Source organism: Acinetobacter sp. YH12120 (assembly GCF_013418795.1).
Taxonomy (GTDB): Bacteria; Pseudomonadota; Gammaproteobacteria; order Pseudomonadales; family Moraxellaceae; genus Acinetobacter; species Acinetobacter towneri.
This window is the reverse complement of sequence record NZ_VPBI01000002.1, coordinates 57,672-115,342: the sequence shown is the minus strand read 5'-3', so window position 1 is coordinate 115,342 and position 57,671 is coordinate 57,672. Positions and strand designations below refer to the sequence as shown.

Below are 57,671 nucleotides of genomic sequence, written 5' to 3'. Positions count from 1 at the left end.
TTTGGATGCCTTTAACCGTACCATCGGCATGGTAAAGAATTTCAGATGCCGCAAAGCCAGGGAAAATAGAAACTTCTAATTCTTCGGCTTTTTGACCTAACCAACGCACCACGTTGCCTAACGAGATCACGTAGTTACCATCGTTATGCATGGTTTTAGGCACCATCCAATGCGGTGCTTGCTGAGCTTTTTCAGGTGACATCAAGAAGAAAGTTTTATCTTCAGTCACAGGCACATTTAAAGGCGCACCTTCTTCTTTCCAGTTAGGAAATAACTCGTTGATGGCGCGAGGCTCAAGAATTGCACCCGAAAGGATATGCGCACCAACTTCAGAGCCTTTTTCGACCACACAAACGGACAGATCATTTAAATTGTTTTCAATTGCAAGTTGACGAATTTTGATCGCAGCAGAAAGACCCGCAGGGCCTGCGCCTACGATGACTACGTCAAACTCCATCGATTCACGTTCGATGTGTTCCATGTAGGACTCCTCATATAATTGAAGGTGGCAACCGCATCAAGCAACGGTGCTGCCATGAGTATTTTTAGTTGCCAGACACAAATTTAATCGTGTCTTTTACAGTATGGGTAAGTATTGTGAGCTAGTATAGTTTTAAACCGAGTCTTAGCCAATTGGCTGAATCGTATTATTTTTCCGTCAGTAAGGTACTGCAGCATGAAGCATGACGATAATTCAATCAAACCGACAGAAAATGTAGCTACGGCTGATAATAAAAATTTAATGCACATTGCACAATATATAAAAACTGGACAGTCAGGTCACAAAAGATCAATCCCTCCTTTGGAGCAATGGCATCCAAAGCATTGTGGAGCAATGGATTTGCTGGTCAAAGCCAATGGAGAATGGTGGCACGAAGGTCAATTGATCAAACGTCAGGCATTGGTTGATCTGTTTTCTAGTGTGTTATGGAAAGAGCAGGGCAAGTTTTATTTAAAAACCCCAGTGGAACAAATTGAAATCCAGGTAGAAGATGAGCCTTTGTTCATCAATCAGGTTGATGTGGTCGAAATCGGACAGCAAAATTATATTCAACTTATCACTACACATCAGGATATTGTGATTGTTGATGCCGAGCATCCTATTTTTATGCGTGAATATGCAGGTGAGCTGCGTCCTTATGTGCATGTGCGTTTTGGTATTAATGCCCTGATTCAGCGTGCGGCTTTTTTACATTTGGTGGAATTGGGCGAGCTGAGTGAAAATGCGCAGGGCGAAACGATTTTATCGTTGAAAAGTGGTGATTTGCACTTGCATTTAAGCAGCTGAGGTTTAAGCTTTATTCATCCCATTTTGTATTGCTGAATCTCTTGCTATGACAGCCATTCATCCTGTTTCTCCCTTAAATCAAGCCATGCCAAAAGCACAAGCCAGTGCGCCAATTGGTATTTTTGATTCGGGCATAGGAGGCTTGTCAGTTGCCATTGAAATTGCAGAATATTTGCCCAATGAGCGCATCCTTTATTATGCCGATACTGCACATGTGCCGTATGGCCCACGTGATGATCAAAATATTCGAGAACTCACTGCAGCTGCAATCGAATGGTTATATCGACAAGGTTGTAAAGTTGCGGTCGTGGCGTGTAATACTGCTTCTGCTTTTAGTCTAGATTATCTGCGCGATCATTACGGCGAAGATTTTCCCATTATTGGTTTAGTGCCTGCTTTAAAGCCTGCCGTATTAAATAGCCAAAGCAAAACTGTGGCTGTACTTGCGACGCCTGCGACTTTTCGCGGACAACTTATTAAAGATGTGATGCAGCGTTTTGCGATTCCTGCTCAAGTGCAAGTCTTGAATGTCACCAATCTAGATTTAGTGCCTTTTGTTGAGCAAGGGGCGCAAATGAGTGAGGCATGTTTAAGTTCCTTACAGCAGAGTTTGCAACCTGTGGTCGATCAGGGCGCGGACTATTTGGTGCTCGGTTGTACCCATTATCCTTTCCTAAAACCTGCGATTGAGTCCATTTTTGGTCAGAAACTGACATTAATTGACTCAGGAATTGCCGTTGCGCGTCAAACTTCCCGCATTTTAATTAAAAATGAGTTATTATTTGAACAAAGTTTGGCAGATACTTTACAAATTGCGTGTTATGTCAGCGGGAACAATGCAGAACAATTAAAGCCCGTGTTGCAGCATCTTATTCCAGGCAATATTTCTTGGAGTATCGCAAATGTGAGTACTGTGGACTGACTTTAAGATAATTTTTTTATGATTGGGGAAAGGCATTACAAGTAGACGGTGACCGACTTGTAATGGCAATAGGAGAGGGGAAACCAATGCTCGATAAGCGCTATCAGGTCTTTATCTCGACGTCTGGGGCAGATATGCAGCCAGAACGAGTGATCTTGGCACAAACATTGGTGGGAATGGGTTTTTTTTCGTGGGGTTTAGAACAACGTACCCCACTCAGCACTGCATTTGCACGCCGTCAAATTGATGATTGTGATTATGTGGTGATTCTATTGGGCAGCCAGTACGGTGAGCAATCGGTGTCGGGCGTGGGGTATATGCATTTAGAGTATATTTATGCAGTCACCAAGCAAAAGCCGATCATTGTATTTATGCACGAAGACCCAGATTCACGTGATTCATCTTTACATGATGAAAAACCTGAATTGCGTGAAAAATTCAAAGAGTTCCGTAAATTATTACAACAAGAAGTCGATCAGGTGTTTAGCTACCGCACTCTGCGTGATTTAGAGCTTGCTGTCCGCTTTAATATGTCGCAAATGCTAGAACGTTATCCGACTTCTGGTTGGGTGCGCCCGCAAAATACACAAGCTTTGCATGATGAAATTGAACGTTTAAAAAGTAAGTTACGTCAGCTGGAAACCGATGTGGGACAGCGCGAAGCAGACCCGTTTCTAAGCGTATCTAAAGTGTCGATGAATGAATCATATCGTTTTGAATATCGCATGCATGCCTATCAGGATGGTAACTTTAGAGAGCTGAAAGTTGAGCGAAGTTTAAGTTGGGCGCAGTTGTTGGCAATTTTAGGCAATACTTTTATTCATCCAACCCCTGAAGAATATTTTTCGAAACGCATGAATGAATATTTGAATGAAACTGGTTTGGAGGATGCACGTCGGATCATGCCACGTGCGCATGCAGTTGCACGTGCCCAAATCAATATTCGGGCCTTGCATCAGATTAAAATGCAAATGCGTCAAAATGACTGGATTGTGCAGGCGGGGCGTGATGATCGTCAGCGGATGTTGTGGCAAACCACGGCAAAAGCGCAAAAACTTTTAGAGAGCAATTTGCTAGATACCGATCGGGTTTATTCATTTAAAACACCGTATTAATCTCTCAATACAGAGTGAAAAAACTGTTAAAGTAGTCGGGCTCAATCATCAGACACGAGGGCTGGATGTTGTCTACAGCAAAACCCAAAGTAACCGTTCTTTTAGCCAATTTAGGTACGCCTGATGAACCGACTGCAGCAGCGGTTCGCCGTTTTTTAAAGCAGTTTTTGTCTGATCAACGGGTGATTGAAATTCCAAAACCGATTTGGCAAATCATTTTGAACTTATTCATTTTGCCATTTCGTCCTAAGCGTGTTGCACATGCTTATGCCATGGTCTGGCAGCAAGATTCACCGATGCGGGAAATTTTGTTGCAACAGGTTGATGCTTTAAAACAGCAGTTATTGCCGCTATATCCTGAGTTTGAATTGAATATTCTACCGGTAATGACCTATGGCAATCCGGGTATTCAACAGGCTTTGGCAGCTTTGAGTCAAAATCCTCAAGATCACGTGATTTTGTTCCCTTTATTTCCACAATATTCGGCAACTTCGACTGCACCTTTATATGATGCCGTTGCCAAATGGGTGCCACAGCAGCGTAATTTGCCGGGCTTATCCATCATTCGTGATTATTATCAGCATCCTTTATACATTCAGGCGTTGGCGCAAAGTGTGCGTGAATTTCAAGCCGAGCATGGTGTGGCAGAAAAATTATTGATGTCGTTTCATGGCATTCCACAGCCGTATGCCGATAAGGGTGATCCGTATGCAGAGCGTTGTCGGATCACGGCCAAATTGCTTGCCGATGCTTTAAATTTAAATGATGATCAGTGGGCAATTAGCTTCCAGTCACGTTTTGGCAAACAAGAATGGGTCAAACCCTATACCGATGTCTTACTTGAAGAATGGGGACAGCAGGGCGTGAAGTCGGTGCAAATTATGAGTCCTGCTTTTTCTGCAGATTGTTTGGAAACGCTAGAAGAATTGGCAATTCAAAACGCAGAATTGTTTTTACAAGCAGGTGGCAAAGAATATGCCTATATTCCTGCACTGAATACCCGTGCCGATCATTTGGATTTGCTCAAACATTTACTTCAAGCTAATCTTGATGCTGTAAAGCTTAACCTAAGCCATTAATTTTTGAGGTTCGCCACCATGTTGCAAGTCAAAATTGTTCCCGTCACCGCTTTTCAGCAAAACTGCTCGATTGTGTGGGATGCAGAAAGCAAAGAAGCAATTTTGATTGATGCAGGCGGTGAGCCTGAAAAGCTGAAAGCCGAAGTTGAAGCGTTGGGTTTAACGGTGAAAGCTTTGTGGCTCACTCATGGACATTTAGACCATGCGGGGGCTGTTGGTGCGTTGCAACATTACTGGAATGTTCCTGTGATTGGTCCACAGAAAGAAGATGCTTTTTGGTTAGATCAACTGCAAGAAGTGTCTGCACGTTATGGTTTTCCTATCCCTGAACAAGTCACGGTTACACAGTGGTTAGAGGGTGGTGAAGTGCTGCAATTGGGTCAAGAAAGCTTTGAAGTGCGTTATGCACCAGGGCATACCCCAGGCCATGTGATGTTTTATAATGCAAAATATGGCGTCTTGTGGACAGGCGATGTGCTATTTAAAGGCTCGATTGGACGCACCGATTTTCCACGTGGGAATCATCAACAATTATTAGATTCAATTCAGCGCGAGTGTTTTAGTTTGCCCGATGACACTCAGTTTATTTCGGGGCATGGTCCCATCAGTACCATTGGATTTGAAAAACAGAACACCCCTTTTGTGGCGGGGCAAGCAGGTTAAAAGCAGTGTGTATTTATGCTTTAAGAAAAAGTCAGCAGTCGCTGACTTTTTTATTTGCGAAAGGGATTATTCAGCATTTGTTTGCTTTCAATTGCAAACAGCATTGTGAAAATTGTCAGTAAGATGCCTATGCACAGCATGAGTAAATCATGCGCGTACAGTCCAAAGCCTAAACTGCTGGTAGAGAGTAAAATACACAGCATTACAATTCCTTTTAACATGATTTCCATGGTGAAATGTTCCTAGGTTATTTTTTGCTTTCTTTATTGTTATGTGCAGTGACGGAGTCACGAATAGTGCAAAGTATAACCTGTGCTAACTCTGCTGAAAGCAATTATAGAACAACTAAATTTTGAATAATTTTTCTAAAAATGTGAAAAATTCCATGAAACTGTGTGTAGTTTTAGGCAATATTTGGCGTGGAAATTTATTGCTTATTCCTCAGAGTTTTCTGCTTGCGGAGCATCTTGGGTGGGTAAGCGATACTCGTCATTTGCCCATGCGCCTAAATCAATGAGCTTGCAACGCTCAGAACAAAAAGGACGAAGTGGATTGTTTTCCCATTGCGAAGGTTCACCACAACGAGGGCAAGGAAAAGTGCGTGGCATGATCAACTCCAAATGAAAAATGCAGGATTGGATTAGGCAAATAGCACCTGACTTGATAGACTTGTGCCGAATTTTGTAAGTTTGATCTGATTATGCCAATTCGTCAATTTCAAGCACAGCGTATGCATGCCCCTCGTGATTTTCAAGCCATTGCCAATGAATCGGTTTGTGTGGAAATTGGGGCCGGAAAAGGTAAACACGCCCTATTGTTTAGCGGGCAGCATCCTGAGCACAAGTTGATTGCAATTGAGCGCACCCGTGAAAAATTTTTGGCGATGCAAAAACAGCATCAGCTTGAAGGTCAGCAGAACTTACAGATTGTGCATGCCGATGCCATTCCATGGATTGTGCATGCTTTATTTCCTGCTCAAGTTGAGCAATTCTTTATTTTATATCCGAATCCAGAACCACATAATGCCACCCAGCGTTGGTTGAATATGCCGTTTTTTGAGTTTCTATTGTCGCGTTTAAAAGCAGGCGGCAGTATTACTTTAGTAAGTAATATTCCTGAATATATTGCAGAAGCACAGCAACAGCTGATTGAAGTGTGGAAATTGCCATTTATTCAGCAGGATGTTCCAGTAGATTCAGCACGCACTCACTTTGAAATCAAATATTTAGCACGTGGTGAGCGTTGTCAGGAACTGCTGATCACCAAACCTGCGGCTTATACAACCCGTTTTGATGATTTTCAGCCTTTGCAAGGACAGCAGCCAACTTTAACACCTGCTGCAGTTGAGGCGAAAGTTTCTGCAGACTCAAGTGCAACAACTGAGTAAACAGGCATGAAACAGCGCATTGCAATTATAGGAGCAGGACCAGCAGGGCTAATGGCTGCCGAAGTGCTGAGTCAGTATGCCTATGATGTGCATGTCTATGAGCAAAAACCTTCCGCGGCACGTAAGTTTTTGATGGCGGGTAAAACAGGTCTGAATATTTCACATGCCGAACCGATTGCACAATTTGTTCAGCGTTATGATCAGACGGAATGGTTGGCGCCGTGGATTCAACAATGGGATGCGGCTTGGATTCAAAACTGGATGCAGAGTTTAGGGATTCAGTCTTATGTAGGTTCATCGGGGCGGATTTTCCCACAAGAAATGAAAGCCGCACCTTTGCTGCGCGCATGGTTAAAACGCTTGGTTGATGCAGGCGTGCAGTTTCATTATCGGCATCAGGTATGTGATTTAAATAATAATCAACTCAGTATTCAAAATCTAAGTACAGGTCACATTGAACAACAGCAATTTGCCGCCATTGTGATGGCATGTGGGGCAGTGTCGTGGTCGAAATTGGGTAGTGATGGTGCATGGCAGCGTTGGTTATCTGCCAATGAAATTCAGCCTTTCCAAGCCAGCAATGCAGGGGTGGAATGTCACTGGTCTAACTATATGCAGCCAGTTTTTGGACAACCTTTAAAACGTGTGCAAGCATGGGTGAAAGGCGCTGAAGCGAGCATGGGCGATATTGTGATTAGCCATTATGGTTTGGAAAGTGGCTTAATTTATAAGCAAGGGCGAGCATTGCGACAGTTGCAGCACGCTCAACAACCGCTGCAGTTACAACTCGATTTGCTACCCGATTTAACCGTTGAGCAACTCTACCAAAAGTTGCAACCTTCCAAAAAACAGTCTGTAAGCAATATTTGGCGTAAGGCAGGTTTGGATGCCGTGAAGTCTGCAGTCGTGCGTGAGTTGGTGGATAAAGCCCTTTGGCAGCAACCTATGCAATTGGCGCAGCAGATTAAAAATTTAACGGTGCCTTTAAAGGGTTTTCGTCCTATTGAAGAAGCAATTAGCTGTGCGGGCGGAGTCAAACGTGAGGTTTTATCTGCACAATTGCAGTTAAATTCCAATCCACACGTTTTTCTCTGTGGTGAAATGCTGGATTGGGATGCGCCAACGGGCGGCTATTTGCTGACAGCCTGTTTTGCTACAGGACGCGCTGCCGCTGAAGGAGTGCATCAGTATTTACAGCAGCGTCCGTAAAACACGTTATTCATCAAGTTGTGGATATTGCCCACGCCAATGTTCTAGTTGTTGCTGCGCCTGTAGCAAGTCTGCTAAGCCTTGCTGACGTTGTTCTTTACTGACAGGATAAGGTGCAGAAGTTGTATTTTGAGTTGCTAGATATTGCGCTTGCTGTTCCCAATAATGACTCATTAGGCCTTGAATATAACGCCCTTGCGGTGTCTTTAAATCCAGTTCTTTGAGCATACTCAAGGCAGATTGAATGTTGTCCTGCAGGCGATTTTGTGCAAATGCAGCATCGAGTTGTTGGCTTTCATGCAAGCGTTCTAACTCATCTTCCAAATCATTGCTCATTTGGTCATGGCGTTGTTCATAATCCATCAGCAATTGAATATCATGCGGGTCATCCGCAGTCATTTCAAAGGGCTGAATCGCGGCTTGCTCGACCTGAGTTTGCATGATTTGATCTTCAGGGCTGAGTTTGTCTGCATGTTCTACTTTGCTGCGCTCGCAAGCGCTGAGGGAGAACGCCAAAAAAATTGTTAAGGGAGCAATCGCGTGTTTAAAGGTTATTTGCATTTATTTGCTCCCTCTCATTCAACTTTTTGATAGACATACAAATGTGTGCAATAGGGAAATTCAATTTCATCTTGCACATGCTTATTCGTATATTCTAATACTAATTGTTCAAATTGTGTTTTGAGTTGTTGTTGCTGTTCAGTTGGCATTGCAGCAATGAAACTGGTCGAAAGCAAACGCTTAGACACGACTTGTTCAACTGTACCAACATGCGTGTGATGAAATTTCTGCTCGTGAGTAAGTTGGAATAAATCTGTATCGGCAAATACCTGACGCCAGTCCTGATTGTGAAAACGCGGTGTATCGCCCTCAAAAGGCAAAATCATCTTTGCCAGTGCATTGACCCAATTGACTGAAATATCACGTTGATTCCAAATTAACAGCAAATGACCTTGCGGTTTTAAGATTCGGTGAATTTCCTTTAAACTTTGCAGATTGGCAAACCAATGAAAAGATTGCGCACAGCTCACCAAATCTGCACATTGATCGTGCAGTGGTAATTGCTCACTTCGTGCTTGAATTGTCTTAACTTGTGGGTAAAGTTGTTCTAATTCGGCTAACATGCTGGCAATCGGATCTACCGCTATAAGCTGAGTTGTCAGTTTGAGCAAATGTGGCAGGAACTTTCCTGTGCCAGAACCCAAGTCTACAATATTGCTATTAAGTGGAACTTGGAGCTGATCTTGCAGGAAAACATCGACTTCTTGCGGGTAACTGGGACGAACTTGTTGATATAGGTTTGCCCCTAAAGCAAAACCTTGTTGTGCGGCAGGATGTAGAGATTGTGTCATATTTTGCGATTTTTAATCTGCTGTGCATCTATAAAATAACATATTCACTTTTGGACTTGCGTACAGGGTATTCAAGTTTAAAGTAACGGTTTAATTCAGCGCCTTGGCGCCGGTGTGGGAATGGACAAACACATAATTTTTGAAGACGGACATATCCGCGCTATTTTCATGAAAGGCTCATCTCAGGAGCTGATTTTTTCTTTTGGCGATTTAATTACACGGGCCAAAGGAACGTCTATTAATGCCGAAAAATCACTGGAAAAGTTTCATTTTAATGTGATTGGGGTCATGCCTAAGGAAAAATCATGGTTTCCTGAAGCTTCTATGCGTGCCATGTTGGCAGCCATTCAAGACCTGATTGCTCCGTTTAAAATTCGCGTGGGCTATGGCGGCTCAATGGGTGGCTATGCGGCAATTAAATATTCCAATTTGCTGGATTTAAACCGCATTGTGGCTTTGGTGCCGCAATATTCAATTGACCCTGAAGATATTCATGACCCACGCTATAACATGTTTTATCATGCAGACTTAAATGCCAATATGCGCATTCAAGCGCAAGATGTATCGGCACAGCGTGAATATATTGTGGTCTATGACCAATATTATGCTGAAGATCGTGGGCATTATTTAAAAATTCAGCCTTTAATTCCGCATTTACATACCTTACATTTGCCATTTACAGGGCATGATGCAATTGCGATTTTAGCCAACTCTGAATTACTGAATGACTTTTTAACCCATCCTTTTGATGCGCCGTTCTTTTACCAAAAAATTCGCAAGGTGAAAAAGAACAGCAAGTTTTACTATCGTAAAGTGATTGAAAATGTCTTGCCGAACCATCGCTGGTCTTTAGGTCGTATTTTAAAATACAATAACTTACAGCTAGACAGTAACTTTTTTGATGCCAAGTTGAAACAAAACCTGATTCGCTCCTTGCTTAGCAATAAACAGGTCGATCAGCACGATTTAAACAAACTTGGCTTACAAATTCAGTTACCGTATGAAAATCGTAATGTCTTGCTCGACCATTTTGGTCATGGTTTGGTGTTTAACATCATCAGCCAAAAAATTGAGAGCTATGCCGCACATGCGATTGCTTTGAACCATAAATTCCTGATTCCGATTTATGCAAAGGGCAGTGGTTTGGTGCAAATTTATCTGAATGATGAACGCTATTTAATTAGTATGAATGATCGTCATGTCATGAAACTATGCAAGGAACAAGATGCGCTTGCTGCAGGCATGCACCCATTAATATTGAAAAAATATAGCGACTATTTTGTGTTGAGCTATAAAGATTTGAACCTGAGCAGTGATGAGTTTGGCGGCAATGACTTTGTGGAAGATTTGCCAGATACTGCCAAATTTACCCTAGAACTGGAACAGTAAGCTGCAAAGTTTGATCCATTATTTAGATGGTTTAAACTTTAGACACTTGTATTGTTTTGCCATTGGGCTAAGATGATCTTAAAACATGGTTTTGTTGATCATTCCAAGGGTAGTATGTATGACCAAGTTGTTGATGCCTGCTGTGCTTGTTTTGCTGTCCAGTTTCATTTTATCTGCGACTTTGTTTGCAGATGCGCCTGAGCCGAAGGCTTATCTATTTTTTGCTTTAGGTTTGTTGGTATTGTTGGTATTGTTGGGATTAGGCGCTTATGTATTCCGACAAATTCAAAAATCGATACGCTATCACATGAATAAGCCTGCAGATTAAATGCAGGCTTATTTATTTGCGCTGAGTTATTTTTGTGCTTTTCAAGCAACCAATAAATCAAAAAAATTATAGTTTAATCACTTTAATTTCTTCTTCAGCCTCTGCACTTGGTGCAGCCTGAGTTTGTGCTTCCTGATTAGGTGCGGTAGTGGTGGCTGCAGGGGCGATATTCTGCGAAGGCGCGCTTAATGGTGCTTGATAGATAGGTACGGCATGATCACTTTGTCCCGTAATCACTTCTTTGGTTTCCTGAATTTTAGTATTTACATTGTTGGCCAGTTGCTGCCCGGTATGTTTGGCTTGAGCCGCACCCTGACTGCCTAATTGCTTGGCGTTGTCTAAAGCTTGATGTGCGGATGGGCGAATTTTTTCAATACCTTTTTCGGTTACTTCACCAACTTTTTGTGCAGCCTGAATCACACCTTCCTGAGTTTTATATGCCCAAACATGCAAGAGGTTTGGATTGTCTGCATAAGGCTGAATTGGTTTGTTGCTTTGAGGTTGCGTATCACTACTTTGTGCCCACACTGAAGCACTACTGAGCAATAGTCCAATACAAATGCTGATATTGATCTTTTTCATTGTGCTGTGCCTCTTAGGATGCTGAATACTGGTCGTTGAAAGGTTTTGAATAGAATGTACTGCATTGTATAAAGCCTAGATGATCTGCAGTGTTTATTTTTCGCAAGTATGATGTATTTTTAGGTGAAATTTACAGTGTTTGAAACTTTAAAATATTTGAAATTATGGCAGCATTTCAGGCTTAAAGAAGAAGACCCACATAAAATTGTGGGTCTTGTTACTCTGGAGAGTTTTTAAAGCAGGGCAGCAATGGCTACACTGCTTTTATCATCTTAGTTTGAAATATCAAGTGATGCTGCATTTATATTGAAAGTCCAACAATCTTGCTACATCAAGATACATTCAAAGCTGTTTTTAGCTTAGTTGCATTGTGCAAGCGCATCTTTATGAAAATGGTTGCGTAGGGTAATAAAGTTTTTTTGCACGGTTGCATCATGTAAGTCAAAGTTAGTTGCTGTGCTGGTTCCATCTTGTGCAAATGTTGCAGAACCAGCTGAAATTAATGCATTGCCTTTAAATGCCCATTGTTCAATAGAACGACCTGCTTGCAGTGTGCCTGTAAATTCGATCACGCATTTATCAATAAATTTTGTGAGTTTGGCGCTGTTATTGACAGTGTCTGGGTAAACTTCAATATTTTTCACTTCTTGTAAAACACCTGCTGTGAGCTGTGGAATGACAGGTGCAGAAGTACACGCACTAAGAGAAAGGCAAGTTAAACCCGATAAAATGAGTGTTTTAAGTTTCATAAGCTTGTTTTCTTGTTGAGTGTTGTTAGGTTGAGTATAGGGAATCTGAAGTGAAATGCCTACAGATTAATGATTCCAATCTTGTGAACGAATACGTCCAGTTTGATAGTAGATAGAAACCAACTCTATAAAGTTTTTAAAATCCAAGTTTTCAGTCAAAATTCGATTTATTGATTGCCAATCCACCTCTGAACGTCGTCGAGCTGGCAAAAGGATTTCACTTTCTGTTGGATTTTCTGGGTTGAGTAAAATTACACCTATACCATGTAAAGCTGAAAGCATACGCAGTTCTTCTTCAACTTCATTTGTTGAAATAGAGGTTGCTACTAGGTAGCCCTCATTTGCCCAACTGGAATTACTGACTGCTTGGAAAAAGCTACTTCGGATATTTGAGCCTGTTAATTCTTTTTTTACTTCAAATGACCATAAACGCACATTTTGTCCAGAACCATGTTTAACACAAGTTCTTATTAATTCATGCCATTTTTTATCAATGGGTTGCATCGCAACAATATCGGGGTGTAACCATTGATTGCCGTTTTGACCACGATTATTGGATGATTTCTTTTCGTCGATTCTCAAGCTGAAAAGTTGTAGTTCTTTTGATAAATATTCAATTAGTACAGGATATAAATCATATTCTGAAAGGATTTTAGTGGTGAGTGTTGAAATAACTTCTTGTTGGTCATCGAAATCAGCAGGCTCATTTTGAGTATCTATTTTTAAACTGTTCGATATGATATTAGGATCATACCAATATAAGCGTGGTCGCGGTTTGTCTTGTAATTGTATGAGGGGTTCAGCTTTTAAAATAGCATTTTTATGAGCGCCAATTTCAGCGACAATTTGATTAATCAATTCAGCATCCGTACTAAAACGAGGGTTATTGCGTTTTTCTAAGTAATCTTGAGGGTATAAGTTTAGGATTGCTTCTGCAATTTTACGTGCTGTAAACTTTTGATTAGGATTTGATTTTAAAAATGCTACGATTTTTTGTAGTTGTGATAATTTCATTTTCATCAATATGTAAAAACCCCACTATCAAAATAGCGGGGTTTCTTTTAATTTACAAGTAATTAAGATTTTAGTGCTGCAATACACTTACATCCGCAACACGTGTAAACAAATCACGTAACTGCGCAAGTAAACGTAAGCGGTTGGCTTTCAACTCTGCATCATCTGCCATCACCATGACACTGTCAAAGAAAGCATCAATAGGCGCACGCAATGCAGCCAATTGAGAGAGTGCGGTGGTGTAGTCTTTTGCTGCCAATAATGGCTCCACCACAGGTGTGATTTTCGCAAGTTCCGCGAATAATGCTTTTTCTGCATCTTCCACCAAGTTAGCTTCAATGACGCTTCCTTCAGGTGCGGTTTCTTTGGCTAAAATGTTGGCAACACGCTTGTTTGCAGCAGCCAATGCAGCCGCTTCAGGCAAGGCACGGAAGTGATTTACCGCATTCACACGTTTATCAAAATCTAGTGGAGATTTTGGTGATAAAGCTTGAACGGCTTGAATCACATCTACTGCAACGCCTTGGTCTTCGTATTTCGCACGGTAACGACCTTCAAGGAATGCAACAGCATCTGCCAAAGTCTTGTCGTGATCTTTTAATACATCGCCATAAGCAGCCAATGCCAGCTTGATCAGGTCTTCGATAGATACATCAAGTTCATTTTCAGTCACTAGACGCAGGATACCAATGGCAGAACGACGTAGCGCAAATGGGTCTTTAGAACCTGTAGGTGCCTGACCAATACCGAAAATACCAGTTAAAGTATCTAGACGATCCGCAAGGGCAATCGTTGTACCCGTTTTGGTTTTAGGCAGAACGTCACCCGCGAATTTAGGTAAATATTGCTCACCTAAAGATTCAGCCACTTCATCATTTTCACCTTCAAGACGTGCGTAGTAAGTACCCGCGATGCCTTGAAGTTCTGGGAATTCACCTACTAACTCAGAAGTTAAGTCGCATTTTGCAAGCAGGGCAGCTTTTTCAGCATCTTCAGCTTTTGCACCCGTAATCGGAGCAAGTGCGACAGCCAGTTTAGCAATACGTTCAGACTTGTTCCACAAAGTACCCAGTTGTGCCTGGAATACCATGTTGGCCAGTTTCTCTTTACGAGAAGCTAATGGCTGTTTCTGGTCTTGCAGGAAGAAGAACTCAGCATCTGACAGACGTGGACGAACCACTTTCTCATTACCTTCAATAATTTGAGTCGGATCTTTAGACTCAATGTTTGAAACGGTAATGAAGTAAGGCTGTAATTTGTTTTCAGCATTCACCAGACAGAAATACTTCTGGTTATCCTGCATGGTAGTGATCAGGGCTTCTTGAGGAACGGCAAGGAAGCGTTCTTCAAAGCTGGCACGTAGTGCAACAGGCCATTCAACCAATGCAGTTACTTCATCACGTAGGTCGCTTGGTACAATCGCAATCGCATTAACTTCATCTGCCAACGCTTTTACTTGCTGATCAATGATCGCTTGACGCTCTTCAAAAGAAGCGACAACGTGCGCTGCTTTTAACTTCTCAAGGTATTCATCTGCATGTGCAAGGGTGATTGCTTCAGGTGCATGGAAACGATGTCCATAAGTGACATTAGCTGCCTGATGGTCTTGAATCGTTGCTTCAATTACTTGATGATCTTTAAGTAAAACGACCCATTTTACTGGGCGCACAAATTCAGTACGGCTTGCAGCAGAACGCATACGTTTTGCAATTGGCAGGTTGTCCAATGCTGTTTGTAAAATGTGTGGCAATAACGCATCAAGGCTTTGACCTTTCACGTCTTTTAAGTAGCACACTTTTTCAACTTTACCTGCTTGGAATGTAGATACTTGATCTACAGTAATGCCTTGACCGCGCATAAAGCCTTCAAGGGCTTTGGTTGGTTTGCCTTCGGCATCGTAAGCAGCTTGAACAGCAGGGCCGTCAAAGCGTTTTTGTGTGTCTGCTTGTGCGGCATCAACATTAGCAATTTTAAGTGCCAAGCGACGTGGTGCTGCATAGGCTTCAATTGCATCAAAAGCCAAGCCTGCATCTTTTAAACCTTTTTCAGTTTCTGCAAGTAGTGCATCACGTAAGGTTTTTAAGCTTTTCGGTGGGAGTTCTTCGCAACCGAGTTCAAATAAAACTGTATGTTTAGACATTATTTGCTTTCCTCAGTATTTTGCGCTTTGGCTTCCGCTTCAACCTGTGCTTTTAATTGTGCCAAGACTTCATCACGTAAATGTGGTTCAGCCATTGGGAAGCCTAATTTTGCACGTGCAGCCACATAACTTTGTGCAATAGAACGTGCCAAAGTACGGACACGTAAAATATAACGCTGACGCTCAGTCACAGAAATTGCACCGCGCGCATCCAAGAGGTTAAAGCAGTGAGATGCTTTAATCACTTGCTCATAAGCAGGTAGCGGTAATTCTGCTGCAATTAAACGGCTCGCTTCTACTTCATAGAAGTCAAACAGTTCAAACATTTTTTCTACAGGTGCGTATTCAAAGTTATAGGTCGATTGTTCAACTTCGTTTTGATGGAACACATCGCCATACGTTACAGTACCAAACTGTCCTTTAGTCCAAACCAAGTCGTAAACTGAGTCTACACCTTGCAAGTACATTGCCAGACGTTCAAGACCGTAGGTGATTTCGCCTGTTACAGGGTAGCACTCAACACCACCGACTTGCTGGAAGTAAGTAAACTGAGTCACTTCCATGCCGTTTAGCCATACTTCCCAACCCAAGCCCCAAGCGCCAAGAGTTGGAGATTCCCAGTTATCTTCTACAAAGCGAATGTCATGCACCAATGGGTCAATTCCAATTGCTTTTAAAGAATCTAAATACAACTGTTGAATGTTGTCTGGGTTTGGTTTCAGCACCACCTGAAATTGATAGTAGTGTTGTAAGCGGTTCGGGTTTTCGCCATAACGACCATCTTTAGGACGACGAGATGGTTGTACATACGCCGCGTTCCATGTTTCTGGACCTAAAGCACGTAGGAAAGTGGCAGTGTGGAATGTCCCTGCACCCATTTCCATATCGTAAGGTTGTAAAACGACGCAGCCCTGCTCCGCCCAGTAGTTTTGTAAGGCAAGAATTAAGCCTTGAAAGGTATCAATATGCGATATGGCGCGACTCATGGTCATCCACTTAAAATTAGAGAAAAATTGTGCTCAATTATAAGGATTTTGCGGGGTGCTGGCAAAGGTTAAAGCACAACTAGCGGTTGGTTGTTTGGGGTTTTACAAATTCACTGATAAATTAAAGATATAAAACAAATACATCTTACTGAATGATTGCCTTATAATCTTGTCCAATTGTCACCACTGGATTGCCTGCCCGTGTTTCATTCACAACTTGATTGGCTGAATACGCTGAAACCCAATTTTAAAGTATTGCCGTTAAAAGAACGCCTACTTTGTGGTTTGGGCGCATTATTGGGTTTGGCATTATCTTCCCTGATCAGTTGGTGGGTGTTGGGCGATATTAACGCATGGTATATCGCGCCAATGGGTGCATCTTCGGTATTGTTGTTTGCTGTGCCTGCCAGTCCTTTGGCGCAGCCGTGGAATATTGTAGTTGGGAACAGTATTGCAGCAATTATGGGCGTGAGCTGTGCTTTATATATTCCAAATTTAACCGAAGCCTTTAGTGTGGCTGTGGCTTTATCTATTTTCTTGATGATGACCACCGATTCGCTGCATCCACCGAGTGGAGCAGTGGCCATTACCGCAGTGCTTGGCGGAGATGCCGTGCGTGAGCTGGGTTATCACTTCATCTTTTATCCTGTGCTGCTTAATTCAGTTTTGCTGATGGTGATTGCAATTGTATTTAACCGCATGATTGGCAAGCCTTATCCTCAAACGCCACAGTTGAATCAACGTACCCAAGACCCAACGCCTACTCAAAAAGCCACTATTCAGCCGCAAGATATTCAAGATGTTTTAGATGCACAAACCCAGTTGCTAGATATTAGTGAATACGACTTACAAAAAATCATTTTAGAAGCGCAACACAAAGCCAGTGAACGACAAACTCAAGCACTGACTTGTGCCGATATTATGAGTAAAGATGTGGTCAGTTTGCAGCAAGATGAGGATATTCACAGTGCTTTAGAAAAATTCAAACACATGAATTTAATGAGTTTACCTGTCATTGATACAGAGCAACATTTGGTTGGAACTTTGGCGCTGTATGAAGTAGTGGAATGGTTTAAACACGCAACAGATTTGCCGTATAGCTGGAAACATCAAGTGAAACATATCATGTTACGCCAAGTGGTCACGGTGCAACCGCAACAGAGTATTCAAGACCTTGTGCCGTACTTTGTCGAGCGCTCTTTTAACTACATTCCTGTGGTAGAGCAGCAGCGTTTGGTGGGGATCATTAGCCGTGCCGATATGATTGCCGTCTTGAATCAACAGCTTGCTGTAAAGACCAATTAATAGACTCGCATTGTCGATGTGTATTCAACACGACTCAATCCTGAAATGCTGTGACTTTTAAAATATATTGCAGGTTGAAAGGCAAAAAAAAGCTACGATGCTTGGGGGAGCAATCGTAGCGAAAAAGAAAAAAACTGTGTAAATAAGGGATATCTAAGAGTGAATCAGCGAACGATTAAAACCTATAAATCTTACATGTGGTCAGTCTTTAAAATTTCAATACCATTTATCGGTCTTGATCAGAATTGACCGTGCGTACAGGTCTTGTGTAGCCCTGAGTATAGTTTGCTGTATTCGACTGGTTTTGTTTAGGAATCACCAACCACAACACCAAATACACCAAAATGCCAGGAAAGGCAGCGCTCATCACGGAAACAATCACAAAAATTAAGCGCAGTAAATTTGCGTTCCAACCAAAACGTTCAGCAATACCACCCATAACCCCAGCAATCATATTTGAGCGGTTTGAACGATATAAACCAACATTGGCCATCTAATTCTCCTTAAGAGATCTAAAATTCAAAATAAATACAGGCTGATGTTTAGCTTCACAGCACATCATCTATATATAAAATAAAAATGGTGATGCACTTGGGTTTTTAAAGGGCGGTAAGCAAGGCAATTAGTAAAGTTATGTAACATTTGGTGTTGCTTAAACCAGCATCCACCTAAAATATCCTAAAGAAGCGATGGGCAGAGTAAGCGCTTGACCACAAAGGATTGAGGAAAAGCATGGCTTACATCGAGCTGCCTATTCAGTGGTTTGAATAGGACTGAGTATTCAGTCTGGTCACTCTATATGAGGGATAGTGTGTCAGCTAAATCAAATATTTGCGCAGTTTCAATATGGAGTGCAGTGGCATTGCTTGGATGCGATGATTCACAACTTGAGCAAGCTGCCGTGCAAAAATATACAGAACAGGCAGAAACCAAAAGACTGACTGAGGTGGCAGGGCAGGCAATCGCACCCATACAAACGGCTGCAACGGAACATCATATTCCCGAGAATCATCTGACTTATGTGGGACGCTATACCATTCAGATTAGCTGTGAAGATAAGTTTGTTATGTGCGAAAGCGGAAAAGTCGATTATATTCTGACCTTATTGCCTGATGGGACAGCGCATCGTATTTTTGTCAATGCGGGGCAAATCAGTTACGACAATAAAAAAAAATACCGCAAAGATTTATGGTTCTATGATGAAGACGCGCATCAAATTGTGGTGGCACGCGCCTCTGGGGTGAACTTTTACTATAATGTTGATCAAGACCATAATTTAATTATGGATAAAAACAAAATTGCGATTGCAACAGAAAATAATCGTGAATACTTTAAAAGCAATCCCTTACCTTCGCAAAACTATCATTTAATCAGAGCAAGTTAATTATTCGCTCATTCAATTCTTAGCCCATTCGTGAAAAACTTTTGGGCTTTTGTTTTTTTACATCAAGTTTTTATTTGGGATGTGTAAAGTATGATTTATCAATGATGGCACATCGTCTACAACTGAATTGAGCAAGGTGTAGTGGATAAAAGTGTTAGTCAAACAGGGCAGAATACGGGAATTCTATAGTAAATTACGAAACTGCACGATCCACAGAATAGTGCTGTGATGACTGGTAATTTAAAGATTTTTTAGAAGGAATGGTGGGTCGTCCGCGATTCGAACGCGGGACCAACGGATTAAAAGTCCGCTGCTCTACCGACTGAGCTAACGACCCAGAGGAGTAAAAATGACGATGATCATTTTTAAAGTATCAACCTTGAAGAAGATGGTGGGTCGTCCGCGATTCGAACGCGGGACCAACGGATTAAAAGTCCGCTGCTCTACCGACTGAGCTAACGACCCATCTAAGGTTGATCAAGGAAATGGTGGGTCGTCCGCGATTCGAACGCGGGACCAACGGATTAAAAGTCCGCTGCTCTACCGACTGAGCTAACGACCCTGAACCAGCAATCAAGCAGGCTTGATTGTGAAGTGCAAGAAAAACCAGAGGGTTTTAAGCACCACTTCGTTTGATGGAGCGTATTGTAGCAAGATATGAAGCGAGCGCAAGTAAAAAATAAAAAAGTTGCCTATGTTTGATTATAAATGCAACAAATTTGTCGTATCTAATCAAAAAATAGGCAACATAGTGGCTTAGAAGCGATATTGATACTGTTGAATATTGTCGTAAATTTCTTGGGTCAGCTCGCAATAAGCAGATTGGTTTGGCAATAACACCAGAATTTTTTCATCACACTGTTTTAAATCAAAACCTTGAGTTTTCAGGGTGTTCTTCTGATATTTAAATGTACCTGTGGTTTGCATTTGCTTTTGAATGCGTAAAAAAACGGGTACTGCATAAGCGGGCATTGCTTTTTTAAACTCCACCAGCATTTGACGCAAGTCTTGTTCATCTAACTGGCAGCCTTCGTTTAAGGTAATCGCAGCCATACCTGCACGACCATTGGTATGTGGGATTTCAACGCCATACACGACAGCTTCAGCAATTTTTTCATAGTCACTGACAATGTTTTCTACTTCTGTGGTGGATACGTTCTCACCTTTCCAGCGGAAGGTATCACCTAAACGATCAACAAACTGGGCGTGACGGAAGCCAATGTCGCGGACTAAATCGCCCGTGTTAAAATAGGCATCGCCTTGTTTAAACACGTTTTGCATCATCACCGCCTTGTTTTTTTCAGGGTCGGTGTAGCCATCAAACGGTGAGCGACGGGTGATTTTTCCAATCAATAAGCCGACTTCGCCTTTTTTGACTTTCATGCATTTGCCTTTGGCATCGCGTACGGGTTCATTTTTTTCTTTATCAAACTGAATGACCGCATAAGGTGTCGGTGAAAAACCAACCGTGTTGTCAAAGTTAAACACATTGCTAAAGCCGACGTTGCCTTCGCTAGACGCATACAGTTCCAGAATTTCCTGAACACCAAAGCGTGTTTTGAATTTGCTCCAAATATTAGGACGCATGCCATTGCCAATCATTTTGGTCACACGATGCCCACGCTCTAAATCAGAAGCAGGCGCATCCATTAAATAACGGCACAATTCGCCCACATAGCCAATCGCAGAGGCATTGAATTTGTGTACATCTTGCCAGAAGCATGAAGTGGAGTATTTTCTACGGATGGCAAAGGTGGCACTGCCTGCAATTACGCCACACCAGCACACCACAATGCCTGTGGCGTGGTACAGCGGCAGAGTGCAGTACATCACATCATCCTGATTTAAACCCAAGACATGACCATAGGTACCATAAGCCAACGTCCAACGGCTATTGGTGAAAATCACCGCTTTAGGTAAGCCTGTTGTACCTGAGGTATAGATATAAAACAGCCCATCTTTGCCCTGTACTGACTGTGTGGTGGCAGGGTTAAAGCTTGGGAATGATGCAATGCATTGCGCTAAATTTTGAAAACCTTCAGGGGCAGTGCCAGCATCGGTACGGGTATTTTGATCTGCAAACCAATACAGTCGATTTTCTGTAAGCTCAAGTTCTTGGCGAATATCGGCAACGGCTTGACGACATTCTTCCCCCACAATCACGGCAATTGGTTTGACTAAATTGATGCTGTGCGCCAAAACTTTGGCAACTTGTGCGGTATTGACCAAAGCCACGGTAACGCCAATTTTTGCTAAGCCAATGACACTGGCAATTAATTCAGGGCGATTTTCCAACATCACCGCAATGACATCACCTTTGCGTGCGCCAATGCTTAAATAGTAATGTGCAATTTGGTTAGCCCATGCGTTGAGCTGCAAATAGCTGTACTGCTGATCTTCAAACACTAGTGCACAGCCATGCGGGTTACGATGCACGGCTTTTTCAAATGCTAGACCTAAGCCTGCAGGCGTGTTGGGTGTGCGTAAATAGGCTTGCTTTAACCCTGTGATCAGGTGAGGCACTTTAGTCATAAACTGCGGAATTTTTGCCGCAACATCCGTTAAGCCAATTAAATCGCTTTTTGTCATCTGGTTCATAAGAATCCTGTTTTTGTCATCATCCGTTGCATCTGCAAAGCATCGCGTCTTATTGTTTTGTAATCCCTTAGTCCTAGTGCAATCAACCTAATTTTTAGCTTTGACTGATGTTTTTATAAAAGCTGTTAAAAATCAAAAACACCTAAGTTCAAATTAGCTCGCTTAAATTTAAGTCAGCACCGCGTTGGCTCTAAAGTAGCAAAAAAAATCCAGCCATTAAAATGACTGGATTTTTTTATTCCGCTGCAAAAGTGCGAATTACGACTCAGTTGGCGGAGTTACTTTTTTAGGTGGACGACCACGTGGGCGACGCGGACGTGCAGTTTTCTCTTTTTCTGCTTTGTCCTGTTCAGATTCAGCAGTTTCGACTGGGTCATCTACTGCTAATTCCACTTGTACAGGTGCGACCACTTCAACGGCAGTTTCTTCTTGCGCTGCTGCAGTTTCAGTGACAGTTTGTGCAAGGTCGTCTTGCGCGTTCAACTCTGGCTGAGTAGCTTCAGTTGTAGCCTCTACTTCAGGGTTTACTTCTGTAGTTGCTTCGACTTCTGTGCTTAGCGCTACAGACGTTTCTGCAGTAGAGTTTGCTTCTACAGATCCTTCTGTAGCTGCCACAACTTCAGTCGTTGGCTCTGCTGCAGGTGTGCTTTCTGCTTCAGCTTTTTCTACTGCCTGTGCTTGCTTGGCTTGTTCCAAGGCTTGCTCAGCAGCTTGTTTGGCTAAACGACGACGCTCACGCGGATCGTTGGCAACACGCTTATCTGACACAGGTTTTGGTGGTGTTAGGTCTAACACAGGTGCAGGCTCAGCTTCAGGAGCAGCTTTGGCAACTTCCACATCACGAGTGACAGGTTTTTTCTCTGCCACAGGCGCAGTGCTAACAAGGCTTGCAGCATACTCGTCAGTGAACTTCTGCAAAGCACGATTGAACGTTGGAATTAAACCAAACTGTTCAATCAGAACTGAACAATCTTCGCCATAGACGTGGCGAATCAGGCTACCAATGCTGTATTGCGCTAAAGTTGGCACCTGTGAAGGTGTTAACTTTGGTGCAGTTACTTGCTGCGCTTGACCTTCACGTTGCTGACGACGACGCTGACGCGGGTCATTGCTGGCACGTTTTGCAGGCGCAGTCGGTTGTGCTTGAGCTTCCGCAGGTGCAGCTGTTTCTTCTGCAACAACGGCTGCAGCTTCTACCACTGCAACAGCTTGAGTTGGTTCAGTAACCGTTTCAAGCACAGTTGCTTCTACTGCTGTCACTGGTTCAGCCGCTACTGGCGCAGCATTCAATGCCACAATTTCAGTTTGAGCTTGATCGACATTCACTACCAAAGCCGTCGTGTTGAACTCTTGACGCGGTGCATCAATTAAGTCCACTTTTGGCTGATTAGAAGCCACTGCGGTAGGTGCTTGCTCATTCAATACGCTTGGGTCGCGGTGACGATTTGGGCGTTCTGGACGAGGCTGGTTACGACGGTCACGACGTGGCACGGCATTTTGCTGCTCATTGTTATTTTGAGCTTCTTGCTGCTGCGGTGCTTGGTCATTGTTGTGCTGACGACGAGAGTTGCGTTTGTTTTCACGCGCTTCTTGACGTTGCTCCTGACGCGACATTTGAACCACTTCTTCATGCACTTGATGTTGTTGATTATCGTGCTGAGTTTGCGGCTCACGTTGCTCTTTGTGCTTGTTATTGTTGTTGCTGTGACGCGGCTTTTTGTTGTTGTGACGCGGAGCAGGTTTGTCTTCACGTTCAGCAGATTTATCTGCAGAGTCACGTTCAGTTTTTTGTGCCACTGTTGATGGTGCAAGGTACACATTTTGACTGCTTGCAGCAGGGGCAGTAGACGCAGTTGCAATTTGACCAAACTGACCACGGCTCACAGCACCGCTATTTACCATTTGCTCAATGGCTGCTGCAGCATTGTTGGCACTACGTGCTTGATCAATAGTGCTGGCTTGCTTTTGAACAAACAGGTTTTCTAACCATGCACATGGGCTTGCAGCTGTTGTAGCTGCCGCAGGTGCAAGCTGCTGTTGTGCAGATGCTTTATTTTGCTGTGCTGCTTGTGGTTTTCTTGCAGAGGTTTTTTCTGCCGCAGGTGCAGCAGCGTGGCTGTGCGCTTGATCGGCTTCTTCTAAATGCCATTCAGAAGATTCATAACCCAACTCTTTTTCGCTTGAACGAGTTGCTTCAGTACGTTCATAGCTGGTTGGTGCAAAGCCTTCAGGATTATACGAAATTTCGTAATGCGGGGTTTCTAAGTGTGGGTGAGGTAATACAGTCACACGCACATTTGAGGTTTGCTCAAGGTAAACCAGACTGTGACGTTTTTCATTCAGTAAGAATGCTGCAATTTCAACAGGTACTTCGACTTGAACTTCACCATGACGTTCACGCAGGGCAATTTCTTCCACTTTACGCATAATTGAAAGTGAAAGAGAGCGTAGGTCACGTACCATGCCTGTACCGTGACAGCGTGGGCAAACGTAACCAGTCGCTTCTTCAAGTGATGGACGTAAGCGCTGACGGCTCATTTCCATTAAACCAAAACGTGATAATTGACCAAATTGAATACGTGCGCGGTCACTTTGTGTTGCTTCACGAAGTTTGGCTTCAACCATACGTTGGTTGCGGTCTTTGGTCATGTCGATAAAGTCGATGACCACCAAACCACCGATGTCGCGTAAACGCAATTGACGCGCAATTTCTTCGGCAGCTTCAAGGTTGGTATTAAGCGCAGTATCTTCAACATCTTGACCACGGGTAGACTTAGCCGAGTTGATGTCAATTGAAACTAATGCTTCAGTTTGGTCAATGACAATTGAGCCGCCTGAAGGCAATTTCACTTCACGCTCATAAGCTGTTTGAATTTGGCTTTCGATGCCAAAATGCGCGAATAGCGGCTCATTTAAAGTATAGGTTTTTAGCTTGTCTAATTGACGTGGCATCACGGCTTTTACGAAGTTATAGGCTTCGTTATAAGCTTGTTCTGAGTCAATTAAAATTTCGGCAACATCATCACGTAAGTAGTCACGAATCGCACGTGTCACCACACCTGCTTCTTGGTGTACCAACATTGGCGATGGGCCAGAGCTTGCGGTGTTTTGAATTTGCGCCCAAAGGTCAAGCAAGTGTTGTAAATCAAGCTGTAATTCTTCTTGTGAACGACCAATGCCCGCAGTACGTACAATCACGCTCATGCCGCGTGGCACGTTTAAAGATGCCAACATTTCTTTGAGTTCTTCACGCACAGAACCTGAAATTTGACGACTGATACCGCCACCTTTCGGGTTATTTGGCATAAGCACTAAATAACGACCAGCCAAAGAAATGAAGGTAGAGAGCGCAGCACCTTTGTTGCCACGTTCTTCTTTTTCTACCTGTACCAAAAGCTCAGTGCCTTCAGTGATCAGTTCACGAATATTAGAAGTTTGGCGAGGGTCGGCTTTGTAATAAGAGTTTGCGATTTCACGCATCGACAGGAAGCCTTGGCGACCTGCACCGTATTCAACAAATACGGCTTCTAAAGAAGGTTCTACACGGGTCACATGACCTTTGTAGATATTCGATTTTTTTTGTTCACGGGTACGATTTTCTAAATCGAAATCGTAAAGACGCTGACCAGTGACAAGTGCAACGCGAATTTCTTCGGCATGTGTTGCATTAATCAACATACGTTTCATGGGTGTAACACCTAATAGTGATACACAGCAAAAAATCGCTAGACACGTAGCGAACATCAAGCATCACGGATCAACTGCTCAGATCTCAAAAAAACCAATTGTGGTCTGAGTTTTTTTTACCGGCCTTTTTGTGTGGGGCTGCGGTGTATGATTCACGTATTGATGATGGCAATACGGCTTTAACCTTTAAACGGATAAAGTCACCTGATCGCTTCACTGGCGGACGAGCGGTGTATTGGATGTGTGTAACTTTCACTGTCACATTGCTCGAAGATCATCTCTTCTTTCATAGATAGAGTGTCTTGATACGGAATTATCGTCGTATCTTTACAAATTGTGCAGATCCAATACATCAAACGCTTTAGCCTGAAGTGGTTTTCAGGGTGCGACTAATCTGATGTGTATCAGTTTACGTTTAAAAACCAACTAGAGTTGGCGACATATTTTTTCAGGCAAACTGATTTATGTACCTGAGGTACAATTAAACGCAACAGTTTGCTTTTTTGCCGATATAATAAGCCTTCGGCGTCGGCATAATTCTTTTGGGACCTGCTCGTATGTAGTGGGATGTTGGTTGATTGCTCTATTTCAGAAAAACCTGAAAAGATTCAACGTGAACCCACTGACGATGGTTTCCGTGCGCTGACTATATCAAACCTTGCATCATCTGCCTATGGGCTAAGCTTATGTTTCTTGTGTAAAGCATAGCCTAAATGATCAGTTTTTAATCAATTTTAGTATTTTATTAGGTCTCTTAACTGTATGAATTCTACCCAACAATGGCAAAGTGTCACTTGGTTTGAAGTGGATGAGCATCAAGCGGGTCAACGCATCGATAATTTTTTGTTTAGTCGTTTAAAAGGGGTGCCTAAAAGTCGCATCTATCGTTTGATTCGTGAAGGGCAGGTGCGGGTCAATAAAAAGCGCATTAAAGCAGAAACCAAACTGAATATTGGCGATCAAATTCGTGTGGCGCCGATTCGCTATGAACAAAAAGACGACAGTGCTGCTCCAATTTCAGACAAGGTGGCACAGGGTTTATTGAGCCGTGTGGTTTATGAAGATGAAGGCTTGATGGTGGTGAATAAACCTTCGGGCATTGCAGTCCATGGCGGCAGTGGCGTTGCCTACGGGTTGATTGAAGGCTTACGTGCTGCGACAGGTAAAAAATATTTGGAATTGATTCACCGTATTGACCGTGATACTTCAGGCTTGGTGATGATTTCCAAAAAACGCAGTACCTTAAAAACCCTGCAAGATTTATTGCGCGAACATAAAATCCAAAAAACTTATGCTGCGATTGTCAAAGGGCAGGTGAGTTTGGATCAACAATTGATTGATGCGCCGTTGCATCGTTATGAATTGGCGAATGGCGAACGTCGTGTACGTGTATCTAAAGAAGGTAAAGAGTCTAAAACCCAGTGGAATGTGGCTGAGCGTTTTATGCATGCAAGCTTGGTATATGCTTCGCCGTTGTCAGGACGTACCCATCAAATTCGTGTGCATGGTTTAAGCATTGGGCATCCGTTGGTGGGTGATGATAAATATGGTCATCAAACTGAATATCGGGGTCCTGCGCCACGTCGTTTGTGCTTACATGCCATGCGTTTGGAAATTCCAGGCTATCCTGTGATTGAAGCGCCTTTACCTGAAGATATGCAGAGTTTGGTGGCGCAGTTGAGAGCGCAAAAGGCGGATAAGCCGACGGCGCCACCTGAGTTTTAATTTTTGTAACTCTCTGTTGTGCGATAGCAGCTTGCTTCTTTTTAAAGATGAGGAACATTGTTTCGCAAAAAGGAGATGAGGTTTTCAGGGGTAATTCACTGCCACATTTTAAAGTTTTTAATTTAAATTTTTGGTGTATAGGCTATGCCTTACTTTTCAAAGATGAAAAGTAACAAAAAACTTTTGTTTCGCTGATGGAACATCTCTGTGCCACAGCGAAACGGCGACATCCATGTCGCCCTTCGCGTATCGAATATTTGTTGTGATATATGTGCTGATTCTTGGTCGTTTATCCTTTTGAGTTAAGGTAAAGCGAGGGAATTTAAAAGCCGAATCAAATCTAGGAATCTAATATGAACAAACCTGTAGAACTCATCATTTTTGATTGGGATGGCACCTTATTTAATTCCGTCGGTCAAATTGTGGCGAGTTTGCAGTTCGCAGCACAACAATTTCAGCAACCCCTGACCGATGCTGCGGCTAAAAGTATTATTGGTTTGGGTTTGCCTGAAGTGGCACAGCGTTTATTTCCTGAAGTGCCAGAGCTGCATCAAGCGATTTTGCAGTGCTATTCAGAACACTATGTCGAACACTCAAAAACCGATGCTTGGTTTGAGGGTGTGGCAGATATGCTCGATGAGTTGTCAGGTTTGGGACTGAAATTGGCAGTGGCAACAGGCAAAAGCCGTAAAGGTTTAGACCGAGTGTTGGCGCAAACCCAAAGTCAGGATTTGTTTGTGGCGACACGTGCTGCAAGTGAAACCAAATCTAAACCTGATCCTTTAATGCTGCAGGAAATTTTGAGCAGTACCGATGTGCAGGTCGGGCAAGCGATTATGGTGGGTGACACTTCTTACGATTTAGAAATGGCACAAAATATTGCTATGCCGCGTGTAGGCGTGAGTTATGGCGTGCATAGTGTAGAGGTGTTGCAGCGTTATCAGCCTTTAACCATTGCAGATGATGTGCCGAGTTTGCATGATTTTTTAGTGCAGCAATATCGTTTACGTCAGGCGAGTTAAACCCAGTAAAACAATTTAGATGAATTTGAAATTAGAGTAACTTGAAAAATTTCAGGTTGCTCTTTTTTTATGTACTTTTGGGAGCGTCATAAAAAGGCTTAGCTTTTAGTCTAAAGTTAGGATTAAGACATTTTAAGATTGCTGCGAATTGCCGAGTCAATGACTCGGAAAATAATGTCATAGCCTACAGACAACTGTTTTGCTTGCTTTTTATAAAAATAGATTAATAGCTAATAGCTATTGAAAAAAAGAAAATAAGTATTGGCATAAACCCGCCATTTTTCCGATTCTTAATCAGTTTACATACCTCTGAGCTGGATAGCTTGTCCTGAGAATGGACAAGATCGGGGTCATCATCCCTATTTTCTATTATTACCTTTCCAACATCTCGGGGTATATGCCCAATTTTTGCAGTTTAAGGAAACATTGATGTCGAATTCTGCTGTTGTTGAATCAGTTGCGCAAGCATTACGTACTGCCGAACTCTCTCAAACTGCGATTGCGCCAATCCGCCCAGAACTTGGTGGTGAAAGTGCTGACGTAGATATTGCCTATGCCGTTCAAGAAGTGAATACCGAACGTGCCTTAAAAGAAGGTCGTCGTTTGGTGGGGCGTAAAATTGGTTTGACCTCTAAAGTGGTTCAAGCACAACTGGGTGTAGATCAGCCTGACTTTGGCATGTTGTTTGCCGATATGGCTTATGGTGATGGTGAAGCGATTCCTGCAGGTTTGCTGATTCAGCCAAAAGTAGAAGCAGAAATTGCATTGGTGATTAACCAAGATCTAACCAAAGAAAAACACACGTATGCGGATATTATCAGCGCGACTGAATATGCCTTGCCTGCCATTGAAGTGGTCGATAGCCGTATTGAAAACTGGAAAATTAGTTTGATTGATACCGTGGCCGATAACGCATCTTCTGCTGCATTCGTTCTAGGTTCAAAACCAGTCAAGCTAGAAAATCTGGATTTGGTGAACTGCAAAATGGTGATGACCCGTGGTGAAGAAGTAGTTTCTCAAGGCGTGGGTAAAGCTTGTTTAGCAAATCCATTAAACGCTGCCGTGTGGTTAGCCGATGAAATGGTGCGCCGTGGTCGTCCATTGTTAAAAGGCGACATCATCTTAACTGGTGCTTTAGGTCCTATGGTTGTTGCACAGCCAGGTGAAGAATTTAAAGTCGAAATTGAAGGCTTTGGTTCAGTGACAGCTGCGTTTGCTGCGGAATAAATCGAGATTCTAAGAGAGTACATGCATGAAAAAGATTAAATGTGCAATGATTGGTCCAGGTAATATTGGTACAGATTTGCTTTATAAATTACAACGCAGTGAATGGTTAGAGCCTGTGTGGATGGTGGGAATTGACCCAACATCTGAAGGTCTAGCTCGTGCGGCAAAAATGGGTTTAAAAACCACAAGTGACGGTGTAGATGGTCTTCTTCCTCACGTACTTGAAGATGACATTAAAATTGCTTTTGATGCAACTTCCGCTTATGTGCATGCAGAAAACAGTCGCAAACTGAATGAACTTGGCGTGTTGATGATTGACTTAACGCCTGCAGCAATTGGCCCATTCTGCGTACCACCAGTGAACCTTGAAGCGTTGCTACAAGCGGGCGAAGTGCCAAACGTCAACATGGTGACTTGTGGTGGTCAGGCAACAATTCCTATGGTGGCTGCAGTTTCTCGTGTTCAACCTGTGGAATACGGTGAAATTATTGCAACGGTATCAACTAAATCTGTGGGGCCGGGTACACGTAAAAACATTGATGAATTTACCCGTACAACTGCAGGCGCGATTGAAGAAGTTGGCGGTGCAAAACAAGGTAAAGCCATCATCATCATTAACCCAGCTGAGCCACCTTTAATGATGCGTGATACCGTTCACTGCTTGGTAGAAGGTAAGCCAGATCAGGCAGCGATTACAGCATCTGTGCATGCCATGATCAAAGAAGTGCAAAAATATGTACCGGGTTACAAACTTGTAAACGGCCCTGTTTTTGATGGCAACCGTGTTTCAATTTTCTTGGAAGTTGAAGGTTTGGGTGATTACTTGCCTAAATATGCAGGTAACCTAGACATTATGACTGCAGCGGCTGCACGTACTGCAGAAATGTTTGCAGAACACGTTTTCAAAACTGCTGAAGCTTAAGGAATACCAAAATGTCTAAGATTATTATTAATGATATGACTTTACGTGATGGTATGCACCCAATGCGCCATCAAACCACGCCAGAGCAAATGGTTGCGATTGCCACTGCTTTGGATGATGCAGGTGTGCCTTTAATTGAAGTCACACACGGTGATGGCTTAGGTGGTAACTCTGTGAACTATGGTTTTGCAGCCGCTACTGATGAAGAATATCTGAAAGCAGTGATTCCAAACCTGAAACAGGCAAAAGTTTCTGCACTATTACTGCCAGGTATTGGAACAGTTGATCATTTGAGAATGGCGCATGATGTAGGCGTGGCAACCATTCGTGTGGCGACACATTCGACTGAAGCAGACGTTTCTGAACAGCACATTACTGCAGCACGTAAACTGGGTATGGACACTGTGGGCTTCTTGATGATGGCGCACATGGCTTCTCCAGAAAAATTGCTCGAAGAAGCACAAAAAATGGTGTCTTACGGTGCAAACTGTATCTATGTAACAGATTCTGCAGGCTATATGTTGCCTCAAGATGTGACTGATCGCGTAGGTATTTTACGTGCCAACCTCGCCTCAGACATCGAAATTGGTTTCCATGGTCACCATAACTTGGGCATGGGCGTTGCGAACTCTGTATCGGCTGTGACCGCAGGTGCAACCCGTGTTGACTTGGCTTCGGCTGGTTTAGGTGCAGGCGCAGGTAATACACCACTTGAATTGTTTGTAGCGGTCGCAAACCGTATGCAAATGGAAACAGGTGTGGACTTGTTTAAAGTGCAGGATATTGCTGAAGACTTGATCATTCCAATGATGACGCATCAAATTCGTGCAGACCGTGATGCAGCAACTTTAGGTTATGCAGGTGTTTACTCATCGTTCCTATTGTTCGCAAAACGTGCCGAAGCAAAATATGGAGTATCTGCGCGTGAAATTCTACTTGAGCTTGGTCGTCGCGGTACGGTGGGCGGTCAGGAAGATATGATTGAAGACTTGGCATTGACTATGTCTAAAGCACGTGAAATGCAAGCCTAAGTTTTTAATATAAAGCAGACTTGAATTAAGCACTCCAAATGCGTTTGGGGTGCTTTTTTATGCTGTGAAAGATGTAAAATGTGCTGAATTTTGTGCTGATTAAAATGTTTTTCTTATAAGTTGGGTTTATAGAAAATAACGCTAACACATGGGTTTAAAGTTAAAAAAGATTAATCCTTCACATGATGCAAAAAATAACAGCGTTTTTCACCTAAATTAAGCAGTGAATTCAAATAAAAATTCATTTAGTGAGGATTTTGAGCTTAATTTTTTATCGTTAAAAAGAATTAAAAAACTTGGAAAAAAGCTGCTCGATACAGAAAGTGCTGAATTTGTAGAAAAGCTTAATACTGTGGTCGGATTTTTTTCATGACAAGAGTTTTGCATGATGCCCAGATTCGCTTATTGGATGAATAGGAAAAACGCATGCATCGTCACAATTTATGGATAGCACTTTTTGCTGCGACAGCAACTTTAGGGACAACTGCAACTCAGGCAGATTTTATTGACGACAGCAATGTTCAACTTAAATTTAAGAATTTTTATTTAGATCGTCAAATTAAAGACAACCCTGCGGGGAACTTTGGTTCATGGTCACAAGCAGTCACCTTGGATGCTAAATCGGGTTATCACGATTTAGGCGTAATTCAGGTGGGTGCTGATCTTCTGGTTCAACACGCAGTAAAACTCAATGGTCGTGATAAAAATGCAGACTGGGTTTTGCCGCATGATGGTAAAGAGTCAAAAGATCATTTTGGTAAGGTCGGTGCAACTCTAAAAGTTAAATTTTCTGAAACTGAATTAAAAGTAGGTGACTTATTACCAATGTCACCTGTGGTGTTTTTTGACCCATCGCGTCAATTGTTAACGACTTATAGCGGTGCATGGTTAGAATCAAAGGATTTAAAAGATACTAAATTAACTTTGGCTTATTTAGACGGTATTAATGCACGTTATGATAACCAATACCAAGATTTTACGTTGTTCCCTCAAAATAATTTTTCTGCTGCTGAAGCGAATAAATTAAGCACAGACGATGGCATGTATCTTGTGGGAGTAGATCATCAATTTACCCCTAAAGTAGGTGGAAGTTATTGGTATGCGGATGTAACCAACATCTATCAACAACATTATGTCGCTGCAAACTATAAAACGACTTTGGCTGAAAAAACTAAGCTGGATACCCATGTACGCTATTTTGACAACAGCGAATCGGGTGACAAGCTGTATGGCAATATTGACAGCCAGGCCGTGTCTGCGGGTGCAAAAATCAACAATGGGATGCACACTGTACAGTTAGGTTATCAACAAATGTTTGGTGAGCACGGTACAAAAGCCCCAATGTTCCCGACCTTGGGCGGGTGGGTGCCGCAGCCTTACTTAGACAACTGGTCTGTGGCGAGCTTCATTCGTAAAGATGAGCGTTCTTGGAGTTTGGGTTATACCTATAATTTTGCCGATGTGGGTGTATCTGGTTTAACAGCGACAGTACGTCATTTTCGCGGTGATAATATAGATGGTACTTACCATAAGTTAACCAACAATGCTGGTCAGTCGCTTAAAGAGGGTAAAGAAAACGAAACGAATGTAATCGTAAATTATGTTGTGCCTGAAGGTAAACTTAAAGGACTTGGTTTTCAGTACATGTTCATCGATACCAACTTTAACTTTGCGAATGACTTAGAAGAACACCGTATCGCCACGACTTACACTTATAAATTCTAAAGCTAGATAAAAATCAGAGCGGCTTTTTATAGTCGCTCTTTTTTTAATATTTACTGAATAAATACCTTATATAAATTAAGACTTTTATTTTATTAAAGTTATAAAATTCAAAGAGTTGTTTAATCGTTTTTTTATGGGTTGTGATCGTAAATTTGTATCAGTTGATGCTGTGTGAACAGGTAATATAAGCCTGTAAAAAGTAATGTTGAATGAGTCCACTTGACGTCAAATTCTATACCTAGAGCCAAACGCAAGCTAAAGACTGTACGAGGAGTATATATGAGCACTGTTCAAATCCCTGACTATACAACAGATCCATTCTTTGGCTTAGAAGATAAATGGATTGAAACTGCCGAAGGCGAATTAACGCACTATCACGAAGTGGGTGAAGGTACACCTATTCTATTTTTACACGGTTCAGGCACAGGTGTATCTGCTGCGGCAAACTGGTGGTTAAACTTGCCACAAATTGGTGAGCAAGCACGTTGTATCGCAATTGATACCATTGGTTATGGTCAGACTGTGGTTGCTCCAAACACTGCTTATGGTATTCGTGCTTGGGTAGATCATGCAGTGCGTACATTAGATGCATTGGGCATTGAAAAAACATGGTTAGTGGGTAACTCGCTCGGTGGTTGGTTGGCATTCCAATTGGCATTGGACTACCCAGAGCGTGTACTTGGTATTGTGTCTATGGGTACAGGTGGTGCAAAACAGACTGCAGCGCTTAAAGCACATGCGAATCCTGTCTTGACCGAAGAAGGCATCAAAAAAACATTGTCGATGTTTGTAGTGAACAAAGACCTGATTACAGATGAGTTGGTTAAGGTTCGTTTTGCTTCTGCAAAAAATGACTATGCGTCAGACCGTTTAATGGATGTGGTTGGCGCACGTGACCGTGACCGTTTTGAGTTCCCACTCGATTTTGACAAAATGAAAGACATCACAGTACCTGTTTTACTGATTCACGGTACGCAGGATGTAGTGATTCCAGTATCGCGTACATGGGACATTTTAAATGTTGTGCCACATGCCGATGCACACATTTTCAGCCAATGTGGTCACTGGTCACAGGTTGAAAAAGCGGAAGAATTTAACACTGTGATTAAAAACTACTTAACTGCACGTGGCGTAAATTAAGCGCAGTGAGGTAAAAAAGGATGGCAATTTGCCATCCTTTTTTATGGATGTTTTATGTACCCAATTTAGTGCTGAATAAAGCTCGCGACCAAGTTAATGCAAATTGCCAAAATAGTGGTATTAAAGCTATAAGCCAAAATAATATGTAGCGTGTTCAGTACCCGCATGGGTTGTGAGCTAATCGAGACATCGGCGGTTTGTGCAGATGTACCAATCACATAGCTGAAATATAAAAAGTCAGGATAGGTTGGATGCGACGTCTTGGGAAAATCCAAACCACCTTCTTGCTGCTGTTGCAGTGCCAAATAATAGTCATGCGCATAGTGAATCGCAAAAATGGTGTGCATAAAAAACCAAGCACATAAAATAGTGGTAATGGATAAAATAAAATGTCCCATGCGCACAAACTCACTTTGTGCAAATAAATTCACCTCGACAATGATCGCAATAAAGCACATCACTAAGGTTAGAAATACCAAGAATAAAATCAGCCATTTGCTGGCATCTTGTTGTTGGGCACGTTGTAAAATATGTGCATGATCGCTGTGCCACAAACTGCGCATGGTTAAAACCAAATAGCAGGAAATCGCGATATTCCAGCTAATCAATAAACAGCTTGACCATGACCATGCAGTGAGGGTCTGAAAAATAGCATACAGCACAATGGTAATCACAAAACTGATAAAAAAATAAGGACGATATTGAATCCCTGTTTTCATTCTGCTGAAGGGTGTTTTTATCATTCTTGATCCTTTCTGGATGTGCAATCTAAAGGTGTTACTGCCTGTTATCATCGGCTTAATTTTAGAAAATAGCGATGGGGTGCCTATTTTAACTTATTAGACTTAAGTTGTAATTTGCAGGAAATGTGGTAGCGAAGCGAGGAAAAAGCAGACTGCAAAAATGCGAATGTTTGAGTGTAAGAATGAGCAGTAGTTCAGAAAAAGATTAAAAAAATAAGTTTAGACTTAAGTCTAAAGCTTTGTTTTAGCATTTAGGATGCACAAAAAAAGTGCTTACTACATCAAGCAGCAAGCACTTTTGAAAGGTTGAAAAACGCGAGTGGTTTTAGAATTATTGTTCGCGGTTGATGTCCAAATAGAACACACGTGTGAGCAGTTCCATAAATTTCTGTACCGCAGCGGAATGGCTGTTTTTGCCGTAGCTGACGTATAAATCTAAATGTGGAAGTTCTACATCAAGTGGACGGATGACGGTATTTTCCATGGTTAGCGGAGCAACATAGCCCGGTAAAATGGTGCAACCCAAGCCCATACCAATCGAGTTGATATTAAATAAAATGTTGTCAGCTTTTTGCACAATGTTTAGTTCAATGTTGTGCTGTTTGGCAAAATCGACAATCAGGTGATGCAGATTATACGAAGCTTCTGCCGAAGGAATAATAAAATCAATACCATTCAATGCTTTGACAGGAATGCGTTCGTATTTTGCTAACGGATGATCTTTGGGCAAAATAAAAATTAACGGTTCACGCAGTACAAACTGGCTCTCAATTTCATCACTGTTGATATTGTGACGGGTAAAGGTGATGTCGAGTTCACCTTTTTTAATCATTTTCATTTGCTCAGTGTTGTTTAGGCTCAGCAATTCAATTTTTAAATCTGGGTTTTGTACTCGTAAATTAGGCAGTACAAAAGGGAAAATTTTCATTTCTGCCACAGGAACAAAGCCAATGCGCAGCATTTGCTGTTTGGCTTGTGACACCTGACGCGCCATGGCAACCGCTTTGTCGGCTTGCGCCAAAGTCAGACGCGCCTGTTCTAAAAATACAGCACCTTCTTCGGTTAGCTCGACTTTACGTTTGGTACGGTTGAGTAGCTTAACGCCGACATCTTCTTCTAAATCTTTAATTTGCTGACTCAGCGAAGGTTGAGCCGTATAAAGTTTAAGTGCGGCTTTACTGAAGTTGAGTTCTTCAGCAACGGTAATGAAGTAGCGAAGGTGACGTAATTCCATACAACCATTCCAAAGATTAATTCAAAATATGTCTAATTATAGATTAATAAAAGAATGATCTATAAACAACTATTCGGTGAGAATTATTGTGTCATTCACGAAGTAAATAGGGTTTCATCATTATGCAACGATTTAAATGCAAAATATAATGCTGGATTAATCTATAAAAACTATTAATTGAAACAAAAAAAATATTTCACTAAACGTCCCTAAAAAACCATTATCCATCAAAAGTTGAGTCTATTTACTTTGTGCCGTTGTTGGTCACAGGAGAGCTTTTCATGAGTGGAAAAATTGATGTGCGCGAAATCGACGCTTTGGTCGATGCACAAAATGGACGTATCACTCCATCTATTTATACAGATCCAGATATCTACGAATTAGAACTTGAACGTGTGTTCGGCCGTACGTGGTTGTTCCTGTGTCATGAAAGCCAAATTCCTAAAGCTGGCGACTTCTTCAACACCTACATGGGTGAAGATCCAATTATTGTGGCACGTCAAAAAGACGGTTCAATCAAAGCATTTTTAAACCAGTGCCGTCACCGTTCTATGCGTGTGAGCTTTGCAGACTGTGGTAATACTCGTGCATTTACTTGCCCATATCACGGTTGGTCTTACGGTATTGATGGTTCACTCAAAGATATTCCTTTAGAAGAACGTGCGTATCCACAAGGTGCTTGTAAAGAGCAATGGGGCTTGGTGGAAGTGAACCGCGTGAAGTCTTACAAAGGCTTGATCTTTGGTTGCTGGGATGAAACCACTCCAGACCTAGAAGAATATATGGGCGACATCGCTTGGTACTTAGATGGCGTGATTGACCGTCGTCCGGGTGGTACTGAAATTATTGGTGGCGTACACAAGTGGGAAATTGACTGTAACTGGAAATTTGCTGCAGAACAGTTTGCTTCTGACCAATATCACGCTTTGTTCTCACACGCCTCTGCCATTCAGGTACTTGGTGCAAAACCAGATGATGACAGCACCAAACAATTAGGTGCAGCGCAAACAGCTCGTCCTGTTTGGGAAACTGCCAAAGATGCAATTCAGTATGGTTCACGTGGTCACGGTTCAGGTTTCTTCTTTACAGAAAAACCAGATGCAAACGTATGGGTTGATGGTGAAGTTGCCAATTACTTCCGCGAAACTTACGAAGAAGTGAAAGAGCGTTTAGGCGAAGTACGTGCTTTACGTCTTGCAGGTCACAACACCATGTTCCCAACACTGTCTTGGTTGAACGGTACTGCAACACTGCGCGTATGGCATCCACGTGGTCCAAACAAAACTGAAGTATGGGCATTCTGTATTGCCGATGCTGAAGCACCTCAAGACGTGAAAGAAGCATTTGAGCGTTCTGCAACACGTGCTTTCGGTCCTGCAGGTTTCTTAGAGCAAGATGACTCTGAAAACTGGATTGAAATTCAAAAAGTATTGCGCGGCTATAAAGCACGTCAAAACAAGCTCATTGTCGAAATGGGTAAAGGCAACGAAAAAGTACGTGAAGATGGTATTCCAGGAATCACCAACTACATTTTCTCTGAAACTGCAGCACGTGGTATGTACCGCCGTTGGGCAGACTTGCTGATCCATGAAAAATGGGAAGACGTTGAAAAAGCAGCTGACGAATACGAGAAGGAGCTAATGAAATGAGTCAAATCAGTTTAGAACTTCAACATGAAGTGAGCCAATTCTTGTATCGCGAAGCAAAATTGCTGGACGACTGGAAATTCCGTGAGTGGTTAGACCTCATGGCAGAAGACATTTCTTATACCTTGCGTACCACACCAAATGCGCAAACCCGTGACCGTCGTCGTTCAGTTGAACCACCTACAACTTGGGTGTTCAACGACAACAAACACTTGCTTGAGCGCCGTGTTGCACGTCTGGAAACAGGTATGGCATGGGCTGAAGAACCTCCGTCACGTACCACGCATATGGTCAGCAACGTGATTGTTGAAGCGACAGAGGTCGAAGGTGAATACGACGTACACGTAACTTACTTGTTGTACCGTACTCAAAAAGAGAAAGACGTGACTATTTACTGTGGTAAGCGCCATGACAAAATCCGTCGTGTTGAAGGTGGCTTAGGCTTCCAGATCTTCAACCGTAAGATTGTACTTGACCAAGTAACCTATAACTCACACAACCTGAGTGTATTCTTCTAATGAATAAAATCTTTGTTTGCCAAGTTGACGAATTAGACGAAGGCGAAGCGTTAAAAGTGGATTGCGGTGTGAACGGTATTGAAGCACTGGCAGTATTCAACAACGGTGGTGAGTTCTTTGCCATGAATGACCGTTGTTCACACGGCAATGCCTCAATGTCTGAAGGTTATCTTGAAGATGATGGCACAGTTGAATGCCCACTGCATTCTGCACGTTTCTGTTTAAAGACTGGTCAAGCATTATGCTTGCCAGCCACCGACCCGATTCAAACTTTCCCTGTGGTGGTTGAAGACGGCGCATTATATGTAGAAATGGCAGGAGAGTAAGCATGGGTTGGCTAAAAGGCGAAGTGGCACTGATTACAGGTGGCGGTTCTGGTTTAGGTTGGGCTTTGGTCGAGCGCTTTCTTGAAGAAGGTGCGCATGTGGGCGTGTTACAGCGCTCACAATCTAAAGTCGATGCCTTAAAAGAACGTTTTGGTGATCAAATCGTGGCAGTCGCTGGTGATGTTGCCAACTATGCAGACAATGTCCGTGCTGTGCAGGCCACTGTGGAGCGTTTTGGAAAGCTGGATTGCTTTATTGGCAATGCAGGGATTTGGGATCACTACGCAGATATCGTCAATACTTCTGGTGAGCAGCTTGAAAAAGCCTTTGATGAAATCATGGGCATCAATACCAAGGCGTTAATCTTGGGGGCAAAAGCAGCACTGGATGAGTTGGTGAAATCTGAAGGTTCTATCATCTTAACCTTATCCAATTCTGCGCTGTATTCTTCAGGCGGTGGTCCTGTTTACACTGCATCTAAACATGCAGGTGTTGGCATCATGAAAGAGTTGGCTTATGAATTGGCACCTAAAGTACGTGTCAATGCTGTTGCGCCTTCAGCGATGAATGTCAATATTAAGGGCGCAGCATCTTTAGGTCAGGAAAACCTAGGCTTACTCGATGCACGTGATCCTGAAAAAATTGCACGCGGTATGCCGCTGAATTTCTTGCCTGAGCCAGAAGACATGACTGGTTCGTATGTGCTCTTGGCATCGCGTCAAAATAACCGTGCGCTGACTGGCGTTCTGATCAATGCAGAATGTGGTTTGGGTATTCGTGGTTTGCGTCAACCACGTGCAGGTTTTTTTGACGAATAAAATTGAGTCTAAATTCAATAGACGAATCGGCAGCCTTTCTCTGGGCTGCCTTCCTTATTTAGGAGTCTTTCATGGCCGTTAAACTCATTTGTGCATCGCACAGTCCTTTAATGGAATTTGCAACACCGCAAGATCAATCTAAAGAACAAAAAGTTCGTGCTGCCTTTGAGCAACTTTCTGCCGAAGTCAAAGCATACGATCCAACCCTGATCATTACCTTTGGTCCAGACCATTTCAACGGTTTCTTTTACGATTTGATGCCAAGTTTCTGTGTCGGTATTCGTGCTACGGCTGCGGGTGACTGGGACTACGGCAAAGACAACAACCGTATTGATGTGCCTGAAGACAAAGCCTTGGCGATGGTGCGCCGTGTGTTGGATGAAGGTGTAGATGTTGCATATTCGTATCGTATGCAGGCCGACCATGGGGTGACTCAGCCATTACACTTTTTGTGTGAAGGGCAGCTAGATCGTTATCCAACCATTCCCGTGTTTATTAATGGCGCTGCAGCGCCGATGCCAACCACCAAGCGTACCATTGCTTTGGGGCGTGCTGTGGGTCAATTTATCAAGTCGTTGAATCTTGAAAATGAACGTGTTCTTGTTTTAGGTACAGGTGGTTTGTCGCACGATCCACCAACACCGCAAATGGGTTCAGTACCGCCTGAAGTTGAAGAATTTTTAATTGCAGGTCGTAATCCGAGTCCTGAAGCACGTCATGCACGTCAGGCTAAAGTGATTGCAGTCGGTCAAAAACTTGCAGCAGGTGATACCTCTGTGGCTGTGCCGCTCAGCCCTGAGTGGGATATTGCCTTGCTTGAAAAATTCAAACAGGCAGACTTTGTGGCTATGGAAGCCATGACCGAAGCTGAAATTCGTCGAGATGGTGGTCGTGGTGGTCAGGAAGTCCGTTCGTGGATGGCTGCTTTTGCTGCGTTATATGAACTGGGTGCGTATGAAATGACCACGCATTGCTATGAAGATATTAGTGAGTGGATTGCGGGCTTTGGCATCGTATCTGCCGAGTTAAAAGGTTAAGCCCATGAGTGTAGAAACAATTGTGATTGTGGGTGCAGGTCAGGCAGGGGCGAGCGCCATTCTTGAGCTGCGCGGCAATCAATATGCAGGCAACATCATCTTAATTGGCGATGAAATACATTTGCCTTATGAGCGTCCACCGTTGTCTAAAGATGTGATTTTGCGTCCTGAAGAAACCAAAATCGAGATTCTGTCGGAAGAAAAATTGGCAGAACTAGGTGTGACCACTATTCGTGGCAATGGCGTGAGCAAAATCAATGCCGAAGCACATACGGTTGAATTGCAAAATGGTGAGGTTATTGCCTACGACAAGTTGTTACTTGCCACAGGCGGTGCTGCACGTCGCTTGCCAAATTTTGATGCCTTAGGTAAACACGTTTACACGTTGCGTAATCTTGAAGACTCGCAAGCCTTAGTCCCTGTATTGCAAGCGGGTCGTCGCATCATCTTAATTGGTGGTGGTGTGATTGGTTTAGAGTTGGCATCTTCAGCACGTTTTAAAGACTGTCAGGTAACTGTCATTGAAATGGGACCAATGGTGATGGGACGTTCATCACCACTCATCTTGAGTGAGTTTTTACTGCAACAGCAGTTATTGGCAGGAGTTGATGTACGTCTGTCTACGCAAATTGCAGATTGCAAGCTAGATGGTGAAGAAATTGTCGTGACCCTAGAAGGTGGCGAAGAACTACGTGCCGATGCGGTGATTTACGGTATTGGGATTATTCCAAACGCACAACTGGCAGTTGAAGCAGGCTTAGATGCAGACTTTGCCGTGCATGTGAATGAAAACTGTCAAACCTCAAACCCAGACATTTATGCTGCGGGCGATGTCGCATCACAACTGCGTGAATGTGGCAACCATCGTCGTGTAGAAACTTGGGAAAATGCCAACCTGCAAGCAGGTATCTTCGCGCGTCATGTGATGGGCGTGGAACATCCTGTAGCCAATCCTGCTTGGTTCTGGACTGATCAACTCGACATTAACTACCAGTTTGTAGGAGATATGTCAGCAGCAGAATGGCATGTGCGTGGTGAGATGGATGCTGCCAAACGCAGTGAGTCTTCATTCGTATTGTTTGGTGTGACCGATGGCGTGATTGTCGGCGGAATTACCGTCAACTCAGCCAAAGATATGCGTCACTTGAAAAAGCTGATTGCCAAGCAAGCTACTTTTGAAGCAGACAAATATTTAGATGTGAGCCAAGACCTTCGTAAATTGGTGAAGTAAGCTTGAACTGATATCAAACAGACCTGAGGCAACTTAGGTCTGTTTTTTATCTGCCGAAGAAAAGTGTCCATTTTATGTTGAGCAAACGATGAATACGAATACATCTCCTGTTGTGGTAACTGCCAGTATTTATGCCTTATTGGTACTCATCTGGGCGACCACGCCATTGGCGATTGTCTGGAGTGTGCAGGAAATTCACCCAATGTGGGTCTTGATTATCCGCTACTTTGGGGCTTCCGTGATTGCGCTATGCTTGCTCAAACTCATGCGCGATCCACTGCCTTTTGATCACACCTCAATGAAAAGCTATTTGGCGGGTAGTCTGAATTTAATTGGTGCACAGCTATTTATTTACTTGGCTGCCAATTATTTAACTTCAGGCTTAATGGCGCTGATTTTTGGCTTTTCTCCTTTAATAGCAGGCTTGATTGGTCATGTGATTTTACGCACACAAAAATTGATTGCCTTACAGTGGACAGGTATGGCAATTGCGATTGCAGGACTCAGCTTTGTCTTTGCAGACTCTGCCGACAGCAAAGTGAATCCATGGGGCGTGGTGTTGATGTTTATCAGTATGCTGTCCTATATCAGCTCAATTTTTTGGGTCAAACAAATCAATGCTCCTTTAAAGCCGATGTCACAAGCCACAGGTTCTTTATTGGTATCATCGGCAGGGTCATTGTTATTAATTCCCTTTATTTGGTCGCATTTCCCGACTCAAATGCCAAGCAGCCAAGCCATGATTGGTTTTGTATTTACCATGATCATGTCGTCTATTGTCGCCATGCTGTGTTATTTCTGGCTGATTCGTCGTTTAAATGCCTCAACCGTATCTTTAAGTAATGTGATGACTCCCATCATCGCGTTAATTTTAGGTGCGACCTTAAATAATGAACACATCAGCATGAATGCGTTTATTGGCATTGCCGTGGTGATGTTCGGGATTGTGATGTATTTCTGGAAAGAATGGCGCGAACAATATTTTGCTAAACGCTAAGCCCGCATTGCTATACCCGTATTTAGGTTTTTCTAAAGCCTCGTTTATCTGAGGTGTAAATTTCCGATCATTAACCCGCTGTCGATACGACTTTTTTCTCAAAACAACAAAAACATAAAGGAAATTGCCTGCTTGATTTCGCTACTATGCGTGATAGAGTCAACACATGAACCAAAGCTGTGTTTTTTTCTGAACAGATCAGGATAAAATGCATCATGGTAGATGCGCTATATATTATTGGGCTTACATGAACAACGTGGAACAAAAGCATTTTCAACTGCCAACGGAAGCCTGTTGGTCGCATACTTGGCGTAAACCCAAGCTGCAGTTTTTGCCTTCAAATCATTATGATGGAGCGCAGTTTTTTAATCCGATTGCGTGTCCTGAGGGGCGCAGCCAAACTGATTTATTGAAATGGTTGCTAAAACGCAAATCGAACAGTTGGAATGTCAATCCGCAACAAGAAGCACAGCAATTTTTTACAGCGCCAAGTGCTTTGCCACAATTACGTCCACACGCCAGTTTGGATGATTGGCAAGTTTGGTTTGTGGGGCATGCAACGGTGCTGATTCAAATTGGACCGTATAACTTTTTAACCGATCCAGTCTGGGCAGAGCATGCCAGTCCGAAACAGGGGCGAGGGCCTAAACGTGCCTGTCCTGCAGGGATTGCACTGGAAGATTTACCGACCATTCATGCCGTCTTCTTGAGCCATAACCATTATGACCACATGGATTTAGCCACCTTAAAATGGCTGAATCATCAATTTGCCATGCCTATTTATACAGGTTTGGGCAATGCTTGGTATTTGCCGCCTGATTTGCATGTGATTGAAATGGACTGGTGGCAATCGGCTTTATTTAAAGAAGTGAAAATTGTCTACACCCCTGCACAACATGGTTCAGGGCGTGGCGCACGTGATCAGAACATGGCGTTATGGGGCGGTTTTTCTATTTTGCATGGGCAAGATCATTGCTTCTTTGCGGGCGATACAGGTTACTCGCCACACTTTAAAGAAATCCAAACCCGCATTGGCGCACCGCGCGTGGCACTTTTGCCTATAGGTTCTTACGAGCCACGGAATCTGATGCGTTATATGCATATGAACCCTGAAGATGCTTTTCAGGCACATAAAGACTTACATTCCAAATGTTCATTGGCCATTCATTACCGCACTTTTGAGCTGACCGATGAAGGACGTGATCAGCCTGAGGCAGATTTGCATCAAGCCATGAAGCGTTCATCTAAATTAATGAATCCATTTTATTGTATTCGTGAGGGTAAGAAATTAATTGTTTAATCTTTTAAAAACTTGACCTTAAATAAAAGTCACACGCTACTTTTCACGCTACTGAAAAGTGGCAATGATAGATATAGAACACAAAGCCCCTATCGAAATAGGGGCTTTGTTTTGGTGTTTAAAGTCTTGCTGTTCAGACTGACTTGATCTTTAACCACAAAGATTACAGTACGCCTGGCTGACCAAGTGCAGGGTCGCTAGCACGTGCTGCTTGCGCATCGGCAACAGTCATGCCTAAAGCTGCTGCAACGCCTTCACCATAAGCAGGGTCACATGCATAACAGTTACGAATATGACGATACTTAATAAAGTCTAAAGCATCACCCATTGCACGTGCCGTGTTATCAAACAGCGCTTGTTTTTGCTCAGGATTCATTAAATTAAACAAGGCACGCGGCTGGCTAAAGTAGTTGCTATCGTCTTCACGATAATCCCAGAAATCTGCATCGCCACGGATTTTCAATGCAGGTTCGCGATATTGTGGTTGCTCTTGCCATTGGTGGAAGCTGTTTGGCTCGTAGTGTGGCAAGCTGCCATAGTTGCCATCCATACGACCTTGACCATCACGACGGTTTGAGTGCACGGGACAACGTGCTGCATTCACTGGAATTTGTGAATGATTCACGCCTACACGGTAACGAGCAGCATCGGCATAGTTAACTAAACGCGCTTGTAGCATGCGGTCTGGTGAATAGCTGATTCCTGGAACAAGGTTGCTTGGCGCAAAGGCGGCTTGTTCAACATCTTGGAAGTAGTTTTCTGGGTTACGATTCAGCTCAAACTCACCCACTTGAATGAGTGGGTAGTCACCTTTAGGCCAAACTTTAGTCAGGTCAAATGGGTGATATGGCACTTGTTCTGCCTCAAGTTCAGGCATGATTTGTACGAACAGCGTCCATTTAGGGAAATCACCACGCTCAATGGCGTTATACAGGTCAGTCTGGCTGCTTTCACGGTCACGACCAATCAATTCTGCTGCTTCTGCATCGGTCAGGTTTTGAATGCCTTGTTGAGTGCGGAAGTGGAATTTCACCCAGAAACGCTCATTATTGGCATTAATAAAACTATAGGTGTGGCTACCAAAACCATGCATGTGACGATAACCCACAGGAATACCACGATCCGACATCACAATGGTGACTTGGTGCAGTGCTTCTGGCAGCAAAGTCCAGAAATCCCAGTTATTGGTCGCATTACGCAGGTTGGTGCGTGGGTCACGTTTAACTGCTTTGTTTAGGTCAGGGAACTGACGTGGGTCACGGAAAAAGAACACGGGTGTGTTGTTGCCAACCAAATCCCAGTTACCTTCTTCGGTATAGAATTTTAAGGCAAAACCACGAATATCGCGCTCTGCATCGGCAGCGCCACGCTCACCAGCAACGGTAGAGAAGCGCGCAAACATTTCAGTTTTTTTACCCACTTCAGAGAAAATTTTAGCACGAGTATATTTGCTAATATCGTGAGTGACCGTAAAGGTACCAAATGCACCTGAACCTTTGGCATGCATACGACGCTCAGGAATCACTTCACGAACAAAGTTGGCAAGTTTTTCATTCAGCCATAAATCTTGGGCAAGCAGTGGACCACGTACACCTGCGGTCATACTATTTTGGTTATCTACAACAGGTGCGCCTGCATCGGTGGTTAAATGCGTCACAGGGCATTTTTTTATCTCTTGGCTCATCATTGTTCTCCATTATTGTGATCATCATGTAGGGGGGCTGCATTAGAAACTTATCTTCATAAAGCAAGCGGCCATGAACCGTTTTGTTGGTTTAAAAAATCAACTACAACACCACAATATCATGCAGATTGGGCTTTGTAGATGAAAGCTTTTCAAATCTCACCATTTTAATGTAAAACGATTTTATTGATTTTACAAATAGATAAATATGTTACTTATGATTGGCATTAACGATGCTAAAACTGAGTGCTTGGCTGACGTAAATTGGAAGGTATTAAAGGCTTTTCAGGTTGTTATAAAAAGGCTGCATGGCTTGCAACATATCGCTACGTAATTGCGGCCAATCCTGAAAATTAGGCTCAATTAATAAACTTTGTGCGACAAAACCATAGCAAATACGCTGCATATTTAAAGCAAGGGTGTGGCATTGACTTGCATTGGCAATAAATGGGCCAAGAATATTCAGCCACATGTTCACCATCATGGCATAACTTTTTCTATAAATTTCAATACTAGAAATCTGTCGTTCTAATAAAAAACTATGTGCCCATAAAAATTGCTGAGCCTGAATCTGTTCGAGCTGAAAGCCAACAACTTGCTGCAAATAATCCTCGAAAGCTAGATTTGTGGATAACTCCAGTTGCCGATGTGCATAACTTTGTAGGCGTTCTGCATTGGTTTTCACGTGTAGGTGAATGGTGAGTGCAATTAAATCTTCTTTTTTAGAAAAATATTCATAAAACGTGCCTAAACCCACGCCTGCCAAGTCTGTAATTTCACGAATGGTAATGTGATCTGCAGGGCGTTCATGTAAAAGCCGAACAAAACTTTCCTGTAAAGCCTCTTGGGTCAGTTTAGCCCTTGATTGGCGCGGTTTACGACGCACTTGTATCTCAGAATTTTTCATAAATAAAGCCGAACACCTTGCTGCTTATTATTTTCTATACTGAAAAGCATCATCAGGAAAAAATCATCAGGGATCTAACACAATGCAAACATGGGCGACCCATCAAATTCAAAATCAGTTTGACGAACTACAAGACTATAACTTATTTGAAAGTGACATTGTTTTACAAGAAATTTTATCTCGTTATGGCAGTACGGATCAGACACAGCTCAATGAAATGGGGCAAATTGCGGCTTCGGCAGAATATTATCACTATGCAGATTTAGCCAATCGGCATACCCCTATTTTACATGCCTTTGATGCTCGTGGACGTCGTCAGGATGTGGTGGAGTTTCATCCTGCATGGCATCACTGGATGGCGCTGAATCGTGAATTTGACACCCATGCGCATCCATTTAAACAGCCTCAATCTACAGCAAAATGGGTGGACTGGGCCAGTCGGTTTTATTTGGCTGGACAAGTCGAATGTGGCAATTTATGCCCGAATTCTATGACTTTGGGCAGTATTCCGCTGATTCAGCGTGAACCTGAATTGTGGGCCAAAATTGGCGAAAAACTGCTAAGTAATGAATATGACCCACGTGATGTGCCAATTTCACAAAAGAAATCTATTTGGCTTGGCATGGGGATGACAGAAAAGCAGGGTGGTTCAGATGTGCGTGCCAACCAAACGCTTGCCGTTCCAGTCGCAGCAACAGGGCGTGGGCAAGCCTATTTGCTCACAGGTCATAAATGGTTTTTCTCTGCACCAATGTGTGATGCACATTTGGTGGTCGCCAATACCGAACAAGATGGTTTGGCTTGTTTCTTTGTACCGCGTTGGTTAGAAGATGGCAGAAAAAATAATATTCAGGTACAGCGTTTAAAAGACAAAGTGGGAAATCGGAGTAACTCCAGTTCTGAAGTCGAATTTCAGCAGGCGTGGGGCATCATGATTGGCGAAGCAGGGCGCGGTATTCCCACCATTATTGAAATGGCGAACTACACTCGTTTAACCTGTGCTGTGGGCAGTAGTGCCATGCTGCGTCAAGCCTTGGTGCAATGCCTTGCCTATACTCGACAACGTCAAGCATTTGGACAGACTTTGGCGAATCAGCCATTAATGCAGGCAGTCTTGGCAGATTTGGCTTTGGAAACTGAAGCTGCGGTACAGCTCAGTTTTCATTTGGCACATTGTTATGAAAGCGATGATGCTGTGTCTTTGGCATGGAAGCGTTTAATGACCCCTGCTGCAAAGTTCTGGATTTGCAAACGCGCGGTGGAACTTACAGGTGAGATGATGGAAGTTTTTGGTGGCAATGGTTATGTCGATAACAGCATCATGGCACGTATTTTCAAAGAAGCACCTGTAAATACCATTTGGGAAGGTTCAGGCAATGTCATGTGTCTGGATGTACTACGCGCTATGCAGCGAGAACCTGAGCTGATTCAGGTGTTATTGCAGGATTTTGCTCGCACTGCCGTTACTCATCCTATTTTGGGCAGTGAATTAGATGGTTTGCAGCAGTTATTGCAGACCACGAACAGCAACGATTTACAATTTATGGCACGTGCTTTGGTGAGCCGTTTGGTGATTTTGGCACAAGCGGTTTTGTTGTTGCGTTATGCGCCAAGTTTTGTGGCAGAAGGTTTTATTCAGTCGCGTTATAGTGCATTGCATGGGCAAGTGGTGGGTATGCTTAAACCTAAACAGGTCGATGTTGCATCCATCTTGCAGCGTGCATTTTCAGCATAGCATCCCTTGCTACTTGATTCTGCACAAAAAATTCACCCGCTTGGTAAAACCAAACGGGTGAATTGAACCGTATATTGCAGTCGAGTCGTGATCAATCACGCTCGCTTGTAGCAAAGCTGATTGCTTCAGCGAAACTTATTTCGCAGGCTCTTCAGCTTTTACACCTTTTTGATATAGAGTGTAGATGTAAATTGGAATATCCAAATCTTCTAAGTGTTTGTAGATGAGTGGACGTACATCTTCCCAATCTAAACCGCCTACACCTGTTGCAAGACGCGGTAACGCCAAGCTTTCAATTTTCTCTTCTTCAATCAACTGTTTTAAGTTTTTCAAAGTGCGGTTGACGTATTCTGTCGATGCTTTACCTGGTTTTGAACCGTTGTCATAAGCCGCTTCCTGAGTCATCAGGTTGACGATGCGTTGACCTTCGGCATTGACCCAAGTCCATTGCTCACCCGCTTTAGGATGGTAAATATGACAATAGTTGCGGAAGTCTTTATATAGCGCAGGCCAGTGCTCACGCAGACTTAAAGCCAAACCTGTTGCAAAGTTATCGTTAGGGGCAACACCGTGAGCAATCGCACGTGCTTCGCTCAGTAAAATATCTCCAGAAACTTCATAAATCATGAATTTGACTCCTGTTTTTAATGGTCTTGTTAAACTGATCTTCTATATTCATATTAGCCAATCATTGCCGTTTTTCTAGCGGATTTTATAACTACTAAGTCTTTGCAAAGTAATAAAATTTTTTAGAATTTCATGCTATAATTGTATGGGTAAAGCCGCTGAGTATTCTTTAAAATAGCCTTCAAAAATAACCGTCAGAAAAATCTGATAAAGTGGCGCAATAATTTATTTACCCTTCTTTTTATCTTAGCACTATTGAATGAAAGTCGCTTGTAAAATGTACAAAAAAGCGTATGATCGGCTTCCCAATTGAACATGGAACATTGGCGAGAGAATAGTCACGTTATGCAGAAGCAATTGGCTTGAATTTTCCCTCAACATCTCCATCTATAAAGAGTAGTGACACTGCTCATTTCTATGATCAACCGAAAGGAACAGCGCAATGGCAAAGAAAAAACAGCCTGAGCTTATTCAGCATAACTTTGTGGCCAAACACATGCACGAAGTCAACAAAAGTCAGGTTTTTGTAGACCGTAAGAAAAATGCCAAACGAGGCTATAGCAAACACAAACAAGGGCGATATTCCGATGATTATCGCCCTTGTTGTTTTTGGAGTGAATGGTGTGTTGCTTGAGGCTTAAACTAAGTTTTATGGAGATACGATACGTGTCGCTAGTTTCACCATATCGCCCAAGCCATGGGTTTTAAAATAATATTCCATCAGACTTTTCACCATCAGCGGATTATTCATTTTTAACGCCTGATCTAATAAATGTTGCGCATCGGTCATCGGTACATGACAAATTGCTTTACGCACCCGCAAGATATTACTTGAACTCATCGACAGGGTATTAAAGCCCATTGCCATCAGAATTACCGCAGACAGCGGATCTCCTGCCATTTCGCCACAAACGCTCACAGGCTTGTCATATTTATGACATTCTTTCACCAAGCGGGTTAAGGCGCGCAGTACTGCAGGATGAAAGTGTGAATAGACGTTGGCCACACGCGGATTGTTACGATCCACTGCCAATAAATACTGGGTTAAATCGTTTGATCCTACCGAGAAAAAATCCACCAACGGGGCAAATTCATCAATTTGCAGCAGCACACTCGGTACTTCTACCATAATGCCAATTTTCGGTTTGGTGATTTTAACCTGTTCTTCTTCCTGCACTGCTTGCAAGTCACGATCTAGCAAATACAAGGCTTCTTCAACCTCGCTGACACTGGTGATCATTGGCAGCAAAATATGCAGATTATTCAAACCAATACTGGCTTTGAGCATGGCACGAATTTGCGAAGAAAAAATTTCAGGATGATCTAGCGTGAAGCGAATCCCGCGCCAACCCAAGGCTGAGTTTTCTTCTTCAATCGAAAAGTACGGCAAGTCCTTGTCTGCGCCAATATCTAGCGTACGCATCACCACAGGTTTGTTGGCAAAGTGACTGAGCTGTTGGCGGTAAATAGCACGCTGTTCTTCTTCGCCCGGGAAACGGTCACGCAGCATAAATGGAATTTCAGAACGATATAAACCAACACCTTTAGCACCGCGTTGTACGCCACGCACCACGTCAATCATCAAGCCTGTATTGACATACAATTTTACCGCTACGCCGTCAGGGGTAATGGCATCTTTGGTTTCATATTGCTTGAGGTCTTTGGCAATCTGTTCTTCTTCTTTTTGAATTTCTTTATAGCGTGTCCGCATGCGACGTGGCGGGTTGATAAACACCCGACCTTGGTGCGCATCTACAATCATTTCCACATCGTCTAGGCTGTTGATCGGCAACTCAGTTACGCCAACTACGGTTGGAATACCCAAAGCACGTGCCACAATTACCATGTGAGAATTCATTGCGCCTTCGGTGGTAACAATCGCTGCAATTTTATCGACAGGTAGTTCTACCAAAGCTGCTGTGGAAATTTCTTCGCCAATTAAAATACTTTCATCGGTCAGTTCACGGTGACTGGCATCGGCTTCTTGTAAAGAGGCGAGAATACGACGCCCTAAATCTTTCAGGTCAGAAACACGTTCGCGTAAATAGTCATCTTCCATTTGCGAAAATAGGGCAATGTGATTGTCAATTACAATACGCACTGCACCTTGTGCCCAGTTACCTTCACGAATCAGTTCTTTAATTTCTGCAGGCAGGGCATTTTCATCCAACATGCGTAGGAACACACTGAATAAAGCGCGTTCTTCTGCCATTAAGGCATCCTGCATTTTGTCATCTAGTGCCTGAATTTCTTGACGCACTGCATCTAGTGCGTTGTCTAGTAATTCTAACTCTTCACTAATGTCTTCAGCTTCACGATCAGGTACAGCCGCCAAATCTGCAGGTGGATACAGAATTACCGCACGACCCAGTGCAATCCCGCCCGAACCTGATACGCCCTGAAAGGTTTTGTAGGCAGGCAGGTTGTTGGGTTTGCGGAACACATCAATGTTGCCCACGGCATGCGCATGCGCAATGACACCTGAAAGCTGAGCACAAAGTGTGACTAAAAAGGATTCTGCCGCTTCAGAAAAGTCTTGTTTGTCCTTGTTTTGCACCACAAGAACGCCCATAACTTTACGGCGATACATGACAGGCACGCCAAGGAAAGAATTATAAATTTCCTCGCCTGTTTCGGCCAAATACATGAAGCGTTCGTGTTTAGGTGCGTCGTCTAGGTTGACAATTTCTTCACGTTGTCCGACTAAACCGACCAAACCTTCACTGGTATGTAGAGACACATGCCCCACAGCCTCAGGATTTAAACCCTTTGATGCCATGAGCAAATAGCGTTGATTGCGTTCATCGAGCAGGTAAATAGAGCAGACATCCACATGCATGGCTTCTGCGACCTGATTGACCATAATATCGAGTGATTCATGCAAACTGGTGGACGCATTGATTTCTTGTACAATGCGTCTAAGGGTATCCAGTTGCATGTTCGACATACGCGCTACTCCATATTCCAATCAATGATTTGAGGTCAGTTTTACACCACAGATGACCCTATAACAATAAGCTAAAAAATCTACATCTTCATGCAAATTTTAAGGTTTTTTCAGGGGCAATTGATTGCACAACTCCACCATCGCTTTACGGTAGACGTCACGTTTAAAATTGACGACCTGACCAAGCGGATACCAGTAACTGACCCATTGCCATTGATCAAATTCGGGTGGATCTGACAAATTCAGCCGAATATGATGCGCTGACGCTGTCAGTTGCAATAAAAACCACTTCTGTTTTTGACCAATACATACGGGATCCGAATCCGTGCGTATATACCGATGTGGCAAACGATAACGCAGCCAACCTTTAGTTTGCGCGATAACTTGGACGTGTTCGGGCAGTAAGCCAACTTCTTCTCTCAGCTCACGATAAAGTGCCTGTTCAGGGGTTTCTCCATATTGGATACCTCCTTGCGGAAATTGCCATGCATTGTGACCAATGCGTTTTGCCCATAAAACTTGTCCAAACTCGTTTGCCAAAATGATCCCGACATTGGGTCGGAAACCTTCTGAGTCGATCATTTGGCTACCTAAATATTGTTTAATTTATGACTTTGCACTCGGGGATGATGATTTCTTTTCTCCAACTCGAAAACGCAAAGTGTAAATAATGTTAAAATTGCTATGATCTTAACGAATTTCTATCGACTAGCGGAGATAGATTTACAATTTTTTTCTTAAATTTCAGTTTTTACGAGTATTTTCATGAAATTGGCGCTATTTGATCTCGATCACACCTTGTTAAATACTGATTCAGATCATTCTTGGGGTGAGTTTTTGGTAAGTGAAGGCTTGGTCGATCCTGTTCGCCATCGCGCCATGAACGACAAGTTTTATGAAGACTACAAAGCAGGGCAACTCGACCCAATTGCATATAACGAATTTGTATTTGAGTTTTTAACCCAGCACGACAATCAGTACCTCACAGATTTGCATGAATTATTTATGCAAAAGGTGATTCGTCCACAAATGCGCCCTGAAGGGTTTAAAGCTATTCAGCGTCATCAAGAATTAGGGCATGAATTGGTGGGGATTACAGCAACATCTGACTTTATTACTGCACCTATTTTCCGTGAGTTTGGTATTAGTGAAATTATTGCCACCAATGCCGAAGTGGTCGATGGTAAATATACAGGCAAAGTCATTAATACTGCGTGTTATCAACAAGGCAAGTTGGTGCGTTTGGAGCAATGGCTTGCAGGGCGTGAAGTGACAGAATCTTGGGCATATTCAGACTCGATTAATGATCGTTTCTTGTTGGAATATGCAGATCACGCCATTGCTGTAAATCCTGATGCACGTTTACAGGCTTTGGCTGAAGAGCAAGGTTGGGATGTGCAGGATTGGTCAATTTAAGTCTGAATTTTTTGAGGTGTTGCTACTCTGGCTTTTACTAGCTTATTGATTTATTTTTTGTTTTTATTTATTGCAATGTTGGATTATGTCATTCATTTTTAGAATAGGCATGCTAAGGTAAGACAAGAATTAAAAATGATCAGGAGTGAAAAAATGAGTGGTGTACGCCCAAGAATGACACATTTATTTGAACAACTGGGTTTGGATGCCAGTGAAGCTGCGATTCAGCAATTTATTGAAACGCATCAATTGAATGCAGAAACAACAATTGCCGAGGCAGAATTTTGGACGGAAGCACAGCGTCAGTTTATCGTCGAAAAAATGAAATCGGATGGTTCATGGGCAATTGTGGTAGACCAATTGAATGAATCTTTGCATGAAGATTCGGTGAGTCGTTAAGACTTCACTTGTGTCCAAGTTGAGCCAATAAAAAAACACCCTCAGTACAATCGTGTCTGAGGGTGTTTTTCATTCAAAAGAAACCATTAATCTTTTAGTGTTTCATCATCTCAATCAATTCTAAAACAGCGCGTGATTGCGTCCGTCCCGGATGCCATACCATGCCCAATTGACGGTTCATTTCTAAGTCAATATCTAACTGTTGTAAGTCCTGATTGACCAACGTTTTAGGTAAAACAGACCATCCCAAACCAATTGACACCAACATCCGAATTGATTCTAACGGATTGTTGCTCATGGTGACTTTAGGTTTAACACCTTGCTTTTCAAACTCTGCCAAAGTGATTTGACTGGTATAGGTTTGCGCGGCAGGCAACAAACTAGGGTAGGCGAGTAAATCGGTCAATTGCAGGTTTTCCTGATGTGCAAGCGGATGAAAAGATGCGACCACAAACACCAATGGATCATTCCAAATGGTGACATAAGACAGACGTTCATCTAATTTGGGCGGTAAGGTCAGAAAAGCCAGTTCTAAATCGCCTGCCAAAACTTGTTCATGTGCCTGTTCTGAGTCGACAAAATGCACATCTAACGTGACGTTGGGAAATTCCTGTACATATTCACGTAAATGATTGGGTAAATGGTGCAAACCAATATGGTGACTGGTGCCGATTTTCAGTTTGCCTTGAACCTGTCCTTGCTCATGACTGAGAGTGTGGTGAATATCGCCCAGTTCATTCAGCCAGTTTTTGACTTTGGGTAATAATGAATGTGCTGCATGCGTGGCTTGCACTCCACGACCTGCTGATTCAAACAGTTTCACGCCAAAATAGTCTTCTAGGCTGTGAATACGTTTGGTCACCGCAGGTTGGGTAATAAATAACTGATCTGCTGCCAAAGAAATAGAACCTGTTTCCATGACTTTAACAAAGGCTTCAAAGGCTGCAAGATTCATTTGCACCATCCATAAAGATTTTTTATTACTGTGCTTATTATTTAGAAAAAATTAGAATTAATCAAAACAAATTCTACTTATTTTTAAACTATGCATTCGGGATGATCTTGTAGAGATACAGCAGAGATAAAAAAAGATCATCGTGGGCTGCAACCAAGATGATCTCAAACTGAAATGGAATATTCACAAGCAGAATCTATAAAACCATTAAGCGATAATTTTAGAATCTTGCGTTTGTGCTTTCTTTTCCCAAATCCGCTCGTGAATGAAATACGCAACAGCTTGTACTGTCGGTTCGACCAAACTTAAGGTAATGGCCATCCAAATATTGCCTGTGACTATATAACCGACCACCATCGCCACGGTGATGTGCATGATGTAGTAGCTTAAAGTTTTTTTGAACATGCGTTGATTGTTGGCGACAAATTTTTGAATATGGCTCATGTGAATACTCCTTCTGCTGCTTTGACCGTTTTCTGTGTGGATAGCTAAAGGATAATTATTCTTATTTAATTTGTAAAAACGAATAATTTTGTAATTTTGATTGGAAAATTAGATTTTAATAGAAAGATTATAAGGTCAAAATTTTAAGCATCTATTTGTTTTTGCTTATAGGCAGGTCGTGATGAATCATTGACATCCTCCCCGACCTAAAGGACGGAGATTCCTACTGCTAGACGCTCATGCCCGAGCGCAAGAATATTCAGTGCGGAATTTACATCCCGATCATGGAGCGTACCGCACTCCACACACTGCCATTCTCTTATTCCAAGTCCTGCTCTACCTTCCGGACTACTGGAGCGTGAGCCACAGCACGAACAAATTTGGGTGGTATAGGCTTCATTGACTTCTTCATAACATACCCCTGCGTTCTCGCATTTATACTTGAGCATGGTTCTTAGTGTTGTCCAACTGGCATCTAGCACTGATTTAGCCAATCTGGTTTGTGCTAATGCTTTGGCATTCACATTGCCAACGAAGATGGCTGCATGTTCATTCACCAGTTTTCGGCTGAATTGATGCAGCATGTTTTGTCTTACATTTTTAATCTTGGCATGAATGGCTTTGACACGTTTCTTATTTTTTGCACGTTGAGCAATACCAAGTTTTGTTCATATTGCCGATAGATTTGAGGTGCTTTAAGTTTTACGCCATCTGAACAAGTCGCTAAATCTTTTAAACCTAAATCTATGCCAATTGAGGTTTTAGCGTTGTTTTTTTCTATTTTGACTGCATCAACTACAAGACAAACATACCAACGTCCACGACTATCTTCTACGAATGTGCCTGTTTTGATATTGTATTGACTTAATCCGTAACTATCCCATAGTTTAAATTGATGCCTGCCATATTGAACATAGCCATCAGCATATTTGATTGCAACCTTTTTAAACGGTATCCAACCCAGCGAACGTCTAGCTGATTTTTTATTACTGACACGCCATTTTAGTTTTGCTTTTTTGAACTGCTTGCGTCTTGTGACCAATTCTTCTGTCACTGCCTGAATAGTTTGACTGTGCAAGTTGCATTCTTTCGATGCGCCTTTCGTGTATTTTGCAAGGTCGTATGCTGAAAAGAATTGTTGTTTACGTTGTAGATGCTTAAAACACAAATCATTGACATAATTCCAGACAAAATTTACTTCGGATGCTAACTGATTTAGCACCTTGCAATGTTTGTCTTTTATGCGTAATTTGAGTGTCTTCATCCAATTATTTTAACAGTATTTTTCTTAATAGTGACTATATTACAAAAATTTAAAACGACATTTCGTGTCGTTCATATGGTTTACTCCAGTCGCTTATATCCTCGTGCTGAACCACGAGGTTTTACGCTCCAGTGGATAAAAATTATTTTGCTAGAAACAACTAAATAATTCCTAAAAGTTTTTAAATTAATAAAAATGATAAATTAGATTTATACAAATTCGCGGTTATAATCAAATTAATGAAAAAATTACCCAGTCCAGTGGAGTAGATCTGACATGGCAGGCGAAAACCAACAAGCACAAAATCCAGCTGCAAAAACTTTGTACGACAAATTGTGGGATGATCACTTGGTCACTCAACGTGATGATGGCTCGGCTTTATTGTATATCGACCGTCATTTATTGCATGAAGTGACTTCTCCACAAGCCTTTGAAGGTTTGCAACTTGCAGGACGTAAGCCGTGGCGTTTAAGTGCCAACGTGGCAACGCCTGACCATAACGTACCAACGTCTAAAAAAGAACGTGCGGACGGTATTGCAGGTATTGAAGATGATACTTCACGTATTCAGGTACAAACTTTAGATGACAACTGCAAAACCTTTAATGTGGTGCAGTTTGACATCAACGACATCCGTCAGGGGATTGCGCACGTGGTTGGGCCTGAGCAGGGCTTAACTTTGCCAGGTATGACCGTAGTTTGTGGTGACTCACATACAGCGACTCACGGTGCATTTGGGTGTTTAGCGCATGGTATTGGGACGTCTGAAGTTGAACACGTATTAGCAACCCAATGCTTAGTTCAAAAGAAAATGAAAAACATGCTAGTGCGTGTAGATGGCAAATTAGGTCAAGGTGTTACACCGAAAGATGTCGTTTTAGCGATCATTGGTAAAATTGGTACTGCAGGCGGTACAGGTCACGCGATTGAGTTTGGTGGTCAAGTATTCCGTGATATGTCGATTGAAGGACGTATGACAGTATGTAATATGGCGATTGAAGCAGGCGCGCGCGTAGGTATGGTCGCTGTGGATGACAAAACCATTGAATACGTGAAAGGTCGTAACTATGCACCAAAAGGCGAGCAATGGGATGCAGCAGTTGCTTACTGGAATACTTTACACTCAGATGAAGGCGCGCACTTTGACACTGTAGTGGTATTACAAGGCGAAGAAATTGAGCCGCAAGTGTCTTGGGGAACTTCACCTGAAATGGTCATTCCAGTATCACAAGCCGTACCAACTTTAGAGCAGGCGAAAGATGATGTACAGCGCAATGACTGGACGCGTGCTTATCAATATATGGGCTTAACTGCAGGTCAGTCTTTGGCAGATATTCAATTAGACCGCGTATTTATTGGCTCATGCACCAACTCGCGTATTGAAGATATTCGTGCAGCCGCTGAAGTGATTAAAGGTCGTAAAGTTGCAGCAAGTATTAAACAGGCGATGGTGGTTCCAGGTTCTGGTTTAGTTA

The 57,671-nt window shown here is 42.7% G+C and carries 53 protein-coding genes, 3 tRNA genes and 1 pseudogene (2 of these 57 cut by a window edge); 31 read left to right on the top strand and 26 right to left on the bottom strand.

What is annotated here, in order from left to right; genetic code table 11:
• Positions 1–481, bottom strand: partial view of an electron transfer flavoprotein-ubiquinone oxidoreductase gene (locus tag FTU58_RS02735; protein ID WP_004975965.1) — the 5' portion only. Its footprint begins 1,232 nt before the window's first position; the window shows 481 of its 1,713 coding nt (coding positions 1–481); its start codon is at positions 479–481; its stop codon lies beyond the left edge, outside the window.
• Positions 482–676: 195 nt separating this feature from the next.
• On the opposite strand from FTU58_RS02735, the gene FTU58_RS02730 reads away from it, so the two are divergent.
• The 5 genes from FTU58_RS02730 to FTU58_RS02710 all read left to right on the top strand — a co-directional run bounded on the left by FTU58_RS02730 (position 677) and on the right by FTU58_RS02710 (position 5,067).
• Positions 677–1,288, top strand: a complete 612-nt coding sequence (locus tag FTU58_RS02730; protein WP_004975967.1) for a DUF1285 domain-containing protein — start codon at positions 677–679, stop codon at positions 1,286–1,288.
• 46 nt (positions 1,289–1,334) lie between these two features.
• Complete coding sequence (gene murI, locus FTU58_RS02725) at positions 1,335–2,210, top strand: glutamate racemase (RefSeq protein WP_004975969.1); 876 nt, start codon at positions 1,335–1,337, stop codon at positions 2,208–2,210.
• An 86-nt stretch (positions 2,211–2,296) separates the two neighbouring features.
• Positions 2,297–3,325 carry a DUF4062 domain-containing protein gene (locus tag FTU58_RS02720; RefSeq protein ID WP_096901324.1) on the top strand — a complete coding sequence of 343 codons (1,029 nt, stop codon included), beginning with the start codon at positions 2,297–2,299 and terminating at the stop codon, positions 3,323–3,325.
• Positions 3,326–3,390: 65 nt separating this feature from the next.
• Positions 3,391–4,404 carry a ferrochelatase gene (gene hemH, locus FTU58_RS02715; protein WP_104852985.1) on the top strand — a complete coding sequence of 338 codons (1,014 nt, stop codon included), beginning with the start codon at positions 3,391–3,393 and terminating at the stop codon, positions 4,402–4,404.
• 18 nt (positions 4,405–4,422) lie between these two features.
• Positions 4,423–5,067 (top strand): MBL fold metallo-hydrolase, encoded by a 645-nt coding sequence (locus FTU58_RS02710; RefSeq protein ID WP_180062005.1) that lies wholly within the window; start codon positions 4,423–4,425, stop codon positions 5,065–5,067.
• Between the two features lie 50 nt (positions 5,068–5,117).
• Here FTU58_RS02710 and FTU58_RS02705 read toward each other — a convergent pair whose 3' ends face one another.
• Positions 5,118–5,297 (bottom strand): hypothetical protein, encoded by a 180-nt coding sequence (locus tag FTU58_RS02705; protein WP_004975984.1) that lies wholly within the window; start codon positions 5,295–5,297, stop codon positions 5,118–5,120.
• 204 nt (positions 5,298–5,501) lie between these two features.
• A complete protein-coding gene (locus FTU58_RS02700; RefSeq protein WP_180062004.1) occupies positions 5,502–5,675 on the bottom strand; it encodes a DNA gyrase inhibitor YacG in 174 nt (57 codons plus the stop codon).
• A gap of 86 nt (positions 5,676–5,761) precedes the next feature.
• On the opposite strand from FTU58_RS02700, the gene FTU58_RS02695 reads away from it, so the two are divergent.
• On the top strand, positions 5,762–6,454 hold the full coding sequence (locus tag FTU58_RS02695; RefSeq protein WP_225530224.1) for a tRNA (guanine-N(7)-)-methyltransferase: 693 nt from the start codon (positions 5,762–5,764) through the stop codon (positions 6,452–6,454).
• Between the two features lie 6 nt (positions 6,455–6,460).
• Positions 6,461–7,663, top strand: a complete 1,203-nt coding sequence (locus FTU58_RS02690) for a TIGR03862 family flavoprotein (protein WP_131261082.1) — start codon at positions 6,461–6,463, stop codon at positions 7,661–7,663.
• Positions 7,664–7,669: 6 nt separating this feature from the next.
• Here the strand turns inward: FTU58_RS02690 and FTU58_RS02685 are convergent, their stop codons facing one another.
• Complete coding sequence (locus FTU58_RS02685) at positions 7,670–8,224, bottom strand: hypothetical protein (RefSeq protein WP_096901318.1); 555 nt, start codon at positions 8,222–8,224, stop codon at positions 7,670–7,672.
• Between the two features lie 14 nt (positions 8,225–8,238).
• Positions 8,239–9,015: a class I SAM-dependent methyltransferase gene (locus FTU58_RS02680; RefSeq protein WP_167845740.1), complete on the bottom strand. Its 777-nt coding sequence runs from the start codon at positions 9,013–9,015 to the stop codon at positions 8,239–8,241.
• A 120-nt stretch (positions 9,016–9,135) separates the two neighbouring features.
• On the opposite strand from FTU58_RS02680, the gene FTU58_RS02675 reads away from it, so the two are divergent.
• Both FTU58_RS02675 and FTU58_RS02670 read left to right on the top strand, forming a co-directional pair.
• A complete protein-coding gene (locus FTU58_RS02675) occupies positions 9,136–10,404 on the top strand; it encodes a hypothetical protein (protein ID WP_131261080.1) in 1,269 nt (422 codons plus the stop codon).
• A gap of 118 nt (positions 10,405–10,522) precedes the next feature.
• Complete coding sequence (locus FTU58_RS02670; RefSeq protein ID WP_180062003.1) at positions 10,523–10,732, top strand: hypothetical protein; 210 nt, start codon at positions 10,523–10,525, stop codon at positions 10,730–10,732.
• Between the two features lie 66 nt (positions 10,733–10,798).
• On the opposite strand, the gene FTU58_RS02665 is transcribed toward FTU58_RS02670, so the two are convergent.
• The 5 genes from FTU58_RS02665 to glyQ all read right to left on the bottom strand — a co-directional run bounded on the left by FTU58_RS02665 (position 10,799) and on the right by glyQ (position 16,203).
• A complete protein-coding gene (locus FTU58_RS02665) occupies positions 10,799–11,314 on the bottom strand; it encodes a hypothetical protein (protein WP_180062002.1) in 516 nt (171 codons plus the stop codon).
• A 359-nt stretch (positions 11,315–11,673) separates the two neighbouring features.
• Positions 11,674–12,063: a hypothetical protein gene (locus FTU58_RS02660; RefSeq protein ID WP_096901314.1), complete on the bottom strand. Its 390-nt coding sequence runs from the start codon at positions 12,061–12,063 to the stop codon at positions 11,674–11,676.
• Between the two features lie 66 nt (positions 12,064–12,129).
• The gene (locus FTU58_RS02655) at positions 12,130–13,077 is read right to left on the bottom strand and encodes an HrgA protein (RefSeq protein ID WP_180062001.1); all 948 of its coding nucleotides are present in this window, start codon (positions 13,075–13,077) and stop codon (positions 12,130–12,132) included.
• Positions 13,078–13,147: 70 nt separating this feature from the next.
• Positions 13,148–15,217 carry a glycine--tRNA ligase subunit beta gene (glyS, locus tag FTU58_RS02650; RefSeq protein WP_180062000.1) on the bottom strand — a complete coding sequence of 690 codons (2,070 nt, stop codon included), beginning with the start codon at positions 15,215–15,217 and terminating at the stop codon, positions 13,148–13,150.
• On the bottom strand, positions 15,217–16,203 hold the full coding sequence (glyQ, locus tag FTU58_RS02645; protein WP_004976017.1) for a glycine--tRNA ligase subunit alpha: 987 nt from the start codon (positions 16,201–16,203) through the stop codon (positions 15,217–15,219). The genes glyS and glyQ overlap by 1 nt, the downstream gene beginning before the upstream one ends.
• A gap of 201 nt (positions 16,204–16,404) precedes the next feature.
• Here glyQ and FTU58_RS02640 point away from each other — a divergent pair, with 201 nt between their 5' ends.
• Positions 16,405–17,508 (top strand): HPP family protein, encoded by a 1,104-nt coding sequence (locus FTU58_RS02640; RefSeq protein WP_131261074.1) that lies wholly within the window; start codon positions 16,405–16,407, stop codon positions 17,506–17,508.
• Between the two features lie 226 nt (positions 17,509–17,734).
• Here the strand turns inward: FTU58_RS02640 and FTU58_RS02635 are convergent, their stop codons facing one another.
• Positions 17,735–18,001, bottom strand: a complete 267-nt coding sequence (locus tag FTU58_RS02635; protein ID WP_180061999.1) for a PspC domain-containing protein — start codon at positions 17,999–18,001, stop codon at positions 17,735–17,737.
• 363 nt (positions 18,002–18,364) lie between these two features.
• On the opposite strand from FTU58_RS02635, the gene FTU58_RS02630 reads away from it, so the two are divergent.
• Positions 18,365–18,892 carry a hypothetical protein gene (locus FTU58_RS02630; RefSeq protein ID WP_225530221.1) on the top strand — a complete coding sequence of 176 codons (528 nt, stop codon included), beginning with the start codon at positions 18,365–18,367 and terminating at the stop codon, positions 18,890–18,892.
• A 261-nt stretch (positions 18,893–19,153) separates the two neighbouring features.
• Here the strand turns inward: FTU58_RS02630 and FTU58_RS02625 are convergent.
• The 5 genes from FTU58_RS02625 to FTU58_RS02605 form a co-directional block, all read right to left on the bottom strand.
• Positions 19,154–19,229, bottom strand: a tRNA-Lys gene (locus FTU58_RS02625).
• A 52-nt stretch (positions 19,230–19,281) separates the two neighbouring features.
• Positions 19,282–19,357, bottom strand: a tRNA-Lys gene (locus FTU58_RS02620).
• A gap of 21 nt (positions 19,358–19,378) precedes the next feature.
• A tRNA-Lys gene (locus FTU58_RS02615) sits at positions 19,379–19,454 on the bottom strand.
• 194 nt (positions 19,455–19,648) lie between these two features.
• Positions 19,649–21,490, bottom strand: coding sequence for a long-chain-acyl-CoA synthetase (locus FTU58_RS02610; protein ID WP_096901309.1), 1,842 nt, complete (start codon positions 21,488–21,490; stop codon positions 19,649–19,651).
• A gap of 258 nt (positions 21,491–21,748) precedes the next feature.
• Entirely contained in the window at positions 21,749–25,177 is a 3,429-nt protein-coding gene (locus FTU58_RS02605; protein WP_180061998.1) for an Rne/Rng family ribonuclease, read from the bottom strand.
• Positions 25,178–25,939: 762 nt separating this feature from the next.
• Between FTU58_RS02605 and FTU58_RS02600 the strand changes: the two genes are divergently transcribed.
• The 7 genes from FTU58_RS02600 to FTU58_RS02570 all read left to right on the top strand — a co-directional run bounded on the left by FTU58_RS02600 (position 25,940) and on the right by FTU58_RS02570 (position 33,969).
• On the top strand, positions 25,940–26,902 hold the full coding sequence (locus tag FTU58_RS02600; protein ID WP_154321085.1) for an RluA family pseudouridine synthase: 963 nt from the start codon (positions 25,940–25,942) through the stop codon (positions 26,900–26,902).
• Between the two features lie 353 nt (positions 26,903–27,255).
• Positions 27,256–27,924, top strand: a complete 669-nt coding sequence (locus FTU58_RS02595) for an HAD-IA family hydrolase (RefSeq protein ID WP_154321084.1) — start codon at positions 27,256–27,258, stop codon at positions 27,922–27,924.
• A 429-nt stretch (positions 27,925–28,353) separates the two neighbouring features.
• Entirely contained in the window at positions 28,354–29,151 is a 798-nt protein-coding gene (locus FTU58_RS02590) for a 2-keto-4-pentenoate hydratase (RefSeq protein ID WP_004976036.1), read from the top strand.
• 25 nt (positions 29,152–29,176) lie between these two features.
• On the top strand, positions 29,177–30,073 hold the full coding sequence (locus FTU58_RS02585) for an acetaldehyde dehydrogenase (acetylating) (RefSeq protein WP_180061997.1): 897 nt from the start codon (positions 29,177–29,179) through the stop codon (positions 30,071–30,073).
• An 11-nt stretch (positions 30,074–30,084) separates the two neighbouring features.
• Positions 30,085–31,104: a 4-hydroxy-2-oxovalerate aldolase gene (dmpG, locus tag FTU58_RS02580; protein WP_131261066.1), complete on the top strand. Its 1,020-nt coding sequence runs from the start codon at positions 30,085–30,087 to the stop codon at positions 31,102–31,104.
• Positions 31,105–31,530: 426 nt separating this feature from the next.
• The gene (locus tag FTU58_RS02575) at positions 31,531–32,829 is read left to right on the top strand and encodes an OprD family outer membrane porin (protein WP_178318624.1); all 1,299 of its coding nucleotides are present in this window, start codon (positions 31,531–31,533) and stop codon (positions 32,827–32,829) included.
• A 279-nt stretch (positions 32,830–33,108) separates the two neighbouring features.
• On the top strand, positions 33,109–33,969 hold the full coding sequence (locus FTU58_RS02570) for an alpha/beta fold hydrolase (RefSeq protein WP_179989463.1): 861 nt from the start codon (positions 33,109–33,111) through the stop codon (positions 33,967–33,969).
• Positions 33,970–34,034: 65 nt separating this feature from the next.
• Here the strand turns inward: FTU58_RS02570 and FTU58_RS02565 are convergent, their stop codons facing one another.
• Together FTU58_RS02565 and hcaR are read right to left on the bottom strand one after the other, a co-directional pair.
• Positions 34,035–34,712 (bottom strand): DUF1345 domain-containing protein, encoded by a 678-nt coding sequence (locus FTU58_RS02565; RefSeq protein ID WP_096901303.1) that lies wholly within the window; start codon positions 34,710–34,712, stop codon positions 34,035–34,037.
• Between the two features lie 331 nt (positions 34,713–35,043).
• A complete protein-coding gene (gene hcaR, locus FTU58_RS02560) occupies positions 35,044–35,946 on the bottom strand; it encodes a DNA-binding transcriptional regulator HcaR (RefSeq protein WP_178318623.1) in 903 nt (300 codons plus the stop codon).
• 281 nt (positions 35,947–36,227) lie between these two features.
• On the opposite strand from hcaR, the gene hcaE reads away from it, so the two are divergent.
• The 8 genes from hcaE (at position 36,228) to FTU58_RS02520 (ending at position 43,819) form a co-directional block, all read left to right on the top strand.
• A complete protein-coding gene (hcaE, locus tag FTU58_RS02555) occupies positions 36,228–37,595 on the top strand; it encodes a 3-phenylpropionate/cinnamic acid dioxygenase subunit alpha (RefSeq protein ID WP_167845746.1) in 1,368 nt (455 codons plus the stop codon).
• Positions 37,592–38,110 (top strand): 3-phenylpropionate/cinnamic acid dioxygenase subunit beta, encoded by a 519-nt coding sequence (gene hcaF / locus FTU58_RS02550; protein ID WP_104853007.1) that lies wholly within the window; start codon positions 37,592–37,594, stop codon positions 38,108–38,110. Before hcaE ends, hcaF begins: the two co-directional genes overlap by 4 nt.
• Positions 38,110–38,436, top strand: coding sequence for a 3-phenylpropionate/cinnamic acid dioxygenase ferredoxin subunit (gene hcaC, locus FTU58_RS02545; RefSeq protein WP_004976057.1), 327 nt, complete (start codon positions 38,110–38,112; stop codon positions 38,434–38,436). The genes hcaF and hcaC overlap by 1 nt, the downstream gene beginning before the upstream one ends.
• 2 nt (positions 38,437–38,438) lie before the next feature.
• A complete protein-coding gene (gene hcaB, locus FTU58_RS02540) occupies positions 38,439–39,254 on the top strand; it encodes a 3-phenylpropionate-dihydrodiol/cinnamic acid-dihydrodiol dehydrogenase (protein ID WP_004976058.1) in 816 nt (271 codons plus the stop codon).
• A 71-nt stretch (positions 39,255–39,325) separates the two neighbouring features.
• The gene (locus tag FTU58_RS02535) at positions 39,326–40,291 is read left to right on the top strand and encodes a 3-carboxyethylcatechol 2,3-dioxygenase (RefSeq protein WP_180061996.1); all 966 of its coding nucleotides are present in this window, start codon (positions 39,326–39,328) and stop codon (positions 40,289–40,291) included.
• Between the two features lie 4 nt (positions 40,292–40,295).
• The gene (gene hcaD / locus FTU58_RS02530) at positions 40,296–41,522 is read left to right on the top strand and encodes a 3-phenylpropionate/cinnamic acid dioxygenase ferredoxin--NAD(+) reductase subunit (RefSeq protein WP_180061995.1); all 1,227 of its coding nucleotides are present in this window, start codon (positions 40,296–40,298) and stop codon (positions 41,520–41,522) included.
• An 88-nt stretch (positions 41,523–41,610) separates the two neighbouring features.
• Positions 41,611–42,519 (top strand): DMT family transporter, encoded by a 909-nt coding sequence (locus FTU58_RS02525; RefSeq protein WP_179991223.1) that lies wholly within the window; start codon positions 41,611–41,613, stop codon positions 42,517–42,519.
• 247 nt (positions 42,520–42,766) lie between these two features.
• The gene (locus tag FTU58_RS02520; protein WP_180061994.1) at positions 42,767–43,819 is read left to right on the top strand and encodes an MBL fold metallo-hydrolase; all 1,053 of its coding nucleotides are present in this window, start codon (positions 42,767–42,769) and stop codon (positions 43,817–43,819) included.
• A gap of 163 nt (positions 43,820–43,982) precedes the next feature.
• Here FTU58_RS02520 and FTU58_RS02515 read toward each other — a convergent pair whose 3' ends face one another.
• Complete coding sequence (locus FTU58_RS02515; protein ID WP_180061993.1) at positions 43,983–45,503, bottom strand: catalase; 1,521 nt, start codon at positions 45,501–45,503, stop codon at positions 43,983–43,985.
• Positions 45,504–45,777: 274 nt separating this feature from the next.
• The gene (locus FTU58_RS02510; RefSeq protein WP_180061992.1) at positions 45,778–46,410 is read right to left on the bottom strand and encodes a TetR/AcrR family transcriptional regulator; all 633 of its coding nucleotides are present in this window, start codon (positions 46,408–46,410) and stop codon (positions 45,778–45,780) included.
• A gap of 82 nt (positions 46,411–46,492) precedes the next feature.
• On the opposite strand from FTU58_RS02510, the gene FTU58_RS02505 reads away from it, so the two are divergent.
• A complete protein-coding gene (locus FTU58_RS02505) occupies positions 46,493–48,145 on the top strand; it encodes an acyl-CoA dehydrogenase family protein (protein WP_180061991.1) in 1,653 nt (550 codons plus the stop codon).
• A 135-nt stretch (positions 48,146–48,280) separates the two neighbouring features.
• Here FTU58_RS02505 and FTU58_RS02500 read toward each other — a convergent pair whose 3' ends face one another.
• Positions 48,281–48,772 (bottom strand): macro domain-containing protein, encoded by a 492-nt coding sequence (locus tag FTU58_RS02500; protein ID WP_004976080.1) that lies wholly within the window; start codon positions 48,770–48,772, stop codon positions 48,281–48,283.
• Positions 48,773–49,214: 442 nt separating this feature from the next.
• On the opposite strand from FTU58_RS02500, the gene FTU58_RS02495 reads away from it, so the two are divergent.
• Positions 49,215–49,406 carry a hypothetical protein gene (locus tag FTU58_RS02495; RefSeq protein WP_004976081.1) on the top strand — a complete coding sequence of 64 codons (192 nt, stop codon included), beginning with the start codon at positions 49,215–49,217 and terminating at the stop codon, positions 49,404–49,406.
• Positions 49,407–49,421: 15 nt separating this feature from the next.
• Here the strand turns inward: FTU58_RS02495 and ptsP are convergent, their stop codons facing one another.
• Together ptsP and FTU58_RS02485 are read right to left on the bottom strand one after the other, a co-directional pair.
• A complete protein-coding gene (gene ptsP, locus FTU58_RS02490) occupies positions 49,422–51,719 on the bottom strand; it encodes a phosphoenolpyruvate--protein phosphotransferase (RefSeq protein WP_167845752.1) in 2,298 nt (765 codons plus the stop codon).
• 99 nt (positions 51,720–51,818) lie between these two features.
• On the bottom strand, positions 51,819–52,301 hold the full coding sequence (locus tag FTU58_RS02485; protein ID WP_004976084.1) for an RNA pyrophosphohydrolase: 483 nt from the start codon (positions 52,299–52,301) through the stop codon (positions 51,819–51,821).
• Positions 52,302–52,484: 183 nt separating this feature from the next.
• Between FTU58_RS02485 and FTU58_RS02480 the strand changes: the two genes are divergently transcribed.
• Both FTU58_RS02480 and FTU58_RS02475 read left to right on the top strand, forming a co-directional pair.
• On the top strand, positions 52,485–53,135 hold the full coding sequence (locus tag FTU58_RS02480) for an HAD family phosphatase (RefSeq protein WP_070155338.1): 651 nt from the start codon (positions 52,485–52,487) through the stop codon (positions 53,133–53,135).
• Between the two features lie 153 nt (positions 53,136–53,288).
• Positions 53,289–53,534 carry a DUF2789 family protein gene (locus tag FTU58_RS02475; RefSeq protein ID WP_004976087.1) on the top strand — a complete coding sequence of 82 codons (246 nt, stop codon included), beginning with the start codon at positions 53,289–53,291 and terminating at the stop codon, positions 53,532–53,534.
• 94 nt (positions 53,535–53,628) lie between these two features.
• On the opposite strand, the gene FTU58_RS02470 is transcribed toward FTU58_RS02475, so the two are convergent.
• The 3 genes and pseudogenes from FTU58_RS02470 to FTU58_RS02460 form a co-directional block, all read right to left on the bottom strand.
• Positions 53,629–54,489, bottom strand: coding sequence for a LysR family transcriptional regulator (locus FTU58_RS02470; RefSeq protein ID WP_180009098.1), 861 nt, complete (start codon positions 54,487–54,489; stop codon positions 53,629–53,631).
• Between the two features lie 207 nt (positions 54,490–54,696).
• The gene (locus FTU58_RS02465) at positions 54,697–54,933 is read right to left on the bottom strand and encodes a DUF2061 domain-containing protein (RefSeq protein WP_004976091.1); all 237 of its coding nucleotides are present in this window, start codon (positions 54,931–54,933) and stop codon (positions 54,697–54,699) included.
• Positions 54,934–55,139: 206 nt separating this feature from the next.
• A pseudogene (locus tag FTU58_RS02460) lies at positions 55,140–56,197 on the bottom strand (RNA-guided endonuclease InsQ/TnpB family protein).
• A gap of 276 nt (positions 56,198–56,473) precedes the next feature.
• Here FTU58_RS02460 and leuC point away from each other — a divergent pair.
• Positions 56,474–57,671: the 5' portion of a 3-isopropylmalate dehydratase large subunit gene (gene leuC, locus FTU58_RS02455; RefSeq protein ID WP_004976092.1), read on the top strand. The gene runs 251 nt beyond the window's last position; only the first 1,198 of its 1,449 coding nucleotides appear in the window; its start codon is at positions 56,474–56,476; its stop codon lies off the right edge, out of view.

What these genes read in the sequence shown, in the direction of transcription:
- FTU58_RS02730 (WP_004975967.1), top strand. Translation starts at nt 677, where the DNA reads ATGAAGCATGACGATAATTCAATCAAACCGACAGAAAATGTAGCTACG.
- murI (WP_004975969.1), top strand. Translation starts at nt 1,335, where the DNA reads ATGACAGCCATTCATCCTGTTTCTCCCTTAAATCAAGCCATGCCAAAA.
- FTU58_RS02720 (WP_096901324.1), top strand. Translation starts at nt 2,297, where the DNA reads ATGCTCGATAAGCGCTATCAGGTCTTTATCTCGACGTCTGGGGCAGAT.
- hemH (WP_104852985.1), top strand. Translation starts at nt 3,391, where the DNA reads ATGTTGTCTACAGCAAAACCCAAAGTAACCGTTCTTTTAGCCAATTTA.
- FTU58_RS02710 (WP_180062005.1), top strand. Translation starts at nt 4,423, where the DNA reads ATGTTGCAAGTCAAAATTGTTCCCGTCACCGCTTTTCAGCAAAACTGC.
- FTU58_RS02705 (WP_004975984.1), bottom strand. Translation starts at nt 5,297, where the DNA reads ATGGAAATCATGTTAAAAGGAATTGTAATGCTGTGTATTTTACTCTCT.
- FTU58_RS02700 (WP_180062004.1), bottom strand. Translation starts at nt 5,675, where the DNA reads ATGCCACGCACTTTTCCTTGCCCTCGTTGTGGTGAACCTTCGCAATGG.
- FTU58_RS02690 (WP_131261082.1), top strand. Translation starts at nt 6,461, where the DNA reads ATGAAACAGCGCATTGCAATTATAGGAGCAGGACCAGCAGGGCTAATG.
- FTU58_RS02685 (WP_096901318.1), bottom strand. Translation starts at nt 8,224, where the DNA reads ATGCAAATAACCTTTAAACACGCGATTGCTCCCTTAACAATTTTTTTG.
- FTU58_RS02680 (WP_167845740.1), bottom strand. Translation starts at nt 9,015, where the DNA reads ATGACACAATCTCTACATCCTGCCGCACAACAAGGTTTTGCTTTAGGG.
- FTU58_RS02675 (WP_131261080.1), top strand. Translation starts at nt 9,136, where the DNA reads ATGGACAAACACATAATTTTTGAAGACGGACATATCCGCGCTATTTTC.
- FTU58_RS02670 (WP_180062003.1), top strand. Translation starts at nt 10,523, where the DNA reads ATGACCAAGTTGTTGATGCCTGCTGTGCTTGTTTTGCTGTCCAGTTTC.
- FTU58_RS02665 (WP_180062002.1), bottom strand. Translation starts at nt 11,314, where the DNA reads ATGAAAAAGATCAATATCAGCATTTGTATTGGACTATTGCTCAGTAGT.
- FTU58_RS02660 (WP_096901314.1), bottom strand. Translation starts at nt 12,063, where the DNA reads ATGAAACTTAAAACACTCATTTTATCGGGTTTAACTTGCCTTTCTCTT.
- FTU58_RS02655 (WP_180062001.1), bottom strand. Translation starts at nt 13,077, where the DNA reads ATGAAATTATCACAACTACAAAAAATCGTAGCATTTTTAAAATCAAAT.
- glyS (WP_180062000.1), bottom strand. Translation starts at nt 15,217, where the DNA reads ATGTCTAAACATACAGTTTTATTTGAACTCGGTTGCGAAGAACTCCCA.
- glyQ (WP_004976017.1), bottom strand. Translation starts at nt 16,203, where the DNA reads ATGAGTCGCGCCATATCGCATATTGATACCTTTCAAGGCTTAATTCTT.
- FTU58_RS02635 (WP_180061999.1), bottom strand. Translation starts at nt 18,001, where the DNA reads ATGGCCAATGTTGGTTTATATCGTTCAAACCGCTCAAATATGATTGCT.
- FTU58_RS02610 (WP_096901309.1), bottom strand. Translation starts at nt 21,490, where the DNA reads ATGAACCAGATGACAAAAAGCGATTTAATTGGCTTAACGGATGTTGCG.
- FTU58_RS02605 (WP_180061998.1), bottom strand. Translation starts at nt 25,177, where the DNA reads ATGAAACGTATGTTGATTAATGCAACACATGCCGAAGAAATTCGCGTT.
- FTU58_RS02600 (WP_154321085.1), top strand. Translation starts at nt 25,940, where the DNA reads ATGAATTCTACCCAACAATGGCAAAGTGTCACTTGGTTTGAAGTGGAT.
- FTU58_RS02595 (WP_154321084.1), top strand. Translation starts at nt 27,256, where the DNA reads ATGAACAAACCTGTAGAACTCATCATTTTTGATTGGGATGGCACCTTA.
- FTU58_RS02590 (WP_004976036.1), top strand. Translation starts at nt 28,354, where the DNA reads ATGTCGAATTCTGCTGTTGTTGAATCAGTTGCGCAAGCATTACGTACT.
- FTU58_RS02585 (WP_180061997.1), top strand. Translation starts at nt 29,177, where the DNA reads ATGAAAAAGATTAAATGTGCAATGATTGGTCCAGGTAATATTGGTACA.
- dmpG (WP_131261066.1), top strand. Translation starts at nt 30,085, where the DNA reads ATGTCTAAGATTATTATTAATGATATGACTTTACGTGATGGTATGCAC.
- FTU58_RS02575 (WP_178318624.1), top strand. Translation starts at nt 31,531, where the DNA reads ATGCATCGTCACAATTTATGGATAGCACTTTTTGCTGCGACAGCAACT.
- FTU58_RS02570 (WP_179989463.1), top strand. Translation starts at nt 33,109, where the DNA reads ATGAGCACTGTTCAAATCCCTGACTATACAACAGATCCATTCTTTGGC.
- FTU58_RS02565 (WP_096901303.1), bottom strand. Translation starts at nt 34,712, where the DNA reads ATGATAAAAACACCCTTCAGCAGAATGAAAACAGGGATTCAATATCGT.
- hcaR (WP_178318623.1), bottom strand. Translation starts at nt 35,946, where the DNA reads ATGGAATTACGTCACCTTCGCTACTTCATTACCGTTGCTGAAGAACTC.
- hcaE (WP_167845746.1), top strand. Translation starts at nt 36,228, where the DNA reads ATGAGTGGAAAAATTGATGTGCGCGAAATCGACGCTTTGGTCGATGCA.
- hcaF (WP_104853007.1), top strand. Translation starts at nt 37,592, where the DNA reads ATGAGTCAAATCAGTTTAGAACTTCAACATGAAGTGAGCCAATTCTTG.
- hcaC (WP_004976057.1), top strand. Translation starts at nt 38,110, where the DNA reads ATGAATAAAATCTTTGTTTGCCAAGTTGACGAATTAGACGAAGGCGAA.
- hcaB (WP_004976058.1), top strand. Translation starts at nt 38,439, where the DNA reads ATGGGTTGGCTAAAAGGCGAAGTGGCACTGATTACAGGTGGCGGTTCT.
- FTU58_RS02535 (WP_180061996.1), top strand. Translation starts at nt 39,326, where the DNA reads ATGGCCGTTAAACTCATTTGTGCATCGCACAGTCCTTTAATGGAATTT.
- hcaD (WP_180061995.1), top strand. Translation starts at nt 40,296, where the DNA reads ATGAGTGTAGAAACAATTGTGATTGTGGGTGCAGGTCAGGCAGGGGCG.
- FTU58_RS02525 (WP_179991223.1), top strand. Translation starts at nt 41,611, where the DNA reads ATGAATACGAATACATCTCCTGTTGTGGTAACTGCCAGTATTTATGCC.
- FTU58_RS02520 (WP_180061994.1), top strand. Translation starts at nt 42,767, where the DNA reads ATGAACAACGTGGAACAAAAGCATTTTCAACTGCCAACGGAAGCCTGT.
- FTU58_RS02515 (WP_180061993.1), bottom strand. Translation starts at nt 45,503, where the DNA reads ATGAGCCAAGAGATAAAAAAATGCCCTGTGACGCATTTAACCACCGAT.
- FTU58_RS02510 (WP_180061992.1), bottom strand. Translation starts at nt 46,410, where the DNA reads ATGAAAAATTCTGAGATACAAGTGCGTCGTAAACCGCGCCAATCAAGG.
- FTU58_RS02505 (WP_180061991.1), top strand. Translation starts at nt 46,493, where the DNA reads ATGCAAACATGGGCGACCCATCAAATTCAAAATCAGTTTGACGAACTA.
- FTU58_RS02500 (WP_004976080.1), bottom strand. Translation starts at nt 48,772, where the DNA reads ATGATTTATGAAGTTTCTGGAGATATTTTACTGAGCGAAGCACGTGCG.
- FTU58_RS02495 (WP_004976081.1), top strand. Translation starts at nt 49,215, where the DNA reads ATGGCAAAGAAAAAACAGCCTGAGCTTATTCAGCATAACTTTGTGGCC.
- ptsP (WP_167845752.1), bottom strand. Translation starts at nt 51,719, where the DNA reads ATGTCGAACATGCAACTGGATACCCTTAGACGCATTGTACAAGAAATC.
- FTU58_RS02485 (WP_004976084.1), bottom strand. Translation starts at nt 52,301, where the DNA reads ATGATCGACTCAGAAGGTTTCCGACCCAATGTCGGGATCATTTTGGCA.
- FTU58_RS02480 (WP_070155338.1), top strand. Translation starts at nt 52,485, where the DNA reads ATGAAATTGGCGCTATTTGATCTCGATCACACCTTGTTAAATACTGAT.
- FTU58_RS02475 (WP_004976087.1), top strand. Translation starts at nt 53,289, where the DNA reads ATGAGTGGTGTACGCCCAAGAATGACACATTTATTTGAACAACTGGGT.
- FTU58_RS02470 (WP_180009098.1), bottom strand. Translation starts at nt 54,489, where the DNA reads ATGAATCTTGCAGCCTTTGAAGCCTTTGTTAAAGTCATGGAAACAGGT.
- FTU58_RS02465 (WP_004976091.1), bottom strand. Translation starts at nt 54,933, where the DNA reads ATGAGCCATATTCAAAAATTTGTCGCCAACAATCAACGCATGTTCAAA.